The organism is Streptomyces sp. NPDC006372, from assembly GCF_040612515.1.
Taxonomy (GTDB): Bacteria; Actinomycetota; Actinomycetes; order Streptomycetales; family Streptomycetaceae; genus Streptomyces.
On sequence record NZ_JBEXQJ010000006.1, the window covers coordinates 1 to 57,671 of the forward strand.

The 57,671-nt window shown below is 68.1% G+C and carries 47 protein-coding genes and 2 pseudogenes; 25 read left to right on the forward strand and 24 right to left on the reverse strand.

Translation table 11 applies throughout. The annotated features are described in order from the left end of the window. Window positions 1–1,056 precede the first annotated feature (1,056 nt). From ABZ016_RS12780 to ABZ016_RS12790, 3 genes are all read left to right on the forward strand, one after another. Window positions 1,057–1,896, forward strand: coding sequence for a hypothetical protein (locus tag ABZ016_RS12780; RefSeq protein WP_356916592.1), 840 nt, complete (start codon window positions 1,057–1,059; stop codon window positions 1,894–1,896). Beyond that, the gene (locus ABZ016_RS12785; protein ID WP_356916593.1) at window positions 1,893–2,360 is read left to right on the forward strand and encodes a MarR family transcriptional regulator; all 468 of its coding nucleotides are present in this window, start codon (window positions 1,893–1,895) and stop codon (window positions 2,358–2,360) included. The genes ABZ016_RS12780 and ABZ016_RS12785 overlap by 4 nt, the downstream gene beginning before the upstream one ends. Window positions 2,361–2,487: 127 nt before the next feature. After that, a complete protein-coding gene (locus ABZ016_RS12790) occupies window positions 2,488–5,103 on the forward strand; it encodes a DEAD/DEAH box helicase (RefSeq protein WP_356916594.1) in 2,616 nt (871 codons plus the stop codon). An 86-nt stretch (window positions 5,104–5,189) separates the two neighbouring features. On the opposite strand, the gene ABZ016_RS12795 is transcribed toward ABZ016_RS12790, so the two are convergent. After that, window positions 5,190–5,390 carry a hypothetical protein gene (locus tag ABZ016_RS12795; protein WP_356916595.1) on the reverse strand — a complete coding sequence of 67 codons (201 nt, stop codon included), beginning with the start codon at window positions 5,388–5,390 and terminating at the stop codon, window positions 5,190–5,192. A 114-nt stretch (window positions 5,391–5,504) separates the two neighbouring features. Between ABZ016_RS12795 and ABZ016_RS12800 the strand changes: the two genes are divergently transcribed. Beyond that, window positions 5,505–8,291 (forward strand): helix-turn-helix domain-containing protein, encoded by a 2,787-nt coding sequence (locus ABZ016_RS12800; protein ID WP_356916596.1) that lies wholly within the window; start codon window positions 5,505–5,507, stop codon window positions 8,289–8,291. 462 nt (window positions 8,292–8,753) lie between these two features. Next, window positions 8,754–11,321 (forward strand): hypothetical protein, encoded by a 2,568-nt coding sequence (locus ABZ016_RS12805; RefSeq protein WP_356916597.1) that lies wholly within the window; start codon window positions 8,754–8,756, stop codon window positions 11,319–11,321. A 168-nt stretch (window positions 11,322–11,489) separates the two neighbouring features. Here the strand turns inward: ABZ016_RS12805 and ABZ016_RS12810 are convergent, their stop codons facing one another. Beyond that, window positions 11,490–12,581 (reverse strand): hypothetical protein, encoded by a 1,092-nt coding sequence (locus ABZ016_RS12810; protein WP_356916598.1) that lies wholly within the window; start codon window positions 12,579–12,581, stop codon window positions 11,490–11,492. Between the two features lie 484 nt (window positions 12,582–13,065). Between ABZ016_RS12810 and ABZ016_RS12815 the strand changes: the two genes are divergently transcribed. The 3 genes from ABZ016_RS12815 to ABZ016_RS12825 are packed head-to-tail and all read left to right on the forward strand — an operon-like array spanning window position 13,066 to window position 16,962. Next, the gene (locus ABZ016_RS12815) at window positions 13,066–14,442 is read left to right on the forward strand and encodes a dsDNA nuclease domain-containing protein (protein ID WP_356916599.1); all 1,377 of its coding nucleotides are present in this window, start codon (window positions 13,066–13,068) and stop codon (window positions 14,440–14,442) included. Continuing rightward, window positions 14,439–15,011 (forward strand): hypothetical protein, encoded by a 573-nt coding sequence (locus tag ABZ016_RS12820; protein WP_356916600.1) that lies wholly within the window; start codon window positions 14,439–14,441, stop codon window positions 15,009–15,011. The genes ABZ016_RS12815 and ABZ016_RS12820 overlap by 4 nt, the downstream gene beginning before the upstream one ends. 1 nt (window position 15,012) lies before the next feature. Next, window positions 15,013–16,962 carry an AAA family ATPase gene (locus tag ABZ016_RS12825; RefSeq protein WP_356916601.1) on the forward strand — a complete coding sequence of 650 codons (1,950 nt, stop codon included), beginning with the start codon at window positions 15,013–15,015 and terminating at the stop codon, window positions 16,960–16,962. 179 nt (window positions 16,963–17,141) lie between these two features. Here ABZ016_RS12825 and ABZ016_RS12830 read toward each other — a convergent pair whose 3' ends face one another. Continuing rightward, the gene (locus tag ABZ016_RS12830; RefSeq protein WP_356916602.1) at window positions 17,142–18,077 is read right to left on the reverse strand and encodes a hypothetical protein; all 936 of its coding nucleotides are present in this window, start codon (window positions 18,075–18,077) and stop codon (window positions 17,142–17,144) included. After that, entirely contained in the window at window positions 18,077–18,628 is a 552-nt protein-coding gene (locus ABZ016_RS12835; protein WP_356916603.1) for a hypothetical protein, read from the reverse strand. Before ABZ016_RS12835 ends, ABZ016_RS12830 begins: the two co-directional genes overlap by 1 nt. A gap of 659 nt (window positions 18,629–19,287) precedes the next feature. Here ABZ016_RS12835 and ABZ016_RS12840 point away from each other — a divergent pair. From ABZ016_RS12840 to ABZ016_RS12870, 7 genes are all read left to right on the forward strand, one after another. After that, a complete protein-coding gene (locus ABZ016_RS12840) occupies window positions 19,288–19,851 on the forward strand; it encodes a TerD family protein (RefSeq protein WP_356916604.1) in 564 nt (187 codons plus the stop codon). Window positions 19,852–19,854: 3 nt separating this feature from the next. Continuing rightward, window positions 19,855–20,817: a hypothetical protein gene (locus ABZ016_RS12845; RefSeq protein ID WP_356916605.1), complete on the forward strand. Its 963-nt coding sequence runs from the start codon at window positions 19,855–19,857 to the stop codon at window positions 20,815–20,817. A gap of 635 nt (window positions 20,818–21,452) precedes the next feature. Then, window positions 21,453–23,027 (forward strand): DUF2397 family protein, encoded by a 1,575-nt coding sequence (locus tag ABZ016_RS12850; protein ID WP_356916606.1) that lies wholly within the window; start codon window positions 21,453–21,455, stop codon window positions 23,025–23,027. Then, on the forward strand, window positions 23,024–24,268 hold the full coding sequence (locus ABZ016_RS12855; protein WP_356916607.1) for a DUF2398 family protein: 1,245 nt from the start codon (window positions 23,024–23,026) through the stop codon (window positions 24,266–24,268). Before ABZ016_RS12850 ends, ABZ016_RS12855 begins: the two co-directional genes overlap by 4 nt. Further along, a complete protein-coding gene (locus tag ABZ016_RS12860) occupies window positions 24,268–28,458 on the forward strand; it encodes an SbcC/MukB-like Walker B domain-containing protein (protein ID WP_356916608.1) in 4,191 nt (1,396 codons plus the stop codon). The genes ABZ016_RS12855 and ABZ016_RS12860 overlap by 1 nt, the downstream gene beginning before the upstream one ends. Continuing rightward, window positions 28,455–29,801 (forward strand): DUF2399 domain-containing protein, encoded by a 1,347-nt coding sequence (locus ABZ016_RS12865; protein ID WP_356916609.1) that lies wholly within the window; start codon window positions 28,455–28,457, stop codon window positions 29,799–29,801. Before ABZ016_RS12860 ends, ABZ016_RS12865 begins: the two co-directional genes overlap by 4 nt. A 47-nt stretch (window positions 29,802–29,848) precedes the next feature. Continuing rightward, window positions 29,849–30,700, forward strand: coding sequence for a 3'-5' exonuclease (locus tag ABZ016_RS12870; RefSeq protein WP_356916610.1), 852 nt, complete (start codon window positions 29,849–29,851; stop codon window positions 30,698–30,700). A 155-nt stretch (window positions 30,701–30,855) separates the two neighbouring features. On the opposite strand, the gene ABZ016_RS12875 is transcribed toward ABZ016_RS12870, so the two are convergent. Both ABZ016_RS12875 and ABZ016_RS12880 read right to left on the reverse strand, forming a co-directional pair. Continuing rightward, on the reverse strand, window positions 30,856–31,428 hold the full coding sequence (locus ABZ016_RS12875; protein ID WP_356916611.1) for a hypothetical protein: 573 nt from the start codon (window positions 31,426–31,428) through the stop codon (window positions 30,856–30,858). After that, window positions 31,428–33,953 carry a type II toxin-antitoxin system prevent-host-death family antitoxin gene (locus ABZ016_RS12880; RefSeq protein WP_356916612.1) on the reverse strand — a complete coding sequence of 842 codons (2,526 nt, stop codon included), beginning with the start codon at window positions 33,951–33,953 and terminating at the stop codon, window positions 31,428–31,430. The genes ABZ016_RS12875 and ABZ016_RS12880 overlap by 1 nt, the downstream gene beginning before the upstream one ends. A gap of 512 nt (window positions 33,954–34,465) precedes the next feature. On the opposite strand from ABZ016_RS12880, the gene ABZ016_RS12885 reads away from it, so the two are divergent. Beyond that, complete coding sequence (locus ABZ016_RS12885) at window positions 34,466–35,152, forward strand: hypothetical protein (RefSeq protein ID WP_356916613.1); 687 nt, start codon at window positions 34,466–34,468, stop codon at window positions 35,150–35,152. A 54-nt stretch (window positions 35,153–35,206) separates the two neighbouring features. Here the strand turns inward: ABZ016_RS12885 and ABZ016_RS12890 are convergent, their stop codons facing one another. Next, window positions 35,207–35,878, reverse strand: a complete 672-nt coding sequence (locus tag ABZ016_RS12890) for a hypothetical protein (protein ID WP_356916614.1) — start codon at window positions 35,876–35,878, stop codon at window positions 35,207–35,209. A gap of 73 nt (window positions 35,879–35,951) precedes the next feature. Further along, on the reverse strand, window positions 35,952–36,506 hold the full coding sequence (locus ABZ016_RS12895; protein WP_356916615.1) for a hypothetical protein: 555 nt from the start codon (window positions 36,504–36,506) through the stop codon (window positions 35,952–35,954). Between the two features lie 374 nt (window positions 36,507–36,880). On the opposite strand from ABZ016_RS12895, the gene ABZ016_RS12900 reads away from it, so the two are divergent. The 4 genes from ABZ016_RS12900 to ABZ016_RS12915 all read left to right on the forward strand — a co-directional run bounded on the left by ABZ016_RS12900 (window position 36,881) and on the right by ABZ016_RS12915 (window position 39,213). Beyond that, on the forward strand, window positions 36,881–37,249 hold the full coding sequence (locus tag ABZ016_RS12900; RefSeq protein ID WP_356916616.1) for a hypothetical protein: 369 nt from the start codon (window positions 36,881–36,883) through the stop codon (window positions 37,247–37,249). A gap of 513 nt (window positions 37,250–37,762) precedes the next feature. Next, window positions 37,763–38,359, forward strand: coding sequence for a hypothetical protein (locus ABZ016_RS12905; protein WP_356916617.1), 597 nt, complete (start codon window positions 37,763–37,765; stop codon window positions 38,357–38,359). 312 nt (window positions 38,360–38,671) lie between these two features. Then, window positions 38,672–38,884, forward strand: coding sequence for a hypothetical protein (locus ABZ016_RS12910; RefSeq protein WP_356916618.1), 213 nt, complete (start codon window positions 38,672–38,674; stop codon window positions 38,882–38,884). An 8-nt stretch (window positions 38,885–38,892) separates the two neighbouring features. Next, window positions 38,893–39,213: a hypothetical protein gene (locus ABZ016_RS12915; RefSeq protein WP_356916619.1), complete on the forward strand. Its 321-nt coding sequence runs from the start codon at window positions 38,893–38,895 to the stop codon at window positions 39,211–39,213. Here ABZ016_RS12915 and ABZ016_RS12920 read toward each other — a convergent pair. From ABZ016_RS12920 to ABZ016_RS12945, 6 genes are all read right to left on the reverse strand, one after another. Then, window positions 39,210–39,947, reverse strand: a complete 738-nt coding sequence (locus tag ABZ016_RS12920; protein WP_356916620.1) for an NPCBM/NEW2 domain-containing protein — start codon at window positions 39,945–39,947, stop codon at window positions 39,210–39,212. The two genes, ABZ016_RS12915 and ABZ016_RS12920, sit on opposite strands and share 4 nt — an antisense overlap. After that, on the reverse strand, window positions 39,859–40,395 hold the full coding sequence (locus tag ABZ016_RS12925; RefSeq protein WP_356916621.1) for a DUF4282 domain-containing protein: 537 nt from the start codon (window positions 40,393–40,395) through the stop codon (window positions 39,859–39,861). Before ABZ016_RS12925 ends, ABZ016_RS12920 begins: the two co-directional genes overlap by 89 nt. Window positions 40,396–40,607: 212 nt before the next feature. Beyond that, on the reverse strand, window positions 40,608–41,069 hold the full coding sequence (locus ABZ016_RS12930; protein ID WP_356916622.1) for a hypothetical protein: 462 nt from the start codon (window positions 41,067–41,069) through the stop codon (window positions 40,608–40,610). A 627-nt stretch (window positions 41,070–41,696) separates the two neighbouring features. Further along, window positions 41,697–42,284, reverse strand: coding sequence for a site-specific integrase (locus ABZ016_RS12935; RefSeq protein ID WP_356916623.1), 588 nt, complete (start codon window positions 42,282–42,284; stop codon window positions 41,697–41,699). Further along, window positions 42,257–42,871 (reverse strand): hypothetical protein, encoded by a 615-nt coding sequence (locus ABZ016_RS12940; RefSeq protein ID WP_356916624.1) that lies wholly within the window; start codon window positions 42,869–42,871, stop codon window positions 42,257–42,259. The genes ABZ016_RS12935 and ABZ016_RS12940 overlap by 28 nt, the downstream gene beginning before the upstream one ends. Before the next feature lie 33 nt (window positions 42,872–42,904). After that, window positions 42,905–43,045, reverse strand: coding sequence for a hypothetical protein (locus ABZ016_RS12945; protein ID WP_356916625.1), 141 nt, complete (start codon window positions 43,043–43,045; stop codon window positions 42,905–42,907). Between ABZ016_RS12945 and ABZ016_RS12950 the strand changes: the two genes are divergently transcribed. Then, on the forward strand, window positions 43,044–43,802 hold the full coding sequence (locus ABZ016_RS12950; RefSeq protein WP_356916626.1) for a hypothetical protein: 759 nt from the start codon (window positions 43,044–43,046) through the stop codon (window positions 43,800–43,802). The genes ABZ016_RS12945 and ABZ016_RS12950 overlap by 2 nt on opposite strands. A gap of 105 nt (window positions 43,803–43,907) precedes the next feature. Here the strand turns inward: ABZ016_RS12950 and ABZ016_RS12955 are convergent, their stop codons facing one another. Next, a complete protein-coding gene (locus ABZ016_RS12955; RefSeq protein ID WP_356916627.1) occupies window positions 43,908–44,267 on the reverse strand; it encodes a hypothetical protein in 360 nt (119 codons plus the stop codon). Between the two features lie 98 nt (window positions 44,268–44,365). Here ABZ016_RS12955 and ABZ016_RS12960 point away from each other — a divergent pair, with 98 nt between their 5' ends. Continuing rightward, a complete protein-coding gene (locus tag ABZ016_RS12960; protein WP_356916628.1) occupies window positions 44,366–44,608 on the forward strand; it encodes a DUF6207 family protein in 243 nt (80 codons plus the stop codon). Window positions 44,609–44,756: 148 nt separating this feature from the next. Here ABZ016_RS12960 and ABZ016_RS12965 read toward each other — a convergent pair. From ABZ016_RS12965 to ABZ016_RS12980, 4 genes and pseudogenes are all read right to left on the reverse strand, one after another. After that, a pseudogene (locus ABZ016_RS12965) lies at window positions 44,757–45,002 on the reverse strand (S24 family peptidase); the annotation flags it as partial. Window positions 45,003–45,264: 262 nt separating this feature from the next. Continuing rightward, on the reverse strand, window positions 45,265–48,144 hold the full coding sequence (locus ABZ016_RS12970) for a tetratricopeptide repeat protein (protein ID WP_356916629.1): 2,880 nt from the start codon (window positions 48,142–48,144) through the stop codon (window positions 45,265–45,267). Then, the gene (locus ABZ016_RS12975) at window positions 48,141–48,572 is read right to left on the reverse strand and encodes a hypothetical protein (protein ID WP_356916630.1); all 432 of its coding nucleotides are present in this window, start codon (window positions 48,570–48,572) and stop codon (window positions 48,141–48,143) included. The genes ABZ016_RS12970 and ABZ016_RS12975 overlap by 4 nt, the downstream gene beginning before the upstream one ends. Window positions 48,573–48,840: 268 nt before the next feature. Then, window positions 48,841–48,981 (reverse strand): hypothetical protein, encoded by a 141-nt coding sequence (locus ABZ016_RS12980; protein WP_356916631.1) that lies wholly within the window; start codon window positions 48,979–48,981, stop codon window positions 48,841–48,843. 61 nt (window positions 48,982–49,042) lie between these two features. Here ABZ016_RS12980 and ABZ016_RS12985 point away from each other — a divergent pair, with 61 nt between their 5' ends. Then, window positions 49,043–49,327, forward strand: a complete 285-nt coding sequence (locus tag ABZ016_RS12985; RefSeq protein WP_356916632.1) for a hypothetical protein — start codon at window positions 49,043–49,045, stop codon at window positions 49,325–49,327. 792 nt (window positions 49,328–50,119) lie between these two features. Next, window positions 50,120–50,431 (forward strand): hypothetical protein, encoded by a 312-nt coding sequence (locus ABZ016_RS12990; protein WP_356916633.1) that lies wholly within the window; start codon window positions 50,120–50,122, stop codon window positions 50,429–50,431. Window positions 50,432–50,823: 392 nt separating this feature from the next. Here the strand turns inward: ABZ016_RS12990 and ABZ016_RS12995 are convergent, their stop codons facing one another. From ABZ016_RS12995 to ABZ016_RS13010, 4 genes are all read right to left on the reverse strand, one after another. Then, window positions 50,824–51,156: a helix-turn-helix transcriptional regulator gene (locus ABZ016_RS12995; protein WP_356916634.1), complete on the reverse strand. Its 333-nt coding sequence runs from the start codon at window positions 51,154–51,156 to the stop codon at window positions 50,824–50,826. 4 nt (window positions 51,157–51,160) lie between these two features. Then, a complete protein-coding gene (locus tag ABZ016_RS13000; protein WP_356916828.1) occupies window positions 51,161–52,309 on the reverse strand; it encodes a site-specific integrase in 1,149 nt (382 codons plus the stop codon). Between the two features lie 440 nt (window positions 52,310–52,749). Next, entirely contained in the window at window positions 52,750–53,616 is an 867-nt protein-coding gene (locus ABZ016_RS13005; RefSeq protein ID WP_356916635.1) for a hypothetical protein, read from the reverse strand. Window positions 53,617–53,713: 97 nt separating this feature from the next. Beyond that, entirely contained in the window at window positions 53,714–56,104 is a 2,391-nt protein-coding gene (locus ABZ016_RS13010; RefSeq protein WP_356916636.1) for a pentapeptide repeat-containing protein, read from the reverse strand. Window positions 56,105–56,310: 206 nt separating this feature from the next. On the opposite strand from ABZ016_RS13010, the gene ABZ016_RS13015 reads away from it, so the two are divergent. Beyond that, window positions 56,311–56,442 carry a hypothetical protein gene (locus ABZ016_RS13015; RefSeq protein WP_356916637.1) on the forward strand — a complete coding sequence of 44 codons (132 nt, stop codon included), beginning with the start codon at window positions 56,311–56,313 and terminating at the stop codon, window positions 56,440–56,442. Between the two features lie 322 nt (window positions 56,443–56,764). Here the strand turns inward: ABZ016_RS13015 and lexA are convergent. Continuing rightward, window positions 56,765–57,193, reverse strand: a pseudogene (gene lexA, locus ABZ016_RS13020) (transcriptional repressor LexA); the annotation flags it as partial. Window positions 57,194–57,671 lie beyond the last annotated feature (478 nt).

A 57,671-nucleotide genomic window follows, 5' to 3' on the forward strand; every position in this document is an offset into this window, starting at 1 on the left:
GCGCGGCCTCGGCGGCGCTGTTCTCCGAGTGCTGGGACGCGGTCCTCGCCTACGCCGATCTGTGCACGTCCGGCTCCACCGCCGCCGCACAGCTCGGCCGCGAGGCGCTCTGCCTCCGGCAGCCGAATACTCGCTCCGCTCGTTTCGCGCGGCCCCGCGCGAATTGCCCGCCTCCGGCGGTGGGTTATGGAATTGGCCTCCGGCCATTCCATAACCCTGCGTGCCTCCGGCACGGAAAGACGGGCTATTAGGGTTTGTGCCTCCGGCACAAATTGAGGTGCCGGGTTTTGTTGTGTGGGTGGGGAGTTCGCGTTTGAGTTGGGGTTTGGGTTGAGGGTTCGTCATGTTCCCTTTCCTGGGGCGAGGTTCGGGGGGGGGATCTCCGATTCCCTTAAAACCGAGGGTATTTGATTGGTATTCCGTGAGAAAAGTAAATCACGGAATACCAAGGGAGGGCAACAGGGCCCCTCCGGGGCCCGGTTGCCTGTAGGAGAGGGAGAGGAAGGGAACTGCCTCCGGCAGGAAGGAGGAGGGAGAGAGGAGACAGACAGGGAGAGACCACAGCCACCCACCCCACCACCACAGCCAGCCCCGGACCGGCTCCACCCCCACCCGCGCGACGGCCCCAGGCCGACGCGCAACACACGGACAACCCGCCCCGATCCCCGACGCCGGCGCACCGACCCACATCACCGGAGACAAGGAGGCCGAACACCCCGAGGCCGGCCTTGGACATAGGACAGAACCAGAGGTGCAGGGAGGGCCGTTCAGGCAGAGAGGCGACTGTGCTGATGTGGCGACTTACGCCAGGCGATACTTCAGATGGGGAAGAAGGCGCATTTCCGCAGGTCAGAGACCTAAGGAATGGGCAGATGTGCAGGGTCACAGGCGACAGAGCGATCACGAAGAGTCGTTCGTGGCCAGACGCACCGCTGCAAAATGTCAGCTGGGCTGACACGCGAACTCACCAAAATGTCAGCCCAGCTGACATTTTGGTGAGTTACAGGTGTTCGCAACAGCCGAAGCGCTCCTCCGCCGAGTTGTGTCATCCCTGGGGTGACACACGACGCGCCGAATGTCAGGCGTGCCGACATGGAGGTCAGCTGGGCTGACATACTGCCGCTGTCGAAAATCCGAAAGTGGGAGAGCAGCCACGTGTCATCCGCTCAGCCGAGGCGCCGCCAAGCCGCTCCGCGACGGAAGCCGGCGGAGCTTGCCCCTTCTGATCCGTTGGCTGCGTTCGATGCGGCAGTGGCCCCGGTGCGCAGCCTCGACGATCTCGCGCAGCAGTTCCCGGACAGGGACCTGTCGCTCAGTCGTCGGCGAGCGCCCCTGGAGATGTACAGCAGGGAGGACAACCCCAACGCGTTCGCTCTGGACAGCCTGGAGTTCTTCCTCGTCATCAGCCAGTACTTCCGGGAGGCCTTGCCACTGCGGCTTATCTTCCTGCTGATCGCCTGCCAACGGGCAGGCGGGCGCATCGAGCTGACGCAGGATGAGATGGCGAAGGTCCTGGATGTCAGCCGCCAGGCCGTGAACGAGGCACTCCAAGAGATCATGACCCACGGGATCGTGTACAAGCGCTCCCGGGGCGTCTACCAGTTCAACCCTCCATACTCGTACCGGATCGGTGAGCTCATCCGCACGATGGACGGTGGCAAGAAGTATGTGCGGGTAGAACAAGATGAAGTCCTGAACGAAGTCCGTCGGGACACGTCACTGCCTGACCTGGTGCGGTTCCCGTCGCTGGATCACCTGCGGCGGGCAGTGGAAGAGATGCGCGCCGAGCGGGCCGAACGACGGACCGAGCGGAGGAAGGCCCGGCAGGCTGCTGAAAAGCCCGCTGACGGCCTATGGGAGCTGCCTGGCGCAGCGGAGGAGGGGATGGCGCAGTGACTGTTAGTTCGAAGCGCTTCGCTTGGGTCAATGCCGACGGCGTCGTCGCTGACCTCGACCTGCCGGCGACCGCGTACAGGGCGCTGCTGAAGATGCGTTCCCTCAGCGAGGCCGGCGGGCGCATCGAGATCGACCAGGCTGATCTCGCGCGCAAGCTGGACATCAGCCGCCCCGCCGTCACCGCAGCCCTCCGGCACCTCGACCTGGCGCAGCTGGTGAAGAAGCAACGCAATGGCGTCTACCAGCTCAACCCGATGCTCGCCGGCTACCTCAGCCTGGCTGATTGCACCGCGGCCGTCGCTGACATGGACCCCGCCGAACGCCTCAACGCCCCGGACTTCGTCGAGCGGTACCACAAGGCCGTGAAGATGTACCAGGACCAGCTGGCCCAGAAGCGCAAGGCACGCGAGCTGCAAAAGAAGGCCGTCGCCGCACGCCGTGGCGCTCTCCACGCAGTGGGATAGCACAGCAGCCGATCTTGTAGTCCAGTAACCGGCAGGGGCCCAGGGGGGCGCATCACCTTGCCCATCAAGGTTGCTGAGTGAGTCACGCCGAGTCAGGAGCAGACCGGCGGGGGAAATGGAGTCAGTGTTGGCGTTCAAGCGCAGGTCCGCCGATATTTCCATGCCGGACGATCCGGTAGATTTGTATCGGATCCTTGCTCTGAACAACCGCGGGCCCGAAGCTGTCTGGGGGCACCAGCAAGACGTCCTCCGCCACTGGCATCAGAATATGTCTGACGCACCTGACGTGGCCATTGAATTGCCCACCGGTGCGGGAAAGACGCTTGTCGGTGGCCTCATTGGGGAATTCCAGCGCCGGAAGTTCGGCGAACGCGTCGCATATATCTGCCCCACGCGACAGTTGGCCCGACAGACAGCAGCAAAGTTCGACGACTACGGGATTCCGAACGTGCTGCTCATCAACCAGGTGAAATCGTGGAATCAAGCGGACCGCTCCCGATACGTGGGGGGCGAGGCCATCGCGGTCACCGTCTACAACCACGTCTTCAACTCGAACCCCGCCCTCGACGACGCCGCCATGCTGGTCCTGGACGACGCGCACGCCGCCGAAGGACACGTGGCCAGTCCGTGGAGCCTGAGCATCTCCCGCGAGACCCAGGCCGACGCCTACGGTGACGTCCTCTCCGCCGTTCGGTCGGCACTCGATCCGCTGGTCTACAACCGGCTGAGCACCGCGGACACAGACGACTCGCAGTCGTCGTACGTCTACCTCGCATCCCCCATCGGAATCGCCGAGGAGGCCGTCCTCCTGGAGCAGGTCGTCGCTGCCGCCTCCCGCGCCGACAAACTGAGCACAAGCGCCGACCACGCCTGGAAGTTCCTCCAGGGGCGCCTGGACCGCTGCATGGTGTACCTCTCACACGGCCAGATCCTCATCCGCCCCCTGATACCGCCGACCGCACACCACCCAGCCTTCAGCGACCCATCGCGCCGCATCTACATGAGTGCCACCCTCGGCGACGGAGGCGAACTCGAGCGGGCCTTCGGCCGCAAGAAGATCGCACGGATCCCTGTCCCGAAAGGCTGGGAGAAGCAGAGCACCGGCCGCCGGTTCTTCCTGTTCCCCGAGCTCACCAACGACCTGGCCGCGAAGCCCGCCGAGCTGCCTGACTTCGTCGCCGGCATCATCGCCAACTCAGGCAGGGCCGTCGCCCTGACCCCTGACAGGCGCACAGCCAAGAAGTTCAAAGCCCGCTACGCGCCCGTGGGCCACACCGTCCTCAACGCAGCCGACGTCGAGGACGACCTGACCACCTTCACCGCCCAGGACAACACCCTCCTGCTCCTCAACAACCGCTATGACGGCATCGACCTGCCCGGCGACGACTGCCGCCTCGTCGTGCTCGACGGCCTGCCCGCGCGCGGAGACCTACAGGAACGCTTCCTGCACGAATCCCTGGGTGCCACCGAAGTCCTTCAGGAACGCATCCGAGCCCGCATCGTGCAGGGCGCCGGCCGCGCCACACGCAACAACCGCGACTGGGCCGCCGTCATGGTGCTCGGCCAGTCCCTGACCTCCTACCTGTCCGCGCCAGATCACCAGGCCGCCCTGCACCCAGAGGTTCACGCCGAGGTCGAGTTCGGCCGCCTCAACAGCCTGGGTACCTCATCTGCCGACATGCTCGACAACCTTCGCGTCTTCCAGGAGCACGGGCAGGACTGGGCAGACGTCGACACAGACATCGTCACCGCCCGCGAGGGATACACACGCGCCATCGCACCCAGCGCCATCGAGCTGCAGAAAGCCGCCAGATACGAGGTCGACGCCTGGAACGCGATCTGGAACGGCCAGTGGGACTGGGCTCTCACCGCCGTCCAAAAGGTCCTCGACAACCTCACCGGCCCCCGCACCCCTCAGCGGTATGCCGCCCTGTGGAACTACCTCGGCTACAGCCTGGCCGAGCGCCTCGCCCGAGAACCGGGTGACCACGCGTACCAGGAGACCGGAGCCCGCTACTACCGCGACCTCCAGCGCACGGGACAGACAAGCAGCTTCATCGCCCACCTCGTCTCCCCCAGCGACCAAGCCCACGCGCCAGTCCTCGGAGAACTCGACCCCCTCGACGAAGCCGCCATGCGCAGCATCGCCTCTAGCACCGACCTCCACCGCGCAGACCACTTCGAAGCTGCCATCAGCGCAGCACGCACCGGACTCGCAGGCACCGAATTCCGCGCCTACGAAGCCGGCCTGGTCAGCCTTGGCACCTTCGCCGGCGCCTCGCACAGCTACGGCAACGACGACGACTCCGAACCCGCGGCACCGGATGCAGTCTGGATCTTCGACGACACCCGATGGATCACCTGGGAAGCCAAGAGCGAGGCCTCCGCCACCGGGGAAGTCGGTCCCGACAACGTGCGCCAAGCCCAAGCCCACTTGAGGTACACCGAGACAGAACGTCACGAGTCCGCCCCCAGCGGCTCGATCGCCCTGCTCATATCACCGAAGCCGAAGGTACTGCCGGCCGCACGCATGCTCGCCGAAGACTACGTCTACCTCGTTCGCCCGCCCACTATCCTGGAGATCTTCGACCGCCTCGTACGAGCATGGCGCACCGCCCGCAGCCGTACGATCAGCACGCTGTCCCCTGCCTCACTCGCCGAGATCTTCCAGGCCGAGGATGCTCTTCCCTCGCAATGGCTCCCGCTGCTGCAGTCCAGCCCGCTGAAGCAGCAGAGCCCCTAACGGCTGGCGGTCCCTCCGTTGCGGGTGACCTTCTGCTACGGCGAATCGCCCGGGAGACGTCTGGCAGGCGTTACGGAGCTCTTGGGTCAGAGCATCAACGGGGCCAGCGCCGCGGTCACGGCAGCGGCAACAGTGAGCACAGCGGCGAAGGTTGCCGCAGCCCGCGTGATGGCGGTGGGGTAGGTCGCGCCGTCCAGACGGGCGAGCTTTCCTGCGCCGACTGCGGTGAGAAGGGCCACGATGACGACGAGGACTGCGGCGAGGACAACGACGGCCAGCTCGGGCATGACGGTCTCCAGTGGTTGATTGCATCGACATGGCCGAATGTCCTGGACTCGGTGTTCGCCATGGTTCGGGCGATCGATGATGAACAACGGTGAACACATCGATAGGGGGCCAGCGTGGTGCAGAGCGGCAAGACCGAGCGCGTCATGGCACTCACCACACTGCGAGAGCGGCTGGAGGATGGACTGGCCAGCTCTGGAATGACCAAGACGCAACTGGCCGCTCGTGCCGAGCTCAGCCGGACAACTGTGCAGACGGCTTTCCAGTTGACTGGGCCCGTTCCGTCGGCCGGAACCGTGGCGGCCCTGGCCCAGGCGCTGCGACTGCCGAAGAGCGAGCTGTTGGAGCTGCGTCGGCATGCCCTTGCCGGAAACGGATCTGCCGGCGAGGCGAAAGGTGCCGATGACGTCGCGGCGGCTCCAGGGCGGCCGATCAACCAGTGGAACCCGCACGATTTGGAAGTGCACCCGGCCGGACCAGCCTTGGTCAGGCCAGGGTCGAAGGACGAGGCGGAGCGACTTCTTCCCGGTTACGTGCCCCGGCCCCACGACTCGGTTCTGACTGAAGTGGTGGACCTGGCGCGCAACGGCTCCAGCGAACTGGTGATGCTGGTCGGGTCCTCATCGACCGGCAAGACCCGAGCGTGCTGGGAAGCTGTGCAGCCGCTCGCCGGTGAGGGTTGGAAGGTGTGGCACCCGTTCGACCCAACCCGCGCCGAAGCGGCACTCGCCGAACTGACGCGAGCGGGCACGCAGACGGTGATCTGGTTCAACGAGGCCCAGCACTACCTCGGCGACCCACAACACGGTGAGCACATCGCGGCTGCCGTGCATCAGCTGCTCACTGATCCTTCTCGTGCACCTGTTCTGGTTCTGGGCACCTTGTGGCCCGAGTACGCCCGGCAGCTCACCGCCCAGCCCGCCCCGGGAGCACCAGATCCACACAGTCGCGCTCGCGAGCTCCTCGCTGGCAGAACTGTCGACGTCCCGGAAGCCTTCGACCGCGAGGCCCTAGGCAAGGCAGCCACCCTCGCCGAGAGCGGAGACCTGCTCCTGGCCGACGCGCTCACCCGCACCAGTACAGACGGGCGAATTACGCAGGACTTGGCTGGCGCCCCAGAACTTCTACGCCGACACCAGCAGGGCAGCCCGGCCGCACAAGCCGTGCTGAACGCAGCAATGGACGCGCGTCGCCTCGGTGTCGGCCTCCATCTGCCGCAAACCTTCCTCACGGCCGCTGCCACCGACTACCTCACCGATTTCGACTACGACCAGCTCACCGAAGACTGGGCAGAACGGGCCTTCGCCGAACTCGCCGAGCCCGTACACGGCAAGCAGGCTCCCCTGCGTCGAACCGGCCTCCGACCGCAGCGCCGCCCGCCCGGCAAACCAGATTCCACGGCGGGAGCCAGCACGCCGGCCGCCCACAGCGGGCCGATGTTCCGGCTCGCCGACTATCTGGAACAACACGGCCGCGCCAGTCGTCATCTGCTCTGCCCACCCGCGTCCTTCTGGCATGCCGCCCACGCGCACCTCACGCACCCTGCCGATCTCAACAATCTCGCAATCGCTGCTCACGACCGCCACCGACTGCAATGGGCCCACCACCTTCGCCACCGTGCTGCAGCGACAGGGAGCGGGTCAGCCCTACTCCACTTTGCCGATTTCGCGAAGGCCGCAGGAGACACAGAACGCGCAGAGGTCCTTTATCAACAGGCAGCTAGCGCCGGATATACCGTCGCCAAGCTCCGGTTGGCTGAGCTGGAGACAGAACGTCGGTATCGAGATGAAGTACTACCCCTGTACCAGCAGGCAGCCGATGCGGACGATGACGAGTTTGCAGCCATCGCGGCTATGGCGGAGGCCGAGAAGGCTCGTGTCGACGGGGAAGCTGAAGCGCTATACCGGAAGGCTGCTGATGAGGGCAACACCCACGCCCTCGTCCAACTGGCAAGGGCGCGGAACAAGCGTCGGGACACGAAGGGCGCCGAAGCGCTTTACAAACAGGCTGCCGACGAAGGCAGCACCGAGGCGCTAGTAGAGCTGCTCGAACTACGGGCCGCAAAGGGGGACAAGGAGGAGCTTCAAAGTCTTCGCCAGGCTGTTTCCAGCATCGACGACACTAAGGTCCTGCTGCGATTGGCTGGACTCCACGAGAAACACGGCAAGACACGTAGCGCTGAATACCTGTATCTGCAGGTAACCAACGCCGGTGACAGTGACGTCCTGCTCGCTGTGGCGATGGCGCGGGAAAGGAACGGAGACGCGGAAGGGGCAGAAGCGCTGTACCACCAGGCTATCGACAACGGCAACACCAACGCCCTCTTCTACGCGGCGAGGATGGTAGACAGACGCGGGGACAGGGAGAGCGCCGAAACGCTCTACCGGCAAGCTGCCGAAAATGGCGATACCGATGCCCTCGTTCAACTCGTGCGATTGTGCGAGCTCATGGGGCAGGTCGAGAAAGCAGAATTCTGGGCCAGGTCGGCCGCCGATGCCGATGACACAGAAGGCTTGATATTGCTCGGACAGTTGCGGGAGCGAAACGGAGACGAGGCTAGTGCCGAGACCTTCTATCAAGAGGCCGCCAATGCTGGTGATACCGCAGCGATGGCCCAACTGGCACTACTTCGAGAGAAGCGAGGGCTCGCAGAAGAGGCTGAGGGATTGGTCCAGCGTGCTGCCAACCTCGGCCACACTGGCGCTTTGATGCAGCTTGCGCACTTAAGGGAAGGCCTTGGGGATCTGAGCGGTGCCGAGGATCTTTACCGGCAGGCTGCCGACTGTGGGCGACCCGTTTACAGAGTCAGTCTGAACCGGTGGCCGTGGGGACTCGACCCTGACGGTACCCCTACCCCCCCTTGGGAAAATGATCGGGAGCAGCACAAGCCAAGCGAGGAGTAGTAGCCACCTCAGCCATCCAGCGGGCTTGCTGGCCTCGTCGACCTGGTGTGCTCCCCGAGGTGGTCAGGGCAGTCGGCGACGGGCCGGACAGGGGAGCTAAGGGCCCGAGAACCGGGCCATCGCGGGTGGTCAAGTGGGGAGGTTGGCGAAGGTGCCAGCAAGGTTGCGGCGCAGGTGACGGTGGCGCCGTCCAGGCGGTCGAGCTTGCCCGCGCAGCCGGCAGTCATCGGTGCGACGACGAGCACCAGTGCGGTGGTGAGGAGGGTTACGGCGACGTTCACGGCGACTCCCGCCCGGAGATGGGGTGTTGACGTGGACGAAGGTCTCGGAATCGGTGTGCGTCATGGTGCGCCGGGACGAAGATGATCACCGGCGAACACATCACTACCCGGGGGCGAACACGTGCACGAGGAGCGGTCCGGTCACACTCCTGACTCGGCTCTTACCGAACTGCGCAGGAGGTTGGCCGGCGGGCTGGCACGGGCCCGGCTGAACCAGACACAGCTCGCCGCCCGCGCAGCGCTGGGGCGCACCACCGTGTCGGCGGCGCTCTCGCCCAGGAAGCCTGTGCCGTCCGCGGAGACGGTGGCGGCGCTGGCCGACGCGCTGAAACTGCCAGTGCAGGAGCTGCTGGCGCTGCAACGCGACGCGGCCGGTGACGGAAACGGCGAACGGCCGGGGCCCGGCCGGCCGATCGGGCAGTGGGATCCGCACGCACTGGAAGTCCACCCGGCCGGTACCGCGCAGCCTGGGTCCGGCTTGCCTCAGCAGGGGATTCTGCCCGGCTATGTGCCGCGCGAGCACGACCGGGTCCTGGCGGAGGCGGTGCGGGAGGCTCAACAGGGCCACAGCCGGATGCTGGTCCTGGTGGGTGAGTCCTCGACGGGGAAGACGCGGGCGTGCTGGGAGGCCGTGCAGCCGCTGGCGGAGCAGGGGTGGCGGCTGTGGCATCCCTTCGACCCCACCCGGGCGGAGGCCGCGCTGGAGGATCTGAAGCGTGTCGGCCCCCGTACGGTGGTGTGGCTGAACGAGGCCCACCACTACCTCGGAGACCCGGCGGCCGGTGAGCGGATCGCTGCAGCCGTGCACAACCTGCTGACCAGCCCCCAGCGCGGACCGGTCCTTGTGCTGGGCACACTGTGGCCCGACTACTTCAAGCAGTACACGTCCCTGCCCGCAGCTAGCGGCTCGGATCCGCACAGCCGGGTCCGGGAATTGCTCGCCGCACGCTCCGTGAGCGTCCCCGACGCCTTCGACCCCGGCGCCCTGGCCGCGGCCACTGTCTTGGCAGAGCACGGTGACCGGCTACTGGCCGACGCCCTCACCCGCGCCGGCGCAGACGGACGCCTGACGCAGGACCTCGCCGGAGGCCCCGCGCTCCTGGAGCGCTATCGCACCGGCAGCCCGGCTGCCAAAGCCCTACTGGAAGCGGCGATGGACGCCCGCCGAGTCGGTGTGGGCCTGCACCTGCCGCAGGCCTTCCTCACCGACGCCGCCTCCGACTATCTCCACGACACCGACTTCAACCAGCTCACCGACGACTGGGCGGAGAAGGCCTACGCCGAACTCGCCAAACAGGTGCACGGCAAACAGGCTCCCCTGAGCCGGGTCACGCCTCGGCCGCAACGGCGCCCACCCGGCCCTGCCACGTCCGTCAACGCTCCGCCGCTGTCGGGGCCGGTGTTCCGCCTTGCCGACTTCATCGAACAACACGGCCGCGCCATCCGCCGTCACCTGTGTCCGCCTGCCTCCTTTTGGCACGCCGCCCATACTCACCTCACCCGCACTGGCGATCTGGACAGACTCACCCAGGCGGCCGAAGGCTGGCACCGCCTCCAATGGGCCCGTCACCTCCGGCTCCGCGCCGCCGAACAGGGCAGCATCGACGCGCTGGACGACTTGGCGCTGAGGCGGGAGGAGACCGGCGATCAGGAAGGCGCCGAATTACTGGCCCGACAGGCTGCCGAACACGGCCGCACCGAGGCCCTCGCCCGCTTGGCCGAGATGCGGGAAGAGGCCGGCGACCAGGAGAGCGCCGAAACTCTGGCCCGACAAGCCGCCGACCACGGAAACCGCTTGGCCCTGTTGTTCGTGGCCTCGATACGGGAGAGGGCCGGGGACCGGGAGGGCGCCGAAACCCTCTACCGACAGGCCGCCGACTACGGCAACACAGGCGCCCTGCACTTCTTGGCCCTGATGCTGGACAGAGCTGGGGACCGGGAGGAGGCCGAAACGCTGGCCCGACAGGCCGTCGACCACGGCCGCACCAGCATGCTGATCTCCCTGGGGCAAGGGCGAGAGAGGGCCGGGGACCAGGAGGGTGCCGAGACCCTCTACCGACAGGCCGCCGATCACGGTGACCCCGACGGCTTGGTCCGCTTGGCCGAAATGCGGGAGAAGGCGGGGGACCGGGAAGGCGCCGAAACCTTGGCCCGACAGGCCGCCGACCACGGCAACACCGACGACCTGGTCCGCCTCGCCGAGATGCGGGAGAAAGCCGGGGACCAGGAAGGCGCCGAAAGCCTCTACAGGCAGGCCGCCGACCACGGGAACACCGGTGCCTTGGTCCGCCTCGCCCGAATGCGTGAGAGGGCCGAGGACCGGGAAGGCGCCGAAACCCTGGCCCGACAGGCCGCCGACCACCTGAACACCGACGGCCTAGTCTTCCTGGCCCTGAGGCGAGAATGGGCCGGGAACCGGGAAGACGCCGAAGCCTTGGCCTGGCAGGCCGTCGATCACGGTAACCCCGACGGCCTGGTCCACCTGGCCGAAGTGCGGGAGAGGGCCGGGGACCGGGAAGACGCCGAAACCCTCGCCCGACAGGCCGCCGACCAGGGCATTACCGAGGCCCTGATCTTCCTGACCCTGATGCGGGAGAGGGCCGGGGACCGGGAGGGCGCCGAGATCGTGGCCCGACAGGCCGCCGACTACGGCCGCACCGACGGTCGCAGGTCAAGTGTGGCAACCCTGAAAAGACTGTGGCCGTACGGCTTGGACCCGGACGGTACGCCGACGCCCGCGTGGCAATGACCCCCCTGCTACCCACCAGGGCTCAAGCAGCAGTGCCGGCTGCTCCGCGCTGATCAGCCCGAGAAGGGCGCGTGATTCCTGGGGCCAGCGCAGCCACTCATGGACCTTGTTCACCCGCTGCCCCTCACAGATGGTGGGCGATGTTCGGCTGCAGCCGGCGGGCAGGGATCACCAGCCATGCCCCGACGAGCCAGCCCTCGTCACGCCGCCTGGTACGTCCGAAGCAGGAGATCCACCGAGCTCGAGCCAACCGTCGACCCATGCGGGCACGGGTAGGGCAAGTTGCTGCTGGGCCGCGTAGATCGTCGGGCGGTGCTGGTGGATCCACTTCAGGCGCCCGCCGCTGCGGTGGATGGTGCGTACTTCCAGCGCTCCTCGCTGCCCGGCGGCGCCGGTGATGATGCTGGTGCACTGGTCGCTGTATTCGGGCGGCAGATGGCAGTTGCAGTGGTTGTCCACGGGGGTGACGGGCAGGCCCCAGCTGGGTGCCGCGAGCAGCGCCATGAGCCGCCGGTGGCCGGTGGCGCCGTGACCTTCCGCGAACGTGGGGTCGATGATCCAGCGTTCGCCACCGTCGCGTTCGTGGTGACCGAGCCAGCCGGTCACGGCCAGCGGCACCCCTAGGGTGCGGATCAGTCCGACCCGGCGCAGCAGCCCGCTGGTCAGCCAGGCTGACGCTGCGGTGCCTCGGCGTCCCGGCCGCCGGTAGGGACGCTCGGCCGGGTGCCAACAGGCCGGCCGGTCGCGGTGACACGGCGTCATGCCGTAGGTGCCCAGCCGCTGGTCCTGGACGTCGGCCGCGCGCAGCCACTCTTCGGGGTCCAGACCCGACAGAATGACGGAGGCCGACGTGTCCGGCACTCGGAGCACCACCTGCCCGTCCTCAACGTGGGTACGAGCCCCGGGCACCCCCATAATGTCGCCGTATTCGTCGGCGCGCGGCAGGAGCGCCTCGGCCAGGTCCAAGGCCTGGGTCTCGCGCGGGGCGGGCCGCTCGACCGGGTCGGCCTCGAATCGGATCAGGAGGCGATCGGAGCGCGGGTCGACGTATTCGATGCCCCACGGGTGCACAGTAATGATCCGACGCCAAACCAGTGCGGCCATCACCCGGGCCTCCAGCAGCAGCTGGTCGGCGTCCGGCTGCGGGATCAGCAGGGAGCCAGGCTCGGCGGCCTCGACACGGCGGCGGGCGGACTGCCAGGGCAGCCCGGTGTACAGACGCAGCAGTTCGGCGCGACGTTCGATGACGGTCGTCTTCATGACTCGGAGCCCCTCACGACCGCGGAGCCGTCCCGACACAGCACGCGCGGCAGAGAGCCACGAGGATCAACCGGACCATGTAGCGGTGCCAGCCGAGTTGGCTTCTCCACGGGCGTGCTCAATGTCGGGTCGAGCACCGGGCAGGGACCCCGCCGGGCCCACCACCCTGTACTCGACCACATCGGACGGGGGCGGGCCCTGCTCGCTGAGGTGACACACCGCCGCATCACCCGAATGCCGCGGCGATCTCGCCGAGGCAGTACGTCGCCCAGCTGTGCAGGCGCCACGTGGCGGGGCCTGGCGAGTTCATTGGATGCCGCCTGCTCTCTTGTATGGAAGGACCTCCCGGGACTCTTTCCGCGGTTGAAGTCGCGACGCACAGTTACGCGTTGATGCTGGAGTGTGATACGGGTAGAGATCTTCAAAGCCCTGCCGTCGCAACGCATCGGGGGGCGTGCATGCGGGGCCGGAGCGGGGGACGTCGATGGTCGATACGGCGGGCGCGGGCGCTGGGGCGGAAGGTGCCGGAGCGCCCTCTGAGGAGGACGGGCCGACATATTCAGAACTCACGATCTTCGACCTCGTTCCGGAGGAAGACAGCGGGTCGGACACGCTGGGCCGCTACCGGTATCAGGCGGAGGTAGCAGCACGGGACTGCCTGGCCATGCTCACGCAGGACGCCATCGACTCCGTCGTCTGCGAGTGGCACGAGGACTTCGTCGTGACGTGGACCGATGGTTCAGTGGAACTGGTGTCGGTCAAGCATCGCGAAGGGACCCAGGGCCCGTGGACGCTCGCGGAGTTGTGCAAGAGTGGCGGTCTGACTCATCTCTTCGACCGCTGGTGCGCGTGCGAGTGTGCCGCCAACGTCCGTCTCAGGCTGGCGACGAACGCGGCGCTGAAGCCGGGCAAGGGCAATGCCGGTGTCCTGGCGCGGATGTGCGGCCCGGAGCCGGAGGTCACGGCCGGGCTGACCGTCATGGCGGAGGACATCGCACGCCAGATGCTCAAAGTCCGCTGGAAGCAGCCCTATCCCAACGTCCCGGACACTCCCGTGTGCAAGGTCGCGGACATCCAGATACCCGAGGGCTTCGTGGACAAGGTCGTACGATTCCTCGGGGTCCTGGAGATCTCCTGCAAGCCACCGCACCGCGAGAACATCACCGACGTCAACATCCAACGCCTTCTGGTTCCTGCGGTCGAACAGCTGAAGCTGGCGCACGTCGATCTTGAGAACACCTACCGGGCCATCGTGGACCGGATCGAGCGCGCCAACCGTGACGAGAGCGACCGCGGCCAACTGGCCGTGTACATCGCCGACCCGAGCCGGGTCCGGCACAGCACGCAGATGCAGCAGCGCATCGGCCGGCGCAGGATCACCCGCGACATCATCCGCCGGGAGATCGTGTTCACGTCGGTTCCGCTGCCCACGTTCCCTCGCGGCCCGGCGCCCGTGGTGGCACCGGGAGGTGCCAAGCTCCGCCGCAAGATGCGCCGGGGCCGGGTGCCCTCGGACGAGGCGGCCTTCGCGGAGAGGCTGCGGTCCGCGTGGTACACGACCTGGTCCGAGCGGCGCTCCGGCCTGGCCGGGGACGAGACCGACCTGCTGAATCTGTCCACGGACGTGCTGGAGATGGCCTTCGACTGCCGGCGCCATGCACGCGCGCAGGTGGCCGACGGCCGCGAGTTCGGCATCAAGATGAACGACCTGTTGGCCGAGCGGCTCAAGGTCGATGCTCTGCCTTCGCCTCCGCCGTTCCAGCTCAACCACCTGCACCTGCGGGGACTGGCCTACCAGTTGTGCGACGAGTGCCTCTTCTTCTTCTCCGAGCCGTTCGACGCGGACGAGGAAGCGTCATGACGCACCACGCCGACTTCCAGACCGCCGCAGCGCGGATACGGACGCAGCGCCGGCAAGCCGAGCAGCGCGAGACCCACTACCACGAGGCCCGCATCCTCTTACTCATCGCGCAGTTCACCACCCCCAAGGGCGGGCTCTCGGGCCTGACCAAACTCGCCAAGCTCGACTTCCTGCTCCGCTATCCGGGGATGCTGGAGCGTCTCCTGCCCGCGGGCGAGGCTTCGTGGCCGGAGGGAACGGCGCCGACACAACCCGAGCGCCTCGCGGTCGAAAGCCGCATGACCCGCTACAAGTACGGGCCCTGGGACCAGCGCTACTACAGCATCCTCGGCTCACTCGCCGCCCGCGGCTTGATCACCTACAGCGGCAGCGCCCGCGCCGAGTTCCGTGCCACACGGCAGGGGGCCGCCGCTGCGGCCAGTTTGGCCGCAACGCCGGAGTGGGCGGTCGTCGACAGCCGGATCAAGTTACTCAAGCGGTATTTCAACAAGTCAGGATCGGCCTTGAAGAACCTCATCTACGACCGCCTGCCCGACGCCGTCGACCGGCCCTGGCGGGCGGAGATCTGACGTGGCCGTCCATCTGCGCATCAACTCTCTGACCGTCACGACCGCCGAGGCGGAGCAGACCTACCGCTTCGACCGGCCGGCCACGGTGATCACAGGCCCCATTGGCACCGGCAAGTCCAGCCTGCTGATGCTCGTCAAGCACGCCCTCGGTGGTAGTGCCATGCTCACCCCTGCGGTCCGCGAGCACGTGCTGTCCGTTCAGGCCGAGGTCGTGGCCGGCGACGAACATGTCGTCCTCAGGCGGACCATCGAGGGAGACACCGCGGACACGGTGGATCTGCTGGACCCTCGCTCCCTCACTCTGGAGCGCTCCCTGCCTGTGCGCGCCTCCGAGGGTGCCACCACGCTCTCCGACTACCTGCTGGACGCGCTCGGCTTCCCGCGCGAACAGATCGCCGCACGGAGAGAGGGCGCAGCGCGGCCGCAGAACCTCACCTTCAACGATCTGTACGCCTACGTTTATCTTCAGGCCCGCGAGATCGACCGCCAGGTCGTCGGCCACCTGGAGCGTTGGTTCGAGGTCAAGCGCAAAGAGCTCTTCCGCTTGATGTTCGGGCTCACCGACAGTGCGCTCATGGAGCTCAAGCGAACCCGGAACCAGCTCTTGGAGAGGCTGACTGCCAGAGAAGCTGAGCACAAGAACGTCAGTGCCTTCCTGGCGGCCCATGACCCGCGCAGTGACGACGAGCTGCGGGCCGAGCTCACGCAGCTGCGCGACACCCTGGGCCGGGCCGACGCCGCGCTGGCCAGTCTCCGTACTGAACTACAGGAGCAGACGGCCGCCGATACGGCGCTGCGCGATGAACTCCAGAACGCCATCCGCGCCGCGCGGCAGGCCGACGAAGAAGTATCGGCGGCCGCCGACCTCGTCGACGCGCGGAATGCCGTCGTCGCCCAGGTACAGCTCGACCTCTCCCGTCTCGCCCGGTCGGCCACGGCCATCGACCAGCTCTCCCCCTTCGAGTTCGTCGTCTGCCCGCGGTGCATGCAGTCCCTGGCCGCCCGCCCCGTCGAAGACCTCCACTGCCGCGTCTGCCTCCAGCCCGACCCTGTCGAGGCCGACATCGACCCGGCCGCCATCGAGGAGACACGCACAGCCCTCCAACACCAGCTGGAGGACGCCCAGCGCATCCAGCAGGCCGACGAAGAGCACCTGCAGGCCGCCCAGGAGCGGTCGCAACAGCTCAGCTTCGCCATCAGCAGCCTGCGCCGGGAACTCGATGCCCAGACCCGCGACGCAGTCGCCCCTCGCTTCGACGCCATCGCCGAGGCCAGCTCCCATGTCGCCGCCCTCAAAGCCAGCATCGATGCCATCACCCAGCTGCGGGAATCGTGGGCCCGGGTACGCGCCATCGACGCGGACATCCGCTCGATCAAGGCCGAGCGGCGGCAGGTCAACAGGGACATCAAAGAGAAGTCCGAGCAGCTCAAGGCCAGCCAGTCACTGCTGCGCGACCTCAGTGACGACTTCGGCCGGCTCCTCACCGGCTGGAACCTTCCCTGGGTCGAGAGGGCCATCATCGACCGCGACACCTACCTACCCGTCGTCAACGACCAGCCCTTCGAGAGCCTGCAAGCCTCCGGAGGCGGCCTCGCCACTTCCGTCAACCTCGCCTACAGCCTCACCCTCCTCACCTCCGGACTCGACCACTCCGACGTCCTGGTCCCGTCCCTCCTTGTGATCGACACACCGCGCAAGGCCTTCGGCAACAACCCCTCCGACCGGCAACGCGCCGCCGAGATCTACAGCCGGTTCAGGACCCTGGCCGACGCATACGGAGACCGCCTGCAACTGATCATCGCCGACAACGACCCCCCGCCCATCACCGACGACTCCTTCGGCAGGATCGAGTTCGACTACCCGAACCCCATGGTCCCCGGCGTCGACCACCCCGGGCGTGATCGCGTCACCCGCATCGAGAACCAGATCGAAAACCAGCCGGAGGCCTAGGAAGTCGTCCCGCCATCAGACGAAACGCGGTGGGAGTGCGCGCACCAGATGCGTGACACCCAGACGGGGCACGGGAACCTGCTACCTGACCTGTCCCAGAGGCAGTAGCAGTACGAGGAGCGACTCAAGCGACCAAGCCCCGGAAACGGTCCGATCTTTCTACGCCGCCAGGGTGAGTACTACCAGCGCTGCAGATCCTTGCGTAGCCGGTCGTACCAGGCCCGTCGGCGCTGAGCGGTGTCTGACGGCTTCTCGCCGAGCGCGACCACCTGGTCGGTGACGCTGTAAGTGAGGCGATACAGCAATACTTCAGTGGCGGTCTCCAGCCACTTCTGGGTGGACCTGGCTGGCGGTGCTGAACCGAAAACGGTGACGAACCAGGTGGGCAGGAGGGCCCGTTCGTGGACCGCATCGGCAAGACGGCTGCGCAGTGCCAGGGTGAGGCGTTTTTCGGCTCTGGCCCCGGCGGCCATCACCGACTGCTTCTCGGCGCGGGTTTTGGCGTCGGTGGCCAGGGCGTCTTCGGCTTCCGCAGCCAGAGCTGCCTGCCGGTCGAGATCCTGGCGCAGGCGCCGCTCCACCATGACAGCTTCACGGAGCTTGTCGGCGGCCTCGATGCGGGCGCGGGAGCCGAACCTGGTCGAGAGCAGTGCGCCAACCGCATCGGTGACCGTGGCTCGGTGTGCACGGAGCCTTTCGGCGCTCTCGCGGTGATACCGCAGCCGGTGCTGGAAAGTGGAGCGCTCGTGGTCGCTGAGCAGCAGGCCGCGGGCCTGCCGGCCGCGTTCCATGGTGCGAGCAAGGTCGTGCTGCTCCTTGGGGAAGGTGTCCAGATCCGCTTGCTGTGCACCGCCGGATGCCAGGAGCTGGCCTTCCAGGAGCCGCACGTGCTGCACCAGGCGGTTAACGGCCTGCTCGGTGTCGTCGACGCGGTCACGGAGCTCTTCGTCGACTTCCTCGATCTTCGCTTCGCAGCTTCGGATGTCACTGCGGATACTGCCCAGCTCGTGATCCAGGTCCTCGGTGTAGCCGAACTTGCGCGACAGGCTCCCGTATTCACCCTCCAGGTCATCGATCCGGCTGTCCAGATCCCGGATGCGGCGGTCGACGTCCATCACTTCGCCCCCTGCTGGCTGCTGCCTTCCGAGGCCACGCCGACCACGACCCAGCCGGCCAGGACGGCGATGGTCCACCAGGCGGAGATCGCTCCGAGAGCGACCAGCGCCACCAGCAGGCACAGCACGTGCAGCCCGATCGCGATACCACGCTGCAGCTTGTAGCCCTCCGTGGTCACTGTGATCGACCAGCCCATCAACGTGCCGATCAGATGGGGTATGAGCAGCACAAGCCACCAGGCCGTATGCCCGAGGACAAACAGTGAGGTGATCAGCGCGACCGCGATCCCGCTCTGACCGCGCCAGGACCACTTCACGACCTGTGCTGCGCGCTCCCGCTTCGGTTGCGCCAAACGGGCGGGAAGAGTTCGCTCGAACTCCAACACCTTCTCGGCACCCGCCACGAGCTGCTCGTACAGATCATCGAACGTCGCGTCATCCGGGTCGGCTTGCCTGATCCGCGAATGGCGCACGCCCAGATCCTTGATCATGTCCCGATGCCGCTCGCGCAGCCCACGCTCGCTCTCTGGCACACTCTCCCCCTCGATCACGCGTCGTAGTTACCCACACCGATCAACCCCCCAGACATACAGCCGTACAGACGGCCGAAAATCTCCACTGACAGGCGCTCACGGCTGTCAGGTACCTACTCAAGGCTGTGCCGTCGTCAGGGCCGGTGTCCGGTGCGCCAGGCGTGCCACATCGCTCGGATCTGGTGCAAGTGATGGGGATCTCTGAATTCGGCCAGGGGTACTTGTTCGCCTCACTCGGTCCGACGCTCAACTTAGGGGGAGTGTCAACGATCGTCGCGCGCGTTGTCGGCCAGGGGCACCCACTCATGAAACGTGTGGGCCATGCCGGCCAGCCAAGGGCGCCTGCGGCGGCGCTACGCGCTGGCCGCCGGGCCACGGGGTAGCCGTATCGTCCGCCGCAGACACAACGAATTTCCCTGACCTGGGGCGATGCCGCTCGGAGCACTCTGTCGTCTGGGCCGCTCTGCCCGCAGCCCTTATGACGCCCGGTTTCGCTATTCCGGCATGAAGGTCGGCGCTACCGCACCGTCGTAGGCCCCACAGCTTGACGCCGGTCACGCTCCGGCGGGCAGCTCTGCGGTACATGTATGCGTGCGTGACAGGATAGACAACCGGCCTTGTCCGTCCGGCAGTTCGGGGCAGAGGTAGCACATGAGAAACGGGGAAGGGGAAGCCTGGTGAACAGCTTCAACAGGGGGATCTACAAGGCCGAATTCGCACTGAAGTGGGACCCGAGTCCGATGGGGCAGCCGCCCTCCCATCTAGACATCGTCGCTGCTGCCTACCTCGCGGGGGAGCCGGACGGCGAGCCCGCCTATGTGGTGCACTTCGACAGCCGCTCCCCCGACGGCACCATCTACCTCAACCGGGACAGCGAGGACGGCAAGGGCTTCGGCTGGGACGAGGTCATGACCCTGGAGCTCGGCCGGCTAGACGTCCGGTACGCGCGCGTAGTGGTCGGTGTCGTCATCCAGCAGCACTCGGCGCACCGGACCTTCGCCAACGTGCTCAACCCGCGTCTGCGCGTCCGCGAGGGCTACAACGTCCTGGCCGAGGACGACTTCGGCGACGTCCTCGGAGCGACTGCGGCGACCGTCGCGGAGTTCGTACGCGACGAGTCCGGCGCTTGGAGCTTCCGCCCCGGCCTCCATGGCGTCGAGGACGGCGTACATCGCCTCGTCGGGCACACATCTCCCGGACCGGAGAACGATCCGGACGACGACTGGCCGCAGGAGTCCTGATCCGTGGGTGACATCGCCAAGGGCGTCCTTGGGGGCGGATGGGCATTGGTCGTCGGCTGGGTGCTGCCTACCGCGCTCAATCTCGCGGTCTTCTTCCTCGCTGTCGCCCCCAGTCTGCGGCGGACTGCAGCCATCGAGCGTGTCTGGCCTGACTCGGCTAGTCAGACAGCTCTGCTGCTCCTGTGTGCCGCCGTTCTCTTCGGCATCGTGCTCAATGCTCTCCAGACCCCGCTCTACCGGATCCTTGAAGGTTATCTGCTGTGGCCGCGCGGAGCGTACGAGCGTGGGTGTCGGCGACAGCGAGCTCTCAAGGCGAAGATCGCTGATCTGATTACCCAACCGGAAGGCCGTACTCCGGTGCAGCGTGCACTCCTCAACGAGCAGTTGGCACGCTATCCAGTGGACGACGAGCAGCTCGCCCCGACCCGGCTCGGCAATGCGATCCGTCGATTCGAGGAGTATGGCCACAACCGCTTCCGCCTCGACACTCAGGTGCTTTGGAACGAGCTGAGCGCCGCTGCACCCGTGCAGGCGCGCCGACAGGTGGAAACGGCGCGTACCAGCGTGGACTTCTTCGTGGCATTGCTTTACGGGCACGCGGTAGTGGCGGCGCTTGCCCTTCTGGCTATGACGTCATCCGGGGCCGAGCGGCCCCTGCTATTCGTCACTGCAATCGTGGTGGGTGCGCTCGTTCCGCTGTGGTATCGCTGTGGCGTGTACGCCACTGATGAGTGGGCCGCCGCAGTGCGAGCCATAGTGAACTTGGGCCGCAAACCGTTGGCCGACGCGCTCGGACTCGTGCTGCCGCCACAACTGTCCGAGGAACGCACCATGTGGCAGCTCGTTACCCGGATGTCCCGGCGTCCCTACCGGGATGCAGCAGACCTGGCGTTCGCGCCATACCGGGCCGCGCCACCAGATCCGACCTGCCCACTGCATCCACCGACGCCAGGCCCGGGTGCGTGACGCGAGCCTTCGAGGGGGCGTATCGAGTCGTGATCACGAAGTGGTCCTGCCGAACGGTGACGCCGCGCCACGCAGCCCGTGCCCCAGACCGGCATGAACGCCCCCGCGAACATCACCCTGTGCCGCAGCCGACACTGACTGATCAGCGTCGGCTACCTCTGAAAGGAGACGGGGACGCCGACGGCGAGGTGTCGTATGGGTGGGGAGATCCACTGAGCAGATGTGGGGTCACCTCCGAGTAGGGGGGGGCCGTTTTCAGAGAGCCCCATCACAAGTGCTCCTCCTCGTCGGCGTGGGCCCAGTGTCCCAGCAGAGACGCAGGCGCGAGGTCCGAGGGCGACGTCGGCGCCGAACTACGAGCACGCCACCGGCCCAGGGAGGCGCAGCACCTCCAGGGCTCCGAGCACGTCCAGTCGCTCGCGTCGGCCGGCGCCTCCGGGTAGTCCCGCATGTGGACGACCAACCGCTACGCCCGGCCGTCCTGGCCGTGGTCCGCCTGCTGCACCTTCCACGCCCGCCCGTCCGCGCCCTCCGTTTCCGCCATTCCGTGGTGCGGATTCACGTGGGCATCCCCTTGATGTCAGTGGTCGCATTTACCTTTCTTTCGGACATATCAGTCATAAAGGAGGGTGATCATGCGGCACCGAACACTCGGTGGCGGTGACGGAACGGACTGGGTTACCGAAGGATGGGCCGACACGGGGCTTGCTGCGGAGGACCCGAGCCGCCCATTCGGGTACCTGCTCAGTCCGAGGCGGGATCAGTACGCCGGGATCATGGCGGTGCTGGAGCGGTCCGTCGATCAGCTGACCCCTTCGGAGGTGGCCTCAGCTCTCGCAGCGGAGGGCATCCACCTGCCGCTTGCTGTGGTGGTTCAGCGTCTGCGTGCGCTGAGTGAAACGTTCCTGGCCGCGTCGGGTCGGCCGGACTCCGATATCGAGCGCTGGCAGGAACTGAACGGAGCTCGCTGGCGCTACAGCGCGACACCGAGGGGCCGTCAGGTGCAGCGGCTGTGGGCGCAGATGGTCGCCGAGGGCCTGGTGCAGCAAGAGATCCCCCTGGACGGCCTGTCCCGGATCCGTGAGGTCCTGGCTGGCATGGCACGTGACGGGCTGGGTGAGGTAGAACTGGCGCAGATGGCCGGACAGGTCTTCGTCGAGCACGACCACCTTGATGCGGCGCTGGTGGGACAGGCTGATGTGCTGGCGCAGCTTGCCGACCGATTCGACCTCGATGCCCAGGCCACAGCCGAGCTCAAGCAATTGATCGTGGAGTACGCCACGCACGTGGTGGCTCATCTGGACCGGGCCGTGGCCCTCATCCATGACCAGCTCCTCCGGCTGCGCCCGCGATTCGGCGAGTTCGCGGCCACCCGGCAGCGGCAGTCTCCTGCCGCACAGCTGGTGGCCCGCGGCGTGCTTGCGCCAACCCGGGGTGGGGACGTGGCGGACTGGGAGCGGCTGCTGGGCTGGTTCTCACCGGGGAAAGGCAAGGCCGCGCGGTTCGGGCTGCAACTGGTCCGGGCGATCCCGATGATGCATGCCAATCTGCGGCGGCATCAGGCTGTAGTCGGGCCGCAGACGTTGCGCGCGAAGGCGTTGTCGCTGGCGATGGCGTGTCAGGATCCGGCGCACGGCACGGCGGTGCTGCGGGCCTCGCTGGGGGACCATCCGTGGACCAAGCTGCACACCGTGGCCGAGGGCGAGGACGGAGATGTCGTCTCCTGGCATGACGGGCCGCGTGTTCCCGCCTTGGCGATGCTGCGGGCGACCGGGCAGAGCGGGCCGCGGGGGAAGGCGGCGCGGCGCAGGCCCCGGGAGGGAGCCGCGCGGGAAATTGCCGAGCTGCGTGCTGTTCGGGAATCCGAGCGACGGGCTGCTGTCGCGGAGGTGCTGGCTGGTGGTGGTCCGTTGTCGGAGCGGGCGTGCCGGGCGGCGTTGAGAGCGGTCGTGGCCGCGGTCAGGGCCCAGGATTCGGAGGATCCGGAAGGCAGGCGAACGGGGCAGGTTGACGGGCTGGGATGCACGCTGACTGCGGCTCAGCAGGTGGTCGGGCGTGTCGAGGGGGTCCGGTGGTCAGTGCTGGTCCCCGGGCGGCGGATCGCGTTTCACCCTCCGGCCGTGGCGGCGGCAAGCGGGCGCGCACCGAGCCTGCCGGGCAGCACTCGCGCCCGCCGGGGCGTCACTGTCGTAGTGGAGGCGGCCCGGTGACGGCCTCCAGCAGGATGCAAGCCGGCCTCGGATGGTCCGGCGACGAGCAACAGGCCATCGCACTCCTCGCCCAGCGCCTGCAGGTGCGGACGTGGCTGGTCGGCGGGCGCGACGACGAACTCATCGAGGCGGTGCACCGGCATCTGCCTGCTCTTCGCCGACTGCTGGCCCGGGTGGGCTGCACGATGACGGTGGAACCGGACCTGGTGCGGGTACACAAAACCGCGGGTCTGCGGTGCGGCCGGATCAGGCAGGGGGCCTCGCCGGAGGGAATGTGGCTGTGGCTGACCGCCGCGGTGCTGGAGTCGATGCCGTCCAAGGCCAAGCTCGGGCAGGTGGTGGCAGCGGCACGCGCGGCCGCGGCCGAGGTGGAGATTCCGGTCACCCAGTCCAGGGCCGAGCTGCACGCCCTGCACGCCGGGCTGAGGATGCTGTGCGATCGCGGTGTCCTTGAGGAGGCGGACGGGCGCATCGAGGCGCTGCTGGAGGGGCAGGAGGATCCCCCTGTCCTGCTGCGTGTGCATCACACGCGTCTGCTGCATCTGCTGCCGCGCGACGTCGCTGTGGACGAGCACGGGCAGTGGCTGGCCGACCCTGCCGATGACGCTCAGGGCTGGCTCGAGCAGCTCACGAAGCCTGGCGACCCCGGGGTCCGGGTGTGCGCCATGCTGGCGGACCAGGCGGTGGTCCATGCGTGCGATTTGGACCCTGAGGAGCGGCACTGGATCAGCGTCCGGCTCGCCAGCGACGGTGGGGCCGTCGCGGAGGCTTTCGGGCTCCGCCTGGAACACCGGACGGAGGGTGCCGCCTTCGTCATGCCTGAGGAAGCCCTCACCGCTGGAGGCTTGCTGGGCCCGTTCCGCTTTCCGCACCGTCAGCGCAACGGCGCGGGCACCGTCCGGCACGCCGCGCTGCTGCTCATCGACTGTCTGACGGCTGAAGGCGAGAGGGACGGGACCATGGCGCCGGGCCCCGGCTGGTGCGGGGCACCGGCGGCCGTAGTGGTGAACCGCCTGGGCGAGATGGCGGCACGACACGCCGGGTGGGCTGCGGAATACCGGACACAGCCCGCGCGCCTGGCCGACCATGTCCGCGGATTGCTGGAGCAGGCTGACCTGCTGCGAGTGACCGACGGATACGAAGTCTGGTGGTGGTTGTCGCCTGCCGCGGCCCGCTGGACCGTGGTGGCGGACCAGCCCGTGTCCCCCTCGCCCGGCTCCCGCCTCGAGGAGACCTTGTGATGAACCTGGTGAACGCTGCCCCTGACCGCTGGGCCCGGCGCTGGCACCTTGTAGGTGCTGGTGTGGAGAACGTCTGGCATTACACCCGGGAAGTGCTCGACTGCCCCTCGGGCCGCCTGCTGAAGCGTGGCGCCAACGGCACGGGAAAGACCACGCTGTTGGAGGCGCTGTGCCCCTATCTGCTGGACCCGGTCGCACGCAACCTCAGCTCGGGAGGGAACCGGCAGACCAGCCTGGAGTCGCTGATGAAGGGCGGCAACCCGGGTCGGCGTCGCTTCGGATATCTGTGGCTGAGCTTCAGCCCGCCCGAGCAGAAGACGGACGGAGTCACCGACACCAGCGTCGTCCACTACGGCGTCCGACTGGAGTACACGCAAGGCTGCCAGCCTGCTGTGGAGCAGGTGTTCTTCTCCACACCGACGGCTCCAGGGGCGGATCGCGATGACTTCAGCGAGCTGAACCGTGAGGAATTCAGAGCCTGGGTGGCGGACTGCGGCGGTCAGGTGTTCACCAGCAGCGACGACTACGTGACGGACCTGGCCCAGCGGGTTTTCGGGTGCGGCGCGAACACGCTGAAGCAAATCGCCAAGCGGATCAGGAAACTGCGCAATCCCGGGCTCTTGGCAGGCATGAGACCCGCCGACGCCGAGCTGGAACTGCGCGAGGTGCTGCCCAGGGTCAGCCCCGATGTGGTGCGGGTGACCCAGGAAGCTCTCGCGGCAGCCGAGGCGACGCGCCAGCGGTATGTACGGGCTGAGAAGACCACACTGCTCCTCAACGAGTTGTGCGCTGCGTGGACGCAGACCACTGCCCGGACCACGCTGACGGCGGTCGACGCCGCGCTCGCCGGGGCGCGCGCTGAGCAGGACGCCAAGGACCTTGCCGAACGGAGCCGGACGGATGCCCAGGCCAGCGCGGCCGAACTGCATGAGCTGACCGCGAAGGTAGAGGAACTGACGGTCCTCGAAACCGAGACCGGCAGCCGCGCCCAAGCACTGGCGCGTGACGCCGCATCCAGCGACGTGGCCCGGGCCCGTGAGACGGCCAAGCACCACAGCGCCGCACACGAACAGCACTGCGACCTGCTGCAGGCGCACCTGGACAACGCACAGTCGGCCGTATCGCGGCTTGAAGAAGCGGTCACCGCCGTAGACCAACTCGCGGCCTCCGTGGCGCGCAAGTGCGCCGATGCCGAAGTGCCGGTGCTCGTCACCGCACCAGTGTCGGTGAGCCGCGCGGCCGGGGCCGCAACGGTCATCGGGCATCGTACGTTCGGCCCGCTGCCCACGATCGCGGCAAGCATCGATCAGGCAGCCGTGGAGGAGACCGTCAAGGAACTCAACGAGGCGCGGCATCGGCAGGTTCAGCGGCGTGACGACGCCCGGGTCCTCGTCCTGGCGTACGCCGAGGTCGAGGACAAGGAACGACAGGCCCGGGAGGTGCGCGGGCGGGCTGAGGAGGCCGCCGAGCGGGCCGAGCAGGCCCGGCTGCGCCACCAGAGCAACCAGGACCTGGTACGCGACCAGGTGATCACGCTGGCCACGAAGGTGCAGGAGTGGGCCGGGCTGGTGGGCAGCACGCTGATCACGCCGCGGCTGGATACCGCGCGGATCGCTGCCCAGGCAGGCGCTTGGCTCGAGGAAGCGGAGTTCGCCGGAGTCCTGTGCGACGCAGCCGCTTTGAGCCGGAGCGTGACATCCGAGGTCGGCAGCAGTGTCACCCGGGCTCGTTCACGGGCCGAGTACTACGCGGACCAAACTTCCCAGGTGCGCAGCTTGGCCGAGGAAGCAGCCGAGCGTGCCCGGCGGTGGCGTTCGGGCCGGCTGCCCGCTCTGCCGACACCGGCCTGGCTCGAAGCGGCGGACGAGACTCGTGCCTTCGCCTGCGCCGTCGACTGGAACACCCACCGCGTCCCGCCCGGACCTGCCCGCAACACACTGGAGGCGGTCATCGCCGCCACCGGCCTGCTGTCCGCCGAACTGACCCCCGAGGGCATGGCCCACGACGGCACCTGGATGGTGCGCCCCGACGGGCCGGCCCTGCCCGTGGACCGGTCCCTGGCATCGGTCCTGTCCGCGGTTGAGCACCATCCGCTGAGCGAGGTGGCAGCGGCCGTCCTGCGACGGATCGTTTATGTTCCTAGCGCCAGCCTCCCGCCGGACGACACCGGTCAGGACCGGACCGGTCTGGTGATCGGCGCAGACGGCACCTACCGCACAGGGCCCGTCGTCGGCCGCCTGCCCAGCGGCACTGGAGCGCGTCTCGCCTCCCACATCGGCATCCAGGCCCGACGTGCGGCCGCCCAGCGCGAAGCCGCCGCGGCGCAGCGCGAATGTGACCGCCTGCAGCGTACGGCGATCGGCTACCTGCGTGCCGCGCACCGCCTGTCACAGTTTGCTGATCAGGTGGAAAGGCTCGCCGACCGCTTTCCCCACCCGCAGGTGGAAACGGCATCCCAGGCCGAGGCCACCCGCGCGGAAAGCGCCCAAGCCGAGTACGACGCCCGCACTCACGCAGCCCGCAAAGACCGGCTGGCGCAGGAGCAGGAGGCGGAGCACCGCACCGCGTTGAACCAGTGGCGCGCCCAGGCCGCGGCAGGCGGCCTGCCCGACACCATCAGCCTGGCCAGAGCCGAGGCCGAAGGAGCCGAACGCCGGGCCGCTGTCCTGGGCGAGGCAGCCGAGGAGATGCGCGGCATCGGCCGCCTGGTCTGCCGAGTCGAAGAGACAGCCGCGCCTGTCACCCAGACCAGCGCGCAGGTGGAGGACAGCCGACGTAAGGCGCTGTCGAGCTACGGGCACGCCCGCGAGGCCGCCGCTGCGCTGGAGGCATGCCGACAGCGCAGCGAGTTGAGCGAACTGGACCTGGAGCGGGAAGCCGAAGCCGCCCGGCAGGCCCACCAGGACGCCAGGCATCAGCTCAAGGCAACTCGCGCCCTGCTCGATGACGTCATCGGAGCCGAAGCCGAGGCACGCCAGGTCCACGTTCATGCGACCAAGCGGCTCAGTGAAAGCCAGCCCGTGGCCGAAGCGGCCCTGGCACGCGTGCACGCTTTGCTTACCGTCGACGGGCTGTGTGAAGCGCTCGACTGGCCGGCCGATGCCGAGGGCGGCCACGATGCGGACTGGCTCACGCGGCTGCGGTCACACCTGGTCGATGTGAAGGAAGCCCCACGCCTGCTGGAGGCCTGTGCGGACGACCTGCGGTTGCACCTGGCCGACGAGGCGGAGGACGGATGGCGTCTGGGCTATACCAGCGTGCCTGAGGGTGTGCCGGCCCATCAGCTCACCCTGGGCGGTCGGCGGTTCTCTCCTCCGGCCGCCGCCCGGGAAGCCGCTGCGCGCCGCGCAGCGGCCCAGGCCGCCTATAACGCGGCGGATGCCGAAGCCCTGGAGCGCTTCATCCTCGGGCGGATTCCCGCAGCGATCAGCACGGCGTGGGTCGAGCTGCAGGACTGGGTCGGCAAGGTGAACGGGCAGATGGCCCTGGCGGCCGCGTCCTCCGGTGTCGGTGTGCAGATCGATGTCAGCCTCCGTCCGGACCTTTCCCCCTCGATCGCGACGATCCACGAGCTGACCTGCACGGTCGGCGACGCTGACCGCACACCGGAACAGCAGCGCCGCATCGGCGAGGAGCTCATGGCCGTCATGCGGCTCGGCCAAGACGAAGCCGATCGAGGTGCCCCGCGCCTCGCGGCGCAGGCCGACCGCCTGGCGGAAGCCGTCGACATCCGCACCTGGGTCACAGTGAAATACCTGATCACGCGGACCGACGGCAAGCAGGAACGCTGGGGCGCCCGCGGCGTCACCATCTCCCAGGGGGAAAGCAGACTGATCGTCCTGGGCCCGATGCTGGCCGCCCTCTCGGCCGAGTACCGCGAACTGCCCGGCCATGCCGCGCGGTTGTGCGCCCTGGACGAGGTACCCGGCGAGATCGACGAAAAGGGCAGAGACGGCATCGCCGCCTACACCGCCAGCCTCGACCTGGACCTGATGTGCACCAGTCACCACTGGGACGGCTCCCCCGGGGCCTGGGACGGCATCGACATCTACGACCTGGAAAAGTCGACCAACGGCATCGTCATCGCCTCCCCCATGCACGTCTACACCCACCAACTCCTCGAAGCCACCGGCAACCTCCTCCCCCAGCCGTCAGCGCCCGTTGAACAGCCAGCACGGGAGACGCCATGACCACCGGCCTGTGTCCCGAGCAACTGTGCGATCGGGCCTGCCACGGCGCCGACCTGTCCTCCCTGCTCGCACCGGACCTGGTGTGGCTGTGGGAACAGATCGGCCAACGGGCCGACCAGCGCGGCGATCCGGCCATGACGAGCCGTACCACGACGATCATCGCCCCATCCTCGGCGGCCGCCCGGGCGGGCGTCCTCGGCCTGCTGGGCACACGCGTGCTGCGGCCCGGACAGCACCGACGCATCGACTTGCACGAACTCACCCAGCATCTGCGTCGTCACGGCCCGGCACTGACCCCGGGCAGTATCGCCGCCCACGCGCTCGGCCGGCCGGTGGGACAGCGCACCGCAGACAGAGCCCGCCACACCGCGCGCCTCGCATCCCTGCGGCAGCTCAGAAACCGCCTGTACCAGGCCCTGCCCGCGCGTGCGCCGGTGCGCCCCGTCGATGAGGGCTGGGAAGAGCTGCACCGCATCGGCCGCGTCGCGCGCGTCACCCAGCACCCCGCCCCGGAGAAACTCCTCAGAGCCTGCGCCGCCGTCCTGCAGCACCTACCGGCCTCCGGGCGCATCGACCGCCGCGTCCTGGCCCACGCCGCCGCTGGTGACCCCCACGCCCTCGATGCTGGCAGCGACCTGGCCGGCCTGGTCCTCGCCGAAGCCACCGCCAGCGGCCTGATCGATCCCGGCACAGCACGGCGCGAAGCTTGGGAACAGCTCGGCGTCACCCTCGACATGCTCACCGGCGGCCTGCTCAGCCTGGGCCTCCGCCCCCGCGGTTGGCACGTCCCCCTCGGCCACCCCCTCGTCCTGACCCCATGGACTCTTCAGCGCGTCACCTGGCCCGCACCGGACAATGACGAGCCCGGCTGGGTGTTCATCACCGAAAACCCCTCCATCACCGCCGCGGCCCTGGATATCGACACGGTCCCGGTCCGGCTGCTGTGCACAGTCGGCACGCCGTCCCGCACGGAACTTCGGGCCGTGGCACAGCTGGCGGCCACCGGATGGCGCATCGCCGTCCGCGCCGACTTCGACGCCGCGGGCATCGGACACGTCCGCGCCGTCCTCGACACCGTCCCCGAGGCGCAGGTCTGGCGCATGGCGGCCGCGGACTACAGCGCGAGCCTGCACCCAGCTCCGTTCGAGCCAGCCGCCCTCGACACCGACCGCCTCGCCCCCACTCCATGGGCTCCCGCTCTGGCCACCACCATGCGGCAGCACGGCAGGCCCGCCTACGAAGAAGCGCTCATCGACGAACTGCTCACCGATCTACGCGTCGGCCGCCCACCGCCAACCGCTCCAGCCGGCGGCCTCGGCCCACGAGCCCTGCCGAAGACGTAGCTGCCCCCAAAGCCGCCCCGCGATCCGCCCCACCTCGTGGAGCCGTTATGTCCTGCCCCCGCCATCCCGTACCCGTCCCCGCTCACGACCTGCGCCACGGCCCCCGGCAGTGGACCAGCGCCTTCACCACCGTCGTCGACTCCCAGCCGGTGGTATGCGTGCGCCCCTTGGACACCGACCGGCCCAGCTGGAGCATCTACACCCACCCGTGCCTCCGCCCGGAGGACTACCTCGGCACCCTCCACGCCAACACCGCCCCCGACACTCCGTGGTGGGTGCAGAGGGCCCAGGAGCGGCACACGAGTTTCAGTGATGCCGTACGCAGCCTGCGCCGCCCCGACGACTGGCAACGCCACTGCGACCGCGTGATCGCCTGGGCCCGGGCGGCACTGGCCGATCCCCACCTGCTGGTCATCGACGTGCAGACCACCGGACTCGACGCGCCCTACGCCCTCCAGATCGCCGCCACCGACCGGCACGGCAGACAGGTCCTGGACCACACTCTCAACCCTCAGTCCGTCATCACCGCCGCCGCGACCGCCCTGCACGGACTCACCACCCACGACGTCGCCACCGCCGCAACGTTCAGCTCCCTGCTCCCCCGCATCACCGACGCCCTGCACGGCCGCCGATGCCTCGCCTACAACATGCCCTTCGACCGGCACGTCATCGAACGAGAACTCAACCGCCACTACGCCCGGCCCAGCGCCGTACAGCGCTGGTTGCAGCAATGCCGATGGGAGGACGCTTTGGCCCCCTACGCGACGTGGCGAGGCCTGTGGTCGGCGAAGCAGCAGGCATACCGGTACCAGCCACTCGGCAGCAGATACCACGCCCTGACGAACTGCCGTCTCCTGCTGGCACGACTCAAGACGATCGCCAACAGCACTCGGGCGTAACCACAGCATGGCGCCAGCCAGGGCCGGTTCCGGCCCTGGCAGCCGGTCCTTGCAGGACCGCAGCCGCCGTCGCGCGTGCCGGGCGTTGAACGCCCGTACACGGGCCGCGAGCAGGGCTTGTCGTTGCTTAAGAGGAGACTGCTCAGCGCGTGCTGCTACCTGAGTTCGACGGAGTACGAGGCGCCAGGAAACTCCCATCCGTCGGTGCCTTCGCCGATGTCAGCCACGATGACGTCGTCGATGAAGTGGTCCTCGAAGTCGTCGTCGGTGAGCTCGCCGGCCAGCCAGAGTTCCTCGATCTCGCTCCAGTCGCCCCTGCTGCCGTCGATACGCAGGGGCGCTGCTCGGCGGTTGCCGCGCTCGCGTTCGTCGTCGCCTGTCCTGACGACGCCGCTGATCTCGAACTGGCCCCTCTTGACGTGGTCGGGGATCGGATCGGCGGGGACGATGGCGGCGTTCTCGTAGGCGGTGTGGATGAGGTCGCGGTAGCTTCGGCGGATGTTGTACTCGGGGTCGGACAGCCAGTTGATCAGGGTCCTGGTCGTCACGTGGAGGCCGGCGTCCTCCAGGGCCTGGTAGCCGCGGTGGGTTGCGGTGAGCTGGCTGAGCTGGGCGTGCCAGTGCTTGGCGGTGTATGAGGACAGGCGGTGGCGGGGGGTGACTTGGGAGCGCAGGAGGTTGTTGAGTGCGGCGCCCAGGGAGTTGCCGCGGCCTGTGGGGCCGGCCATCAGTCGTCACCTTCGGGGATGATCTCGCCGGGCTGGATGAACTTGGCCTTGACTTCGCCGAAGCCGGTGCCGATCCGGTATGTGGCGGGCGGTGTGCGGTCAGGCGTCCAGAAGACGGCGGCGTCGACGTTGCGCAGCGCGAGGAGCGTGTGGCCTTCCTGGACGGCCCTGAAGGCCACGCTCCAGTGCCGAACGGAGGCCTCCGCGACCATGCTCATGCGCCAGTCCGGCCGCCAGAACGGGGAGCGCTGTTCGGCGCGCTTGGGCCACAGCAGGCGCAGCGCGATGGACAGCCGGGTCTTGTATGCCTTGTAGGGGTCGCCGCCGACCTGGACGAGTTCGGTACGTGCTTTGCGGGTGGCCTCGTAGAAGGGTTTGAAGAGGCTCTCGTTGGCCTTCCCGGTCCAGGAGTCGTGGATGACCGGCGCGGCGTTGAGGTGGCCTTCGCGGAGGAGCTTGTGCAGTTGCTTGATGTGGGGGGTGGTGACCCAGACGCGGCCCTGATCGTCGGGCCGCTCGATGATCCGCCCCAGAGGGTGGGGCATGTCGGTGCGGGTCCACTCGGGGATGTCAATGAGGTAGATGCCGGCCCGGGTTTTGTCGAACGCTTCGAGCGGGCCGGTGTGCAGGAGCTTGTTCGGGGCGAGGGGGACGGCCGAACAGGCGGAGGGGTAGCTGCCGTTGCGGTCGATCAGGCATAGCAGGCCCTCGCCGAAGGAGTCGGGCACGTCGAGGTGGTCGCGCCGGACGCGCTTGCCGTTCGTCTTGGTGTGGGGTACGCGGGTGAGGGTGACATCGGGGTGGACCCAGCGGGGCTCGCCGTCCATGTCCTCGCTGATCAGCGGCCATGGGACGCTGTCGCGTTCCTCCAGGCGGATGACTGGGATCGGGTGCATTTTCGAGCGGTCGACGGCGTCCTTGAGGATCCTCAGGGCGGGGAAGACGTGGCCCTCGGGCTCGTCCTCCTCATCCCCCGGCGCCAGATCGTCCTGGCTGTCTTCCTCGTCCTGCGCCACGTCGTCCTGGGCTTGCCCACGCCTCGTCGGGGCGTGGACTTTGGCACCGGTGGCAGCGGCCTGCCCGGCATCTGCGGCGGCGTCGGCGGGCACTGGCGTGCTGTAGGCCTTGAGCGCGGCGGCGAGGCGGTGTCCCTCGGCGGTGTCCGGCATCCGCGAGACCGCCGAGGCGGCCTGGAGCAGCGACGGCAGGATCTCCTTCAGGGCTTCCTGGTCGCCGCCTGCGACTGCGGTGCGCCATGCTGCCAGCTCGTGGGTGAGTGCGGCGGGAATGCCCTGGTGTCCGCCGGATGTGTAGGGGAGAGCGGCTTCGGCCAGTTCCAGAGCGGCTGTTCCGCCGGTGACCGGCGAGGGCTCCGGGCTGTGGGCGCGGGCGAGGGGGGTGGCCCCGGCGTCGAGGAAGCGGGCGTGGAGCAGGTCGGGCTGCAGGTACGCGGAGCCGATCGTGCCGAAGTCGCGTTCTGTGACCGTCACGTGGACCTTGGCAGGGTCTGTCGTCGCTGTGAGCGTCACCAGGACGTCGGCGTCCAGGAGGCCCAGGAGTGTGGGGTCGTCGCTGTCTACGACGGCGAGCACCGGTACGTGCAGGGTGCGCGCGAGGCCGGCCAGGACCTGGGAGGCATCGGGGAGACGGTCCCCGGACAACGGCAGGCGGGCGCTGGGGGCGGCCTGGAGCCGGTCCACGACCACGAGGGCCAGGCCCTCCATGTGCGGGGCGGTCTGGGCGATGTCGTCGGCGGTCAGGTCGCTGCCGTCATCGATGAGAAGCACATCGCCCGCCTGGACCAGCTGGCGGGCGATCTGCTGCTCGTGCTCGGTGAGGCGGCCCTGCTTCAGGCGCGGGTAGTCGCCCCCGGTCTCTGCGGAGATGATCCGTCGGAAAATGTCGTCGCGGTTCGGTCCCGACGCCGCGTAGAGGACCGTCTCGTGGTCGACGAGCGCCGTCTTCCGTGCGGCCGCGAGCCCCAGCAGGCTCCCACCGACGCTGGGTCGGGCCGCCACGAGTGTCAGCTTGCCCGGCTGCAGACCGCCCGTCGCGGCGTCCAGGCCGGGCAGCCCGAACGTGGGGCCGCCGACCGGGCCGTCGGTGAGCACGGAACCGATGGCGTCGCCCAGCGTGGCGAGCCTGCGCGGCGCGCTGCCGCGATCCTGATCGCCTTGGCTGTTCACCGCACCTCCTGCGGTCGCCGCGCCGGGATGCGCGGCCGTATCGGACGAGAGGGCACCCGAGGTGGGGGCGGCAGGGAGCAGCACCGCGACCGGCGTGGTGTTCCGCCGGAGCACCTGCGGCTGGCCCTGAGCCGCCCGTGTGATGAGATCGCCGAAGTCCTTCTGCGCCGCACTCAGCGCATGGGAGGGGAATGCCCCGGCCTTCCGCGCTGCCGGAAACCGGTCCAGCGGCGCCAGCAAGGCGCGATCCTCCCGCTTGTGGATCAGTGTGGTAACCCCGTCTTCCTCGGCACGCTTCACCAGGGCGTAGAGATCCTTGCGGGCTTCGGTCGCATTCATAGCGGTCTCCGCCTGCGGTGACTGACTCACTCACCCTCCTAGGACACTCAACTCTCTATCATGGTACCAGAATCCACTCACCTGCCGAATCATAGTCATACTCTTTTTTGAGATTCTCACTCACTCGTGGGTTCTTCGGTGTGTGTTGACGGCAAACTCGCCGTCGGCAACGACGGGCAGATGCACGGCACAGCGAAGGACAGGACCGCCAGCCCTGCCCGTGGCCATCCGGGCCAGAAGTCGCCCTCACCGCACCCTGGAGCTGCCGAGGGGGCGGCTGGTGCGGCCAGGAACACCGGGGCCGACTGTTCAGCGCCGGGCGCCGACACTGCCGTAGCTCTCGGCTCCACCGCCTCCAATGCCGTCGCCCCCGGCCCGCAAGGCCCGGCAATACACGGTCGGGATGACGCCGAGCTTTGGGCAGTAGCGACCTGAGGAGACCTTGTCGATCATCCGGATTCCGTGCCCCGTACGCTCGTCCGTCAACAGGCCGACGTAGACGGAGAGGGTGCATGGCAGCGGACAGGGAGACACGCGGGCTTGCGCAGGAGCCGACCGAGCCGCCCAGCCAGGCCGGGAACGCTCCTCCCCGACGCCCTACGGGCCCGATTCACTGGTTTCTGTTCAACAGCGCGTGCGTGGCGGCCTCGGTGGCCCTGATGTGGTTCGCTCCGGTGGTGCCCCTGCCGGGCTTCCTGCGCGGCCCGGCCTTTGTCACCGCCGCGCTGGCGATACCGCTGGCGCTCGTTCTGGTGCCAGCCCTCTTGCTCCGCCACGTCACTCATAAGAAGCCGCCGAAACTGGCCATCGGGGCGCTCACCGTTGCCCTCACCGCTGCAGTCGTGCTGGCGGTCATCACCCGAGAGGCCGGCGAAGAGCGGGGCCTGGAGAAAAGGGGCCGGTGGACCGAGGCCGTCGTGGTCGACGTCGACAACGGCAAGACCGACAAGTGCACGCTCCGCACCCGCGACGGCCGGGAGATCTCACCTCAGATGAGGGACGGCTGCGACCCGAAACTGGTTGAGCCAGGCGACAGACTGCGCGTGCTGTACGACCCCAAGGGAGCAGCTAGTCCGTTCGAGGACACCGAAGTGGACTTGGACCCAGGCGCGTACAAAGGGATCATCGGCGGCCTGGCAGCGTTGATCGTCGCGACAGGCACCTGGGGCTGCGTACGGGTGAGTCGAGGGGAGAAGTAGACGGAGACATGCCCTGGAGTTCGGCGTAGCAGTCGGTGCCGCGTTCCGTCGCCGTCACCGCCCGGCCGGCTTCCGGGTAGGGAGCGCCGCGAGGGGGGATCGGTGGCCCTTGGGGGTCGCGTGGACGGCTGCCCAGTCGATGCTGCGGCTACGGGCAAGGCGGTCTAGATCGGCTTGGCGGTAGAGCAGGACGACGTCGTGCTTGTTCCAGCCGGAGCGGGCGGTGTCCGCGTGGGTCAGGAGTCCGGAGCGGATGAGGTGGTCGAAGTCGGATGAACGGATGCCGAGAGCCTGTGCGGCCGCGTCGCGCATGTGGAGCTGGCCTGCGGCCGAGGCACGTTGGACCTTGCGACGGTCGGTGAACTTATCCAAGGTGAGACCGCAGTACAGGGGATGTCCTTGGTGGTCGCCGACGACGGGCAGATGGCCACGGCGGGCGAGTTCGGCGGCGGTGCCGGGGTACACCGTCATGTTGAAGCGTTCGGCGAGGTGCTCCTCGGCGCGGGTGGCGCCGACGTCGGGCATCGTGCCGACGGCCTGCCTGATGGCGTCGAAGCGGGCGACGGCGGCGTCGAAGGCGGCGGCGGACCAGCGGTCGCCGACCGCATCGGGCGTGGGGATGAGCCCGAGGCGCTGGGCCCGCGCGAACTGCCACAGCGTCAGCCCAGCGCGGTCGGGGAACTGGAGGGGGCCGTACGTCTTGAGCGTGCTGGCGGTGGCGGTCATGTCGGGTCTCCGTCGTCGGTGATGCGGCTGCGGGTGGGTGTGACGGGGGCGCTGGCGGTGAGCCGGTCGGATTTCACCGGTAGGAGCCGTCCCACATCTCCACGTCGGCCCACTCCCCGTCGTCGTACTCACCGATGTCGTCCGTCTCGTCGGCCCGGCCCTCTTCCTCCAGCTCGTCCAGGGCCATCTCCGCGTACTTGTCCTCGTGGGGGTCGTACGGCTCGCGGGCCTCGTCTGCCATGTCCGCCCAGTACGCCGCCTCCTGGTCTGCCTCCCAGTCGGCAAGCTCGGCCGGGGTGAGGGATGCCAGCCACGCCTCGTGCTGAGCCCGGCGGGCTTCGTCGGCAGCGGCGTGGTGGCCCTGCCAGATGTGCGCGGGCAGGTGGGGTTCGGGTGAACACCACGACCAGGTGCCGTCGAGCAGGTGATGGTCGGCGGGTCGGGCGCACCGGCCGCCGTCGATGGGATGCGCCAAGCCGTTGCAGAGCAAGACGAGTTCCTTCGAGGGCCGCGGCGTCGTACGGGGTGCGCGGCGCAGCTCGGCGAGGACGTCGGGGAAGCGGCGGCCGCTGGTTCGGGCGATCTGGCGGGCTTGGCGCTTGAGGTGGTCGCTGCCGGATTTGGTCACGGTCGTCTCCACAGCGGGATCCCACGCTTCCCGCCGGACGTCGCGTGCATGGGCGCAGCCGGACAGACGGGTGTTCCAGATGGTGCTGCGCGGGACCCGATCTCGGTCCTTGTCCGGCGGCGCTGTCCCGGTGCGGCGTGGGCGCGGGGGCAGCAGCGGAAACGGCGGTTCGCGGCATGCCGTGTCTACGGGATCAACCGTACTGGGTGCCACTGACAATGGGGGCACGACAGCCGTGATGGAGCCGCCGGGCGTGCGCTTCCACGGTGGCGGAGATGGTCAAGGGCGTCGGTCTCACCCGGAAGGGAGTCCGCGTGGCCGTAACATCCTTGCCCTGTACGCATGCAGGACACGGGCACCTCGGGGAACTGGGCATGACCAGCACCAACAGTACGCGGACGGCAGCCGGAGCACCGGCGCGGACACTGGCGGGACGAAACCGGGCGGCGAAGGTCAGTGTGTTCTTCACGCTGAGTGGAGTCGGGTTCTTGGCGAGCTTCGCCACCGGCATCGCCTGGATCAACCCTGGCATCTTCGTCGGCCTGGCCGCACTGTGCGCCTTGATCGCCATCCCTGCCGGGCACGTAGGCCGCTTCCGGGGACGCCGGATGGACGGCGAAGGCCGCGGGCTGGCCTTGGCCAGCATCCTGGCAGGCTGGCTGGTGCTGTTCCTCTGCTTGCTCGCGGTGCTGGCCTTCGTGGGACTCGTCGCCGGACTCGCCGTGCTCACCGAGCACGCCTGACGACTTGCCCCGCTCGGCCGGACAGGCCGGCGATGCGCCCTCCTGCACCGACGTCAGGGCCCGCCTGCGCGTCTCCCGAAGACGCGGTCGTCCACGCACCAGGCCGGGCGTGGCCCTGGCGGACCAGGCCTGCTCATCCGCGCGATTCGCGACCACCTGCGCTAGCGCGGCATCCGGGCGCCTATGAGGCCGACTACGGCCGCGCCGGAGGGATCGGCCAGGAGCCGCGTCACCCCCCACCCTCGCCGGCAGCTGCCTCCAAACGCCCTCGTTGCTACCGCGGTTCGCCTCGCCGCCTGTGCACGGGCCTGGCCTGAGAGCCTGCGAGATACGACGGCTACGCGTGGGGCCGAGACGATCAGGGACTGCCTGTAGCGTGCCTGCCGAAGGAATCAGGCAGCCCAAACCAGCAGCACAGGAGAGACAATGCCAGGTGGCATACACAGCAGCGTGACTGCACCGGCGGGTGGGGCGGAGGAGCCTCCCGTCGAGGCCGTGCCACCGTGGAAGTCGGTGCGGCGTACTCTCGCGGTGGTGTTTTCCTGCTGGGCGACCGGCGCTGGCACTGCCGGCCTCGCCTACCTGACGTTGGGGTCGGAATGGATACCCATCACTGTCGGGGTAGTGCTGTGCCTCGCCTTCGCCGTGGCACTGATTTTGCTCCACCAAGCCCTGTGGCTGACGGTCCTGTCGTCTGTACCGGCGCTCTTCGTCCTCGTCGGGGCCGTGCAGTACGCGCCCGAGGCGGCACTGGAACTGCGCGGTGTACGGGAACGTGTCGTCATCGTGGCTGACAGCGCGGCCGGAACGTCCAGTGACAACCACCGCTTCACCCTCCGGACCACAGACGGAGACGAGCTGGAGGAGAAGCTGGTCTACAACGGCGACGCGTGGGCCCCGAAGGTGGGTGACCAGCTCGACGTCATGCGTGATCCAGAGGGAGCTGTACCCATGGAGCAGGCGGATGACGTGGACGCTGCGGGTCGGCTGGAGGGCCTGATTGCCGGCACGGTGGGCTGGACTCTGATCGCGGTATTGGCGGGCTGGCGCGGCCATGTCCGCCGGCGCCGGGGCCGTGGCGAGTCCTTGCTGCTCCGACTCGCGTGGTGACGGTGGCGCAGGGCCGGGCTGTCGACAGTGTCGTGGACGCCCCGGAGCGGGGCCGTTGGCCGTCGTCGAGGGCGCCGCGACTTCATAGTGTCGGCCCCCCCGGGTGGGGGGGGAGGCAGCCACCATGCGTGCGGTTCACACGGTGGCGGTGGTGATCCGGTCCGCGATCCAGGCCGGGACTTCGACGATGGGGACGTCCCGGCTGCGTGCTGAGAGGTCCGCGCGGGAGCGGGATTCGTCCGTAGCGCAGACCAGGGCCCGGCTGGGCGATACCGTGGGAACACACGCCACATGACGCCCCGGGAGCCCTCGATGAGCCAGGAGCCGGCCGCCGCGCCCGAACGCCAGCCGCTCGATGAGACCGCCGCCGCTTCGGCCCGCCAGTACGCGGCCGACCAGCGCGCGCGGGTCGACGTTCTCGCCACTGTGCTGGAGGACATCGCCGCCAACGGCTACCCCTCCCCCGAGTCCGGCGTGCTGTGGGAGGTCGCCCGCGACAGCCACCTCGCCCCGTCTCGCCGGTGAGGAGCCCCGTGTCGCCTGAGCACGGCGCGCGGCGCTCCCAGGTCATCCTGGTGGAGCCCGCGCTCACCCAGCTCGCGAAACTGACCGCGTCCGAGACGCACCGTCTGGACCGCGCGATCGTCGCGATCAGCGTCAACCCGAACCTCGGCGCCCAGGTGCCCGGCACCCTGCTGCGCGACTACGCCGACGAGATCGACGGCGTACGGGTCATCTACTACGTGACCGCCCTGGGATCACACGTTATCTGGGGTTCGCAGGGCGTTTATGCAGGTGAAAGCCATGTAGCTGCGCGAGGGACGTTAGGCACGGGTCCTCGTACTGGAGATTAAGTTGCCAGACGCGCGTCGCCCCAGACCCCGTAGCAGTAGCTGCTGATGTCCGTCGGCGAGACGTAAGTGACCTGTATTTTCAAGCGCAGCACGCGTGAGATATCCAGCTTCAGATCGCGTGCTTCGCCAAGAGACACTGTCGCATCGCTGATCTGTTTTCCATCGGCGAATGCTTCGAATCTCAGTTGACATCCGGTTGGGGCATCATCTCGAAGACCGATCGTGACCTCGAATGTCCGCCAGGGGCGCGCTAGGTTGTACTCGGCATCATTCTCGGGTATGTAGCCCTTATCTACGCGAAGAAATATGCTGTGGGCGTAGTTTTGGCCGTTGACTTCCGCAGATCCGGTATCTGCTCCGCTTGAAGAACTCAACGGTTGTAGGTCGCTGAGATACTGAGTCCCCGTCGTTGGGCTGGCAGACCCGCTTTCAGACTCCGTGGGAGCGGTCGTGAGCGAGGAACTACTTTGCGCCTTGGGGGAGGAACTGGTCTGCTGCGTTCTCGTTGTCTCCGGTGACGACTTAGGGGCCGTCGATGAGTCTCCAGAGTCGCAAGAAGTCGCCAAGAAGATCACTGATGCGGTGGCGGCAGAGATTGCAGCCAGAGCGGTCCTATGAAGGTTCCGCAAACGGTAGTGGCGGCCCTTAACGGTCATCCGGAGACACCTCCGCTTGGCTGGGTGACCGTGCGGAAACTGCCTCGGAACTGAGAGATCGCCTGTTACCGAAATCATTCTGTTCTCTAATGGTGTGCACGTCGGCACCTATCCGGAAGAGCACCATCGTAAGTTCGAGGGCAATTCGACACAGGAGGAGCCACAGCAACGCCACTATCGGGCCGATGATGAGCAGTAGCAGGCCGCCGCCCGCCGAGATACTGAATCCCAAAATGACGTAGAAGAGCCAGGTGATCGCAATGATGATCGTGGCCACCACATAAACGGACTTGATGACCCGAGGCGTGACGAAGGTAGTAAATCCGTAGTCGAACAACCCCGCGAAGAAGCCCTTCGTCGGGGTTGACGGCAGGTCAGGGTGCTGCGGTGCAGGGCCGAAGCGTGGCGGGGGCCCAGGGGGCATCCCGGATCGCGGCCGGTGACCACATTCTGGGCACGCCTGGTCAGTGGACGTCCTCAGGGTGCCGCAACTGGGGCAGTGAGTCCTGTCTGACATGATCCGCATGCTCCTCGCGTCGGCGGGCCAGTCGAAGTCGCCGGATGGCCTACCTAGTGTGACGTAACCTACGAAGCTTTCACGGATGGCAAAATCAATGCTCTCGCTAAGAGGTTTCGATTGGGGAACTGAGCCAGAAGAGTTCGGCGTGCAGTCACTACCCTGACCGCCCTTATCGCGCCTGCCCGTTGATCCTCGGTTCCGTCGTTATCGTCGACACGTCAAGGGGTCGCTGTGGCAACCTCTTCCAATGTGCAGGCAGCCAACGCATCTGTCAGCCAAATTTCGGCTTCATGCTCGGTGAGTTGATAAGAGTCTGGATCTGTCCACTCTGCTATCAATTCTTCCCATGTCGCCCCCCTGTTGTTGTATTTATCGCATATGTCATTTGCCTCCACCGAGATGAATTGGTCATCCCAGTCTTGCGCAGAGGCAACGTCGTTTCGCACCGTCCAATAGAAATCGTCGATGGTCGAGAATGAAGGCGACGGTGAAGACGTCGTCTCTTCATCGGGGATTGCCGTCTCCGTTGCTGTCTCTGTCGCCTTTTTTGTTGCTGTCTCTGTCCTGGTGATGGTGGAGGCGGGCGCCTTCGCGTTTCCGCCTGTGTTGCCACAAGAAATCAGGAGAACGAGCACGCCAGACAATGCCAAAAATGCGATAACTAGGCGGCCTCTCATCATTCTGACCCACCTCCCAGGACAACCTAGCGAATGCCGCCAACTGAGGCTCGCAGACGGTTAGCAGCGTGTTGGCCAACTTCATTCCAGGTCATCACAGCTCTAGAGTTGATGCACCTTGGCGTGGCTCAGCGCTCCTGTACTCACCCGTGAGGCGCCGCTGCCTGGTCCGTCCAGGACGTAAACAGCGGCACCGCTCCTGCCCTCCCAGGACCCGAGGAACCCCGGCGCACCCGACCAGCGCGTCGGCCCCGGTCATGCCTGGCCCAGCGACCGGCCATCGAAGCCACCGCATCACCGCGATCGGACCCGCTCAGCCACCTCAAACGAAACGGCGAGGCTGGGCACGGTTCTCGTTGCGGATCATGCGGCGGAGGCTGACGAGCCCAGCTTCGGCCAGCAACTCGGCAAACTGCTCCGCCGGCCAGCAGGATCTGTGCGGCCAGGTCGCAGAGATCCTCGACTGATGCCGTGGTCAGATCCCCGAACGGGGCCGGCGGATGCTTGGGCCGCGGCGCCGGCGCCGCCTCAAGGGTGGCCCCTTGGAACCCGGGCCGCCCCGCCTCGCGGCTGCTGTCGCGGGGCTGCGGCCGCCGGTTGCGGGCCGTGTAGGTCTCGACTGTGGTGCGGTTAACCACCGAACACCGCCTTGAAGTCGTCGGGGTCGTAGCCGGGTGCGATGGTCCGCTCGACGCGCGGCCGGTTGTAGTGCTGCTGAAGGGCGTCGAAGAGGTCCTCAACCCGGGCGTTCAGGTAGCGGCCTGTGGTCGCCAGATCGGTGTGCCGCAGAATCGCCCGGACTTGGGAGAGTGTCAGGTTCGGATCGTTCGCCATCCGGGTCGCGGCGGTGTGCCGCAGATCGTGCAGCGTCCAGTTCGTGCGGAGCCTGTCGTTGACCCGCTGGATCACCCGGCGCATCGCCCAGTAGGTCAGCGGCCGGTCCGGGGCCCGGCGGGTGCGAAAGACCGGCTCGCCGGCCTGCGGAAGCCCTATGTGGTCGAGGTAGGCCGCCAGGACCGTTAGGGCCTGCGGGCTGACCGGGACGGGTTCGCGGTCATCCGTGCCCTTGGTGACGACCCGGATCAGCTGCTTGGCCCAGTTGATGTCCCCGGGCGTGACGCCGAGGAGCTCGCTCGCCCGCGATCCGCTGGAGACGTAGAGCAGAACAGCCGCCCGGTCTCGGTCGCAGGTCAGAGCCGCGAAGAACTCGCCCCACATCCCGTCAGGAATCGAGCGGGGGTCGGATCTGCGGACCCGCTGTCGGAGCCGGGCCGCCGGAACTGCGGGATCACTTCGTCCGGAGCCCGGTGGGCCAGGGCACGGCGCTGTGCCCTGGACTCCGGTACCGGGTTGAGAAGCGGACCGCGGTTGTAGTGCCGGTGGTAGGCGTAAAAGCCGCTGATCACGGTCAGGCAGTGGTTGATCGTGGAAGGGGCGTAGCCGGCCTTGAGGTAGGGCTTGCCGGTGCGCGGGTTGACCGAGCCCGGCTGCGGCGCATTGGCGCTTCGGCGGTGACGCTGGGGGTTCGGGGCGACGCGGAGCCAGCCTACGAGGGCTGAGGCTTCGGCCTCGGTCGCCTGGTCCCAGCCGATGCCCAGGAACCACAGCAGCCGGTGCCAGCGAAGGAGGTCATGGGCATAGCTCTTGGCGGTTGCCGGACGGTTGTCGTCCAGGATCAAGCTGCGGAGGTACGGAACGACGGGAGCAACGACAGTGCCTTCACCGTCGACAACCGCGTACCAGGGAATCGTCTCCAGCTCGATGACCGAACCGACACGGGGTACATCTGCCCGGCCTTCGATCAACTCGTGACGCAGGTCTAACAACAGGAGTTTCCTTCAGACGGCGATCAGCCGCCCCGGATCGGAGCGACTGGTGCAGTTAACACACCAGATCCGGCCGGCCTTGTACACGGAGGTGGCCCGCTTGGCGACGATGCCCTCGATGCCCTGCTCCGGGAGTTGTTGGTACCAGGTCATGGCCACTGTGGGGTCGTCGGTCATCGGCACCAACTGGAGCGGCGGCTGTACGCCGTACTCTTGGAGCAGGTCAAAGAGCAAAGCGGCCGCGACGCTCGCCGAGTACGGCCTGCACACCGTCGGCGACGTCGCCGACGTCCCGCAGCCCACACTGCAGCGCCTACTCGGCGCCCGCGCCGGCCGCGCCCTCCACAAGCACGCCCACGGCCGCGACACCACCATCGTCGACCCCACCCCGGCACCGGCGAGCCTCAGCACGGAGCACCGCTTTGCCCGCGACGAACTCGACCCGGCCGCCCACCGGCGCGTCCTCCTCGCCCTCGCCGACGACCTCGGCGCCCGCCTGCGCGCCTCCGGCCAGATCGCCACGGGCGTGACCTGCACGATCCACTACGCCGACCTCAGTGCCACCCGCCGCAGCCGGACCCTGCCCGAAGCCACCCAGCACACCGTCCTCCTGGCCCGGGCCGCCTATGCGGTGTACGACTCCCTCGGTCTCCAGCGCGCCCGGGTCCGCAGCATCGCTCTGCGTGCCGATGCCCTTCGCCCCGCCGACCGGGCCACCCGGCAGCTCACCCTCGACGCGGGCGACGACAAACCCCTCGCGATCGAAGCCGTCGCCGACCGCGCCCGCGCCCGCTACGGGCGTCAAGTGCTCTACCCCGCCGCCTTCGCCATCAGCTCCCGTCCCCCGTCAGCCCGGCAGTGGGACCGAGGCGATCGCCCAGACGACGCGCGTGGACGTCGTGCGACATAAGCGCGACAGACCAAGGGATGGTGGGCATCCCCAGCGCTGCTCCCGCGCCGACTACCTGCAGGTCGCCGACAACCAAGCTCGAAGTCCTCACCGGGCGCGGGCTCGTCAGGCCAGAGGAAGCTGCCCGAGCGGCCGACCACGATCAGCCTGAGCCTCCAGCACAGCGGCCACGTCCGGCCCCCTGGTGAAGGTGGGGCCGTCCCAGTACGCCGGGACCGCCACGGGCGTGAGGCGCACCTCGGTGCCGTGGACGCGCGCGGAGTCGAAGAGGGTCTGCAGCATCTGCATGCCCGCCAGGTCGAGCGCACCGAGACGGGCATGCCACGTCTGGGTCTTCGGGTCGTACGAGGCGATTTGGCGGAGCCTGTCGAGTTGTTCCTGCCATTGAGGATCGGCGGCCGGAGCTGTCCGGATGGTGGCCTCCAACACCCATGAGCGAATAGGGGAGTTCGGCGAACTGGTCATACAGGGAACGGTAGGCGTCGACACTGACAACTCACCCGCCCAGGTGAATCCGGAGTCTGAACAGAACCCCGGCCGTCCACGAACACGTACTGACAGGCGTGGACCCGATCCGAGAAGCGCACCTGTCCGAGCCCGGCTTGCTCGTCATCGACGTGGCGGGCCGTGACGATGCCACCGTCTTCGCCTTCCAGGCCGCGATCGCCCGCCTGTGGGGCACCTCGACCGCCGAGCACACCACCCGGGACGTCGGCCAGCCCGGTGTTCGGCTGCGGATGTACACCGATCTGCGGCAGGTCCTCGAGGAGGGCGCCCCGACGGAGCCGGAGCCGACGGCCACGTAGAAAGGCGTGGTCCGCCACCACGGGGGGAGTGGCGGACCACGCCTGCGTCCACGGTGCCACACCCTTCCCCAGCGTGCCCGGTAGGCGGGTGAAGTCACCGTAGAAGAAACGGCGACACCACACTCGGCGGCGCTGCCGGCCGGGTCGTTCAGAGCACGCGCAGGACGCCGACGACCTTGCCGAGAATCTGCGCCTGGTCGCCGGGGATCGGCTGGTAGGCCGGGTTGCGGGGCATGAGCCACACCCGCCCGTCCTGCCGACGCAGCACCTTGACGGTGGCCTCGTCCTCCAGGAGCGCGGCGACGATGTCTCCGTGGTCGGCGCTGTCCTGGCGGCGGACGGTCACGATGTCGCCGTCGCAGATCGACGCGTCGATCATCGAGTCGCCGGACACCGGAAACCGACGGGTTCTTCGAATCTCGGAGGACTCAGCCTGGGAACCCGAGGCGACTCCTTCACTATGGCGTTGAGTCTGGCGTGGGTTCGCCTGGATGTCTGGGCGGATCTTCCGCCCGGCCGCAGCGTCGGCCTGGTGCGGGGCGAGGACATCGAAACGGGGGTGGCGGCCACCGGGCTCGGCGGTGAAAGAGCCGCGACCGAGGCACCTCGTGGGCCGCGGCATGCGGCCGGATGATCTGCCGTCCCTGCGACACTCACTAGTCCTTGTCCGGTCGCCGGTGCCGGTATGACGGTTGCCCCCCTGATACAAACTCTGGGGCCAAGAGGAGGAGATCGCGAGTAGCTGTGGCCTCTTCTGTACGGTCGAGCGCGTCGAGGACGTCGGCTTGCGCGAGTATTGCTTCCCGTAGGTGGCCGGCGTACGGATGGGGCATTGCCCGAGCCAGGCCACGAAAGATCTCCACCGACTCAACCGCGGATTCCAGGGCCGCGGGCAGCCCCGCCTTTCCCCTCGCCCGCCACAGGATGCCGCTGAGGTTCCGTAGTGCCATAGCGAAGTCGGGGTTGTAGACCTCAGGGCTGGCTTCGACCAGCTGACGGTACAGGTCGGCCGCTTCCTGAGCCGAGGCCAGAGCGTCTTCCCAAAGCTCCATCCCTGCAAGGCAGCCAGCAAGATTACTCAGCGCCGTTGCCAGCTTGGGTTCGTGGGCAGCTGGGCTGGCTTCGGCCAGCTGCCGCCGAATAGCCAGGGCTTCCCTGGCGGGAGCAAGCGCCTCCTCTTGCTGGCCTATCTGTGACAGACAGATGGCGACGTTGGTTAGTGTCATAGCGAGGTCGGGTTCGTAGGCAGTCGGGTTGGCCTCAGCCAACCGCCGATATATGTCGGCCGATTCCTGCGTCGGGGATAGAGCCTCCTCCAGCCGATTGATTCGGGACAGGCTGCCGCCAAGATGGTTCAGAGTCATGGCGAGGTCGGGTTCGTAGGCGGCCGGGTTGGCTTCGGCCAGCTGTCGGCAGATGGTCACGGCCTCCCTGGCCGGTACCAATGCCTCCTCCAACTGTCCCAGCTTCGACTGCAAAGCACCGAGGTTGGCTAGCGCCGAGATGACTTCGGGTGCATATACGGCTGGATTTGCAGTGATGAGGCGCTGATAGAGGTCGACCGCCTCCCGAGTCCGGGTCAATGCCTCTTCTTGCTGCCCCGTTTCCGCAAGGTGAGCGCCGAGGTTGGTGAGTGACGAGGCAAGGGGAGGTTCGTAGGTGTCCGAATCGACTGCTACCAGTCGCTGCAGGATCGTCACCGCCTCCAGGGTCGCGGCCAAGGCTTCCTCCCGCTGCCCAACTTTCGACAAGTAGGCACCGAGATTGTGTAGTGCCATGGCAAGGTCGGGCTCATGGGCCCTTGGGTTCGCAGCAGCGAGGTATCGCCAGTTGCGCAGAGCATCCAGGGCAGTGGCAACAGCTTCCTGGTGCAGGCCGGCGTAGTGCAGTCGGCTGGCCAGACGGTCTCGGACGCTCGCGTGCTCAAGAGGGGCTTGGGTGTGAGTGAGGCGGTGTTTGGCCAGGTGGTAGGCAACGACGGCGGATCCGGGATCGAGGTCAGTGTGCCGGCCTTCCGGCAGATGCGGCTCGATGGCTTTCAACACCTGCACGTCCAGTCCCGGCAGATCAGCTAGCTCAGCCAGGGCTGCCCCCCCGGCCTGCACCGCCAATTGTGGGTGCTTGGTCAGAAGCGGGACGAGCTGCCGGGTAGCCACATGGGGCCATCTGTTTGCAGCCGAAATCAGGGCTGTCAGTGCGGTCCGAGGCCAGGCAGATGTCGCGGCATCCGGGGAGGCCGGGCTGAGGAGCGCGAGAAGGCGTCGTGGGACGTCAACGGACCACGGATCAGGGGCGTAGCCTCGGACAGTGTGCCCAGGGACTGAGAGGGCGAGAAAGTCCTCGGCAAGTCGATCCGGGTACAGCGGTTCCAAAACGGTGGCGACATCTCCGATGGTGGCTGGTGGCGGGTAGGGAACGGCATGGTCTTTGAGGATGCGGTCACCGGGTTCGGTGCTGGCGATACTGACCCGGGTGACGGCTTCCAGGCCGTCGGCGTAAGGCTGTGCCCCCGTCAGGGCGGCGGTATAGGCGACTTGCCCCAGAGCATCGGCGGTGACGTGGACACGCCCGTTGGCATGGAGTTTTTCCCAGTAGGAGCGTTCGCGGGTCAGCAGGTACGCAGAGGCCTCTGCCGGTGTGCCCAGGGCCGGCCTGGTTACGCCTTCCTCGCCTTGCCGTCTGCGGTAATAAGCGTCGACGGTCGCCAGGGCTGCCATGTGCACGGCCAGGACCTGCCGAAACTCGGGATTCTCCGCCGCCTCCGGTGGTGGCTCAAGCTCACCGACGCGTGGGATGTCCAGTACGTCGGCGAAGCGGTCACGGGCTGTAGCGAACAGTTCCGCGGGGCTGATGTCAGGGTCATCTGCCAGCGCGTGCAGGGCCAGCTCGGCGGTCTCGATATCCATGTGGTCCAGATCGTTGGAGAGGGTCTGCCACCACACTCCGGCCGGACGTGCGATCAGAAGCACCCGGGCCCGGCCTGCCTGTCGCGTTGCATCGGCGCACAGTTCCAGCAGGTCGGACGTGGGCCAACGCTCTGCGTAGTCGACCAACATAAGGACCCCGGCTCGGTTGGCTGGCTCGTCGGCCCCGCCGGGTGATTGGGCAGGCCCGACATCCGGATCAGAGGAGTGCCGGGCCTGCAGTGCCTGCCAGCCCAGGTCGCGGCTGGCCTGGGCAACCTGGGCGGCCAGTCGGGTCTTGCCCTGGCCGCCGGAACCGTGGAGCAACAGCACGGACACGGGGTCGCTGCTGTCCCGCCAGGCCGCCAAGTCCTGGAGTTCGGTGTGGCGGCCGATGAAGTCAACCACTGTGTAGCGGTCCTGCAGGAGGCGGGCGGGCTGGTTGCGGGCGCGTTTGACCGAGATCGTTGGCCTGGCTCGCGGGAAGTCGTGCACGCGGTACAGAGGTCTCTCGCCACTGGGGGCGTGCACCGATACGTCCCCGGTCACATTGGTGACTTGCACTACCGACCCGTAGACCACTGAGTCGGACACCCACTGGCCGCGCCTGCGCCAAGCGCCGGTGCCGCTCATTCCTCGATCTCCACATCGCCGCCGGTGTCCCGGACCTGGTCCACTGGGCCGCCGGTAGCCGTATCGCGCACCGACTGCCCACCCTCGCTCGGTGAGGTGGTAGGCGACGTCGTGCCCGCAGGCAGCGCCGGAGGCGGTCCGGCGGGGTTCCCACTCCGCCTGATCTTCACGCTGCCATCGGTGTCGGCGATCTGGGCGATGCCTCCGCCGATACTTGAGGACTGCACCACCTGCCCGCTGCTGGACCGGGCCTGGCGCCGCAGTCCTGCCACGGACACTGCCAGCCCGGCCAATGCCACGAACAGGGCGATCACGCTGGCCACCTTGTCCGCGTCGTCCAGACCTACCGCGATCAAGTACCCCGCCAGCGCCCCAACGGCGAGTACGGCAATCGTGCCGCCAACCCACGCCTGGGTCTTTCCTGACATACCTCAATAATCTCCCTGTCACCCAGATATGTCCTGATCACCCACTCGTCTTGCAGAGCACACATCCAGCACCAACAGTGCCATCGGGCGGGTCGCCCGCCGCAGCTGAGGACGTCATTTAGATCGCGGCCAAGGTGCTGTGGATGCCGACGTGACGCCCCGCTGGCGGGCGTGTGCGGGCCGGAACGGTGGAGTCGTGCGTCTAGTTGATCCCCTACACCACGATCTCGTAGCGGAGCGTGGTGTCTGGGCGGGTTCCCACCGGCCCTTACGGGGCGACGGGGCCGTGCTTCTTGTCCGGGTGGGCCGACAGCACGTAGCGGGTGGCAGAGAGGTTGGACAGGCCGAAAAGGTCCATCAGCCGGACGGGGTCTGCGCTGTGGCGCGCCTCGTCGACGATTCGGTCCACGCGCAGGCGTCCGGCCGGCAGGCCGACTCGTTGGAAGAGCTGCTGGACCACGCCGGCGCTGATGGGCGGGCCGGAGTCGTCGACGGCGGTCCTCGATGTGCTTCTTGGTGATCTCGCGAGGATCGGTGAGCCCGTCGCCGATCCATGCTTCGAGGATGTCCAGGATGGCGGCCACGTAGTTCTCGACGGTCTTGGGGCTGCGGGCCCGGCTGGTGGTGCTGCCCTGGCCGAGGAGTACGTCGATGAAGGTGTGCACGGCTGCGGCGAAGGCCGGGTGAGTGATGGCGGTGGCGTGGTGCCGGGCGCGGGCGATGCGCGGGTCGCTGGGCGGTTGGGCGTCGAGTAGGCCTCGTAGGCGGAGGTAATTGATGACGCGGGCGCCTTGGAGGTTCGGGTATGTGGAGGCCAGGGCCCGGATGTCGCTCTCCCGGATGGGAAGGTCAGCACCGAGGTGTCCGGTCACGATGCGCAGGGTTCGGATGCTGCCGCTGAAGGAGTCGGTGTTCCATCCGCGGCCGCGCATGTACGCGGTGAAGTCAGAAACCAGGTTGGCCGCCGTCGGGGTGAGGGCGGGCGGGCTGCTGGTGTCCAGGCGGGGCCAGTCTCGGGGCGGGGTCGGGAAGAGCTCCATCTGGGTGGGGTTGAGCAGGTGCTCGGACGGTCGGCGTGCGGTCTCGGCCCCGGCGCGGGCGCGGCGACGTTTGAGGGCGAAGCGGCCTTGGGGCGCTGCGGTGCCGGGCAGCAGGCGTCCGACGGCCAGTCCGGCGGCGTGGGGGCGGGCGAACCACAGCTGGTCGCCGTTCTTCATCGCGATCTGGGCGGTGTCGACCTCGGTTTCGGCGACGATGATCCGGCACATGCGGCACATCCCGCCGCTGAGCATCAGGGTGCGGTGGCAGCGGTCGCACTCGGCTTCGTTGCCCCCGCGTTTGCGGATCTCGTAGCACCAGCTGGTACACGGCACACACAGGACTCGGCGGTCGTTCGCCCAGGCTAGACAGTGCGTGCACTGTCCCCGCAGCTCAGGGTCTCGTTGTCCGCGACGAGGTCCGGTACCGCGCGGCGGAGCCAGCCGGCGCGGCGGAGGTGGTGCGAGGAGACCGGCACGATCGAGGGCCTTCCCGAGGATCGGGCCGTTGTGCAGGAGGTCCTTCAGGGCCTCGGCGGCGACCTGGTGCCGGTCGGGGTCGCGCGCGGCCAGCGCCAGGCGGGCGAAGCCTTCCAGCCGCCAGATCCACATGGTCCGGGCGCGTACCCGGCGCTCGTCCGCCAGTTGCTGCAGTTGCTCGGAGACAGCCTCGAACCCGGGGATGCTCCGGTCGCCGATGCGGGCAGCATGGGTGCGGGCGAACCGGCGGGCCGGGGTCGGGAAGAGCCCCAGTTGCCCAGGCACCTGAACAGGGCAGATCCGGGGATCGTCCCGGACCTGCTCGGGAAGCCGGGCCCGTAACCACGCGGGGATGGCCGCTCGCCGCCCGGATTTGGCCTGGGGCATCCGCACCGGCCTCGCCTCGGGCAGGGCGATCCCCTCGATGGCCAGAGTGAGCTGACGCGGTCGGCCCGGCGCGAGGGCTTCGTCGTGGAGCTCGCCCCAGGCCCAGGTGTCGTCCTCACCGAGGCGGACCGCCAGCAGGCAAGGCGCACACACGCCCGCCCGCGTCACCGGCGCGGTCCAGGCGCAACGGCGGCACGGAGCCTCGCTCCAGCCGTCTCTGCCCGAGGACACGCGGATCCACGCCCTCGCGCACCTAGGGCACATGGCGTTCCCATTCACCGCTCCCCAGCTCGCGCATGTCTCGCACGACCCGAGCATTCGGAATCCCCTGATCACGATCGACCGGGTCAGTTCGGCGGCAGCGAACGCCGGGCCCCGCCGCTGCCAGGCCGCGGAATCGGACGTGCGGGCCCGCTCTCGCCGACGGCGCGCTGCTCGGTCTCCGGGCGTCCCTCCGCCGCCGCCACTGGCTCGGCTTCCATCAGGTCCGCGATCGTGCACTGGAGGGCGGCGCAGATCATGTCCAATTCCTCCAGCCGGACGGTGACCGGCTTGCCCGACCACAGCGCGGCCACCTTGCTCAGGGACGGGGTGAACCCCACCTCCCGGAAGGCCGCCTGCAGTTGGGTCGGGCGCCAGATGTCGCGCTTGGCCGCGGCCCAGCGCAGGTTCCACTTCAAGGGATCACGCCTCCGTGCTCAGCCGGCGAACCGCCCGCCGGGAAGACTCCAGGCTCGCCCGCTCCGGGTCGCCCTTCGCGGTCGCGAGATAGCCGACCGTGGTGGATGCCCAGACATGGCCGAGCAAGACCTGCACGTCCCACAACGGCATCCCCGCCTCATAGTTGTGGGTCGCGCAGGCGTGCCGCAGGAGATGCGGAAAGAGCTCGCTTACCGGGCCCCGCAGATGCTCGTGCGAGGCCAGCTTCAGCGCGCGCCGGAACGTGTCGGGCACCACCGGCGGGGCGAGCAGTCCCTCCATGCCGGCCAGCGACTTCGCCAGCCGCTCGGAGGGGAACAGCGGCGCCCGCGGGTCGGAGGGGTCATCGGGAAACTCGCCCCGCACCTCCTCGACGTACCACCACAAGAGCGCGCGGCCCTCTTCGAAGAGAAAGGCTTCGCGGTCCCGCGGGCCGGAGCCGCCGGCGCCCTTGCCGTGAACCAGGAACCGGCCCCACTGGCCGTTTTCCCAGTGCACGTCTCCGAGCTGCACCTGGCACAGCTCCGCCGCCCGGACCCCGGAGATGTACGTCAGCTTCGACATCACGTAGTTGCGGACCGCCACCGGGTACTTCCGCGCCCGCGGCAGCGCCTCCCGCCACGCGGCGAAGAACTCCTTCGTCGCCCGGGCCGACGGCGGGATCCGAAGCCCGAAATCCCCGCGGTGGACCGGCCGGTTGAACGCGTCGACGGGTGACTCGACCACCGCGCCGAACCGGCGGTGGATCTCGCCGGCGTACCGTTGTTCGAGGAAGGCGTAGTAGAGGTCGATCCGGTTGATCTTCGACCGGATCGTCGTGTGCCGCGGCCGCTTGCCCGGGCCCGCGAAGTACTTGTCCAGTTGCCGCGAGGTCAGGTGCCACGGCATGACGTCGTAGTACGAGCAGATCTCCAGCACCGGCTGGACCAACGACTCCAGCGTGCGCGGTGACAGGCCCGCGACGTCCCGAGCCCACAGGTACTCGGCAAGGGAGTCCTGGAAGAGCGCCCGCTCGGCTTCCACGGACGCGGTCGCAGCGGTCTGTCGCTGGAGCGTCAGGACGTCGGCCAGGCCCGGCTCCGGCGGCACTTGCTCGCCAGGCCGGTCCTTCACAGCTACGTCGCCGCCCGTGATGAGGGCGAAGCGACGAGTCCCGGAATCCGTCACAAGGAAGCAAATTACGGAGAGAACTCCTGGAATCTGCGAGGAATCGTCAGATCCCCACACGATCGAGTGAGGCGTCTACCCGCGCCTTCGACCTGCATGAACAGCCACAACTCCCGCACGGGGCAGCGGAGCGAACCCGTCGGCGCCCAGTTTAAGGGCGAACAGCTCGCCCTCGCCCATTACCTGGCGGAGCATGCAGACAGGTGGGCACCTGTCCCAACGACCGCACCATTGCCACGCCGCTCTTCCCCGCCACGGCCGGTATCCTCGCACGCCGCTCCTCTCGAGCAACACGACCAAGACGCGTGCTGATGAACACCCGGGCGTGCGTCAGGTCCTGCCGCGACCGCGCTGCAGATCGACGGCTACCTCGCCGGGCCCACGGCCGCGCCGATGACCGTGGTCACCTAGTGCGCTGGCGGGCGCCCCCGGGCCGCCTCCGCCTCGCGGGAGGCCTGAGCCCGCCCCGGTCGCGGTCCAGGACCGCTGAACAGTGCGCACTCCAGCAGGTCGGGAGTCGCATCAGAGGGCCAGGCTTCCGTGCTGGCGATCTGCCGGGCGGCTGCATGCATGAAGGAGAGATAGACGCCGTACCGGTGGGACGTCCAGTCCCATTCAGCCCAGACCCAGGCCGCCACCGTGCCGTCGGGATCCAGACCGGTCTCACGGCCGACGGCGGCTGCCAGCGGGCGCAGGCTGAGGGAGAGCACCCTATCGAGGATGAGCGGCTGCAGGCCCGGCACGGCGTGCAGTGCCTGGCCCGCGAAGTACAGGAACTTGGTGAAGAAGGACGGGCCGAATTCGGGAACCGCCTTGTGGAGCACCATGTAGGCCTCCTTTGCGCCCTGCTCGCGCAGGGCCGTGACCGAGGCGGCGAGAGCCGCGTCCAGATTCTCGGCCGCCAGGATCTTCTGCAAGGTCGAAGGGCCGCTGCCGCCGGGTGTGCCGCTCTTGCCCTTGCCCCACACGTAGGTGGCGACCAGGGCCTCCGTGAATGCCTCACGCCGCAGCGCGTCGGCGACCATCCCGGTCACCTCCGCGCGGCTGACACGGGCATCACCGGCGTGGGAGGCGGGTGCAAGGCCCGCGGGCCACGGAGCGATCGACGCCCACCGCGCCGGGACGTAGACGACTGCGTGGGCGCCGGGCGTCCCGTCCGGGTACGTCGGCTCGTTCTTCGCCCACCAGCGGCCCAGCGCCGTCAACGCCTCCTCGGGCAGCAGGCGCACCGCCATCTCCTGGTCCACCGCGTCCGCCCGGCCCTGTCTGTCCACGCCGCCTCCTCCACCTGGACACAACCTTGCCCATCTCACCAGCTCCGGTGCGTGGGCTGCCTCTGTCCCCTCCGGCGCCCGCAATCCGGCAGGAGCGTCACCGTGGCCAGCCCTGCATCCGGCTTCGGCGTCTGAAGGACAGCGCCGCAAGAATCAGCAGCCCTGGGGCGATGATGCGGTAGGAGAGTTCGGTGTAGCGGCCTGCTGCGGTGAGCGCGACAGGCGATGACCGCAGCTGCGCCGCGTTCAGCAGGACACTCAGTGCCTGTTCCAAGCGCGCGGAGGTTATCCGCTGGTCCAGGGGCTGGTCAGGTGGGGCCGGGCGGGGGGTGCTAAGGGTGACGGCGATGTCCTGGCCGGTGAGGGTTCCTTGCAGGTGCGGTTCGATCGGGCCTTTGGGCAGCCCCCAGAGCATGAGGACGAGCAGGCCGGCCGTCATCGACACGGCCAGGAAACTCAACACACGGCTGGCACGCAGGCTGTAGCCGGTCAGGAGCCAGTAAGCAGTCAGCAGCAGTCTCTCGGAGCGCGGCCTGGAAAGGTCGTGGCGGCGGAAGTCGTCTTCGGCGTAGGCGAAGTCGGCTGCTTCGGGGCGGTGGTGGTTGACTGCGGCAGTGCGCAGCGCCTGGTACAAGGAGACCAGTTGCTGCGGTACCAGGACCTCTACCCCAGGTGGCGCCGGTGTCCATCCGCTGTGGCCCCGGGCTGCGTGCCAGTGGTGCTCCTCGGCCAGCGCTCTGCGGGGCAGGAATTTCATCGGCAGCCCACGACGCCAGCGGATGCCTGGGGGTGTGGTGGCGAAGCGGCATTCACCGACCAGGTGGATCTGCTCGAGCTGGGTGGCGCCGTTGAAGCAGCACTGGGAGAGGTCGAGGTCTTTCAGACGAAGGCGGGCGGCGTCTGTTCCTGCCAGGGAGAGCAGTCGCACGAAGGCATCGTCGCCCGATGGATCGGGCACAGGCGAGCCGTCACGGGCGATCAGCGGGGTGGGAGATCCGGTGATCTCCAATGGCCAGTCCAGGGCGACGTCCTCGACGACGAGGGCGGCGTGGCGCAGCAGAAGGGTGGCGGTGGATTCGAACCGGGTACGGCGGCACGTCATGCGGGTCGCAGAGGCCATGACTTTGGCCGGCTCGGTGAAGTGCGTCTCGGTCAAGTTGAATGTTCCCTCACAGGTGAGGGGGCCGAGGACGCGTGTTGCTGCGAATGCCACGCGGCGGAAGTCCGCATCGGCGCGGAATCGGGCCTGTTCGAAGTCCGCGTGCTGGGAGAACACGCTGCCTATGAAGTGCGCGTGTCCCTCAACCAGAGCACCGGTGAAATGCGCCGTGTCGCCGAAGGCAGCGCCGTCGAAGCCGGTGTCGTGGGCAAAGGTCGTGCGGTCGAAGTGCACCGCGGCCGAGAACGAGACGCCTGTGAATCTGGCACTGCGGTGGAAGAGAGTGCTGTCGAAGCTCGTGGTGCCGCTGAAGGTGACCCCGTCGAAGGTGCTCACGCCGTTCCATGCGGTCCTGTTGAACCAGGCGTCATCGGCGAAGGTGCTGCCGCTGAAGTCCGCGTCCTCACGGAAGGAGCTCTCGGCGAAGTCGGCCTCTCCGACGAAGGTGACGCCATGGAAGCTGCACGGCCCGGTGAAGGCGACCCGGGCGAAGTCGGCCTCTCCGGCGAACCGTGCGCTGTCCCACTGCGTGCGTCCCAGTTCCGCCGGAGGGAGGTCCACCAGTTCCGACACGGGTGTTTCGTGTATGGCGGGTCCTGGCGGTCGGCGTGTGCGCCGTAGGACGTCCGCCAGCACATCCGACGTCAGCACAGTGCCGCGCAAGTCGATGTCCGAGCCGGGCCCGAGAGTGCTGAGGTAGGCCTCGCGCTCGTCGGTCGGCAAGTGGGGCAAGCATCCCTGATACGGCTCGATCCGGCGCCCCTGGCAGTGCGGGGCTCCGCTTTGGCACGCCGGCCACGGCGGGGGCGTGCTGACCGTGTACTCGCCCGCGGCCCCAGGCGGGACCAGCCCCGGTTCGGGCGTGCGGCTGTGCTCTCCATTCGCCCCGCCCGGTTCCGCCCCCGGCGCGGCAGCCTCCGGTACCGGGCCTGGGGGTGCGGGCGGCTGTGGTGCCCCGGCGGAGCCCGCGGCAGAAGCAGGAGCCGATCGCACGGCTTCGACAACCACCGGTGGGCGGCCGCCCGCCTTGCGCTCATCGCGCGCCGCCAGCCGCAGCTGCTCCCACCACTGCCACTCGGTGGGCGCGCGGCCGGATTTCCTGCGGGCCTGCCCCTGCAGGTAGTCGATCATGACTTTGAAATTGCGCTTGTTGGACGGCACGGAGCGGCCGGTGAACCAGTCACTGAGCGTCTGCGGCTTGAAGTCGACCGGCGGTGACTGATGCTGGCCGTAGCGGACGATGCGCGCATTGTCGACGAGCCCGGCCTTGGCCCTGAGGTCCCTCAACGCGGCGACCAGCCTCGCCTGCGCCCCCGACTCCTGCGCCACCGCCGCCGCTCCTCCTGCCCCTGCGTCATCCGCTCCGGATCCGCACCGGATGCGAGTTGCCGCTCCGGATCCCCTGCGTGAGCAGCATAAACGGCGTCCGGATCCGGTTTCAGGCGAATCAGGCTATCGCCGGATGGCACCCCGGCCCGGCTTTGTGGGGGCAGCCGCCACCGACCGGGGGCGGCAGTGACCCGGGAGGACCAATCGTGGAACCGCGCAAGCCCAACCGCCGCCTTCGCACCCTCACCCGTACCGTCGGCTACGCCCTGCTGCGCGGGGCGGTCACCGCCCTGGGCACACTGGCCGTGCAGCACGCCTGGCAGTGGCTGACCACGTAAAGGGACCCCGCCCGGCCCCTTCCGCCAGGGGCCGGGCGGGGTCCCTGTGGGGTGCGCTGCCGCCCCGGCGAACCACACGCGCGGCTCTGGCCCCTCGTGCCCGCCAGGCCGGTCCTTCACAGCTACTCGCCACCCGTGTTTTAGGGAGAAGCGGCGAGTCCCGGAATCCGTCACAAGCAAGCAAATTACGGAGAGAACTCCTGAAATCTGCGAGGAATCGCCAGATCCCCCCAGGATCGAGTGAAGCGTCTACGCGCAGCCCCGACCTGCATTAACAGCCATAACTCCCGCACGAAGACCCGCAACGAACCCGTCGGCGCTCCAGTTTCAGGGCGAATAGGTCGCCGTCGCCGACGATCTGGCGGGGCATGGCGTAGACGTCCTCGACCATCTCTTGGGCGAGCAGGGGTGCGCCGGCGGCGATCCGGCCCACGAGCGGCACGTCGACAGGTGCCTCGCTACGGTCCCCCAACTCGGGTGCCCACGACGGCCTCACCCGGTAGGCCCGGGGACGGTGCGGGTCGCGGTAGAGGATTCCTTTGCGCTCGAGGGCCATCAGCTGGTGGGCCACCGAGGACGTGCTGGCGAGCTTCACGGCCTGGCCGATCTCCCGCATCGACGGGGGGTAGCCCTGCCGGCGGACGGTCTCCGTGATGTAGCGAACGATCGCTGCCTGGCGGCTCGTAAGTTCCCCTGCGGCGGCCTGAGGGCCCAAGGGGCGGCCTCGGCGTGAGGGCGCGGTGTTTTCCATCCCGGCCACCTCCGTACAAGATCCTCGCGGAACGCGACCTTAACTCGCCATCCAGCACAAATGGAACACCGTTTCGACTGGGTGGCTAGGTGTAGCGCGCGGTGTAGCGCGCAAGTCGCGACACCTGTGGGGCTTCCAGCGCTACAGCCATGCGCCCTACGGTCCTGGCGTGGAGATCGCACTTTCCGACTTTGTCGGTGCTGCCTTCCCTCGCGTAGTTGATCTTTCATGCCATTCATCGGGTTCGCCGGGAGGATCCGTTGCCCGCGATCACGGCGTTGCGTTCGATGGGCGCATCGGCGGCCGAGAGACAGCCGATCTTGTATCACGTGTATCAACCCACCGCTCGCAAAGGAGTGTTAGCGCGCTAGGAACCAGGATTTGATCAACGAGTTGCGAGCGGCAGCACGCCCAGAGCTGCATGCCGAACACGAAGAGACTCCTGCCGGAGGGAAGCCGAGCTGGCCGCGCCCGTCAA

Excerpts from the sequence above, each read along its gene's own strand:
- ABZ016_RS12795 (WP_356916595.1), bottom strand. The coding sequence starts at position 5,390 with ATGCCCGAGCTGGCCGTCGTTGTCCTCGCCGCAGTCCTCGTCGTCATC.
- ABZ016_RS12810 (WP_356916598.1), bottom strand. The coding sequence starts at position 12,581 with ATGAAGACGACCGTCATCGAACGTCGCGCCGAACTGCTGCGTCTGTAC.
- ABZ016_RS12815 (WP_356916599.1), top strand. The coding sequence starts at position 13,066 with ATGGTCGATACGGCGGGCGCGGGCGCTGGGGCGGAAGGTGCCGGAGCG.
- ABZ016_RS12820 (WP_356916600.1), top strand. The coding sequence starts at position 14,439 with ATGACGCACCACGCCGACTTCCAGACCGCCGCAGCGCGGATACGGACG.
- ABZ016_RS12830 (WP_356916602.1), bottom strand. The coding sequence starts at position 18,077 with ATGGACGTCGACCGCCGCATCCGGGATCTGGACAGCCGGATCGATGAC.
- ABZ016_RS12850 (WP_356916606.1), top strand. The coding sequence starts at position 21,453 with ATGCGGCACCGAACACTCGGTGGCGGTGACGGAACGGACTGGGTTACC.
- ABZ016_RS12860 (WP_356916608.1), top strand. The coding sequence starts at position 24,268 with ATGAACCTGGTGAACGCTGCCCCTGACCGCTGGGCCCGGCGCTGGCAC.
- ABZ016_RS12865 (WP_356916609.1), top strand. The coding sequence starts at position 28,455 with ATGACCACCGGCCTGTGTCCCGAGCAACTGTGCGATCGGGCCTGCCAC.
- ABZ016_RS12870 (WP_356916610.1), top strand. The coding sequence starts at position 29,849 with ATGTCCTGCCCCCGCCATCCCGTACCCGTCCCCGCTCACGACCTGCGC.
- ABZ016_RS12875 (WP_356916611.1), bottom strand. The coding sequence starts at position 31,428 with ATGGCCGGCCCCACAGGCCGCGGCAACTCCCTGGGCGCCGCACTCAAC.
- ABZ016_RS12880 (WP_356916612.1), bottom strand. The coding sequence starts at position 33,953 with ATGAATGCGACCGAAGCCCGCAAGGATCTCTACGCCCTGGTGAAGCGT.
- ABZ016_RS12885 (WP_356916613.1), top strand. The coding sequence starts at position 34,466 with ATGGCAGCGGACAGGGAGACACGCGGGCTTGCGCAGGAGCCGACCGAG.
- ABZ016_RS12890 (WP_356916614.1), bottom strand. The coding sequence starts at position 35,878 with ATGACCGCCACCGCCAGCACGCTCAAGACGTACGGCCCCCTCCAGTTC.
- ABZ016_RS12900 (WP_356916616.1), top strand. The coding sequence starts at position 36,881 with ATGACCAGCACCAACAGTACGCGGACGGCAGCCGGAGCACCGGCGCGG.
- ABZ016_RS12910 (WP_356916618.1), top strand. The coding sequence starts at position 38,672 with ATGAGCCAGGAGCCGGCCGCCGCGCCCGAACGCCAGCCGCTCGATGAG.
- ABZ016_RS12920 (WP_356916620.1), bottom strand. The coding sequence starts at position 39,947 with ATGATTTCGGTAACAGGCGATCTCTCAGTTCCGAGGCAGTTTCCGCAC.
- ABZ016_RS12925 (WP_356916621.1), bottom strand. The coding sequence starts at position 40,395 with ATGCGGATCATGTCAGACAGGACTCACTGCCCCAGTTGCGGCACCCTG.
- ABZ016_RS12930 (WP_356916622.1), bottom strand. The coding sequence starts at position 41,069 with ATGATGAGAGGCCGCCTAGTTATCGCATTTTTGGCATTGTCTGGCGTG.
- ABZ016_RS12935 (WP_356916623.1), bottom strand. The coding sequence starts at position 42,284 with ATGTGGGGCGAGTTCTTCGCGGCTCTGACCTGCGACCGAGACCGGGCG.
- ABZ016_RS12950 (WP_356916626.1), top strand. The coding sequence starts at position 43,044 with ATGGCCACTGTGGGGTCGTCGGTCATCGGCACCAACTGGAGCGGCGGC.
- ABZ016_RS12945 (WP_356916625.1), bottom strand. The coding sequence starts at position 43,045 with ATGACCTGGTACCAACAACTCCCGGAGCAGGGCATCGAGGGCATCGTC.
- ABZ016_RS12955 (WP_356916627.1), bottom strand. The coding sequence starts at position 44,267 with ATGACCAGTTCGCCGAACTCCCCTATTCGCTCATGGGTGTTGGAGGCC.
- ABZ016_RS12970 (WP_356916629.1), bottom strand. The coding sequence starts at position 48,144 with ATGAGCGGCACCGGCGCTTGGCGCAGGCGCGGCCAGTGGGTGTCCGAC.
- ABZ016_RS12975 (WP_356916630.1), bottom strand. The coding sequence starts at position 48,572 with ATGTCAGGAAAGACCCAGGCGTGGGTTGGCGGCACGATTGCCGTACTC.
- ABZ016_RS12985 (WP_356916632.1), top strand. The coding sequence starts at position 49,043 with ATGGGCGGGCCGGAGTCGTCGACGGCGGTCCTCGATGTGCTTCTTGGT.